Origin of the sequence: Nocardiopsis trehalosi NBRC 14201 (assembly GCF_001552555.1) — a bacterium.
GTDB lineage: Bacteria > Actinomycetota > Actinomycetes > Streptosporangiales > Streptosporangiaceae > Nocardiopsis_B > Nocardiopsis_B trehalosi.
On sequence record NZ_BCRK01000030.1, the window covers coordinates 1 to 43,329 of the forward strand.

Below are 43,329 nucleotides of genomic sequence, written 5' to 3' on the forward strand. Positions count from 1 at the left end.
CCACCAGCCGCACGCCCGCCGAGGTGCGGACCGGCCCGGCGGCGGGTCCGGCGAGGCGGACCCGGTAGCCGGCGCGGTCCGCGGTCTCGCGGTCGGCCAGCGCGAACACCTCGGCCGGGCCGGTGACGTCGAGGAGGTCGACGTCGGGGAAGACCGCGATGACGACACGGTGCGGAAGGGGCATGCCCCCATCCTCACCGCCCCGGGCCGTGACCGCAATGACGGGTCGCTGTCACATCCGGACATCCGGACCGGTCCTGCGGTGGCCCCGCCCCCGCCCCGGGGCGGGGGCGGTGTCAGCCGGGCGGTCCGTCGCCCAGGTCCAGCAGGCCGCGCCGGAAGCCCGCCGCGACGGCGGCGGCCCGGTCGTTGACCCCGAGCTTGGCGTAGATGTGCAGCACGTGCGTCTTGACCGTGGCCTCGCTGATGAACAGGTGGGCCGCCGCCTCCCGGTTGGTGGAGCCGGCGGCGATGAGCCGGAGGATCTCCAGCTCCCGGTCGCTCAGGGGTGCGGCGGGCGCGCGCACCCGGCCGACCAGCCGGGTCGCCGCCAACGGGGAGAGCACGGTCTCGCCGCGCGCGGCCAGGCGGACGGCGCGCGTCAGCTCCTCCGGTGGGGCGTCCTTGAGGAGGTAGCCGGTGGCCCCGGCCTCGATGGCGGGGGCGACGTCGCTGTCGGTGGCGTAGGTGGTGAGGACCAGGACGCGCGTCGGGAGCCCCAGGCGGACCAGCTCGCGGATGGCCTCCAGACCGCCCGTCCCCGGCATGCGCAGGTCCATGAGGACCACATCGGGCTCCAGCGACCGCGCGAGTTCGACGGCGCGGGCACCGTCGCCGGCCTCCCCGACCACCGTGAGCCCCGGTTCTCCGGCGAACATGCCGCGCAGGCCGTCCCGGACCACGGGGTGGTCGTCGGCGATCAGCACGCGCACGGGGGCGTCACCCACCTCGGGCCCCCTTCGGAACGGCCGGTACCGCGACGGAGACGGCCGTCCCGGAGCCGGGCGCGGACTCGATCTCCAGCGTGCCCGCCAACCGGGCCACCCGCTGCCGCATCGACGTCAGGCCGAACCCGCCGTCCGCGCCGTCGCCGCCGGGCGGGCGGGCGGTGTCCGGGGACGGGTCGAAGCCCGCGCCGTCGTCGCGCACGTCCAGCACGATGAGGTCCTCCATGTACGACAGTGTCACCCCCGCCCGCGTGGCCCCGGCGTGCCGGGCGACGTTGGACAGGGACTCCTGGGCGGTGCGGAGCAGGGCGGCCTCGACCTCCGCGTGCAGGGGGCGGACCGGTCCGGTCGCGGTGAAGTCGGCGCGCACGCCGGTGAGCCGGGACCATTCGGCGGTGAGGCCGGCCAGGGCGTCGGACAGCGGAGCGGCCTCCAGGGGGGCCGGGCCCAGCGCGTGGACGGACCGGCGCGCCTCCGCCAGGTTCTCGCGGGCCAACCGGACGGCGTCGGCGACCCGGAGCCGCCACTCGGCCCCGGGCCCCTCCGCCGGCGCGGCGTCCGCGGCCCGTTGGGCCGCCTGGAGCTGGGTGATGATGCCGATGAAGCCCTGGGCCAGGGTGTCGTGGATCTCGCGGGCCATGCGTTCGCGTTCGTCGTGGGTGCCGGCCTCGCGGGCCTGGACCAGCAGTTGGGCGTGGAGGCCCTCGTTCTCGCGGATGGTCTCGCGCAGCCGCCGGACCACGCGCCCGCGCTCGTCACTGCGCTCCTCGGTGACCTCGCCGAGGTGGCTGAACACCGCGACCAGGACGACCAGGCAGGCGACGAAGACCAGGTACAGCAGGATCGACGCGGGGGTGGGGTCGGGGGGCCCGCCCATGTAGCCGGTGACGTTGACGGCGGCGGTGGCGGTCACCCCCGCGAACCGCCACCGGCCCCGGAGGAGCTGCCAGGAGTACACGTAGCCGGCGAAGCCGAAGAAGCCGGCGAACCAGACGCTCCGGGCGCCGAGCACGGCGATCATCACGATCAGCGCGGCGACGAGGCCGGCCGTGAGCCCCGGGCGGGAGGCGCGGTCGAGCTTGAGGCCGGCCATCGTCCACATGAGGGCCGCCGTGGCGGCCACCAGGCCGAGCGTCCCCGGAGACCGCGCCGCGGGCAGGTCGCGGGTGACCAGGGCCAGGACGGTGGACGCGGCCAGGAGGAAGAAGGGGACGGAGGCCGTGAGGCGGCGCAGCCGCTCCGCCCGCAGGTCGAGGTCGCGCTCCGGCGCCGTCTCCATCTTCACTCCCAGCGAAAGGACCTGGCCGCGACGAGGCCGCCGACCACGGCGTAGACCGCCAGGGTGACCAGGGGCGCCGGCGCGAGGGCCGCGCCGATCCAAGCGTCGTGGAGGCCCTGCCGCAGCGCGCCGAACGGGGTGTACCCGCCGACGAGCACCAGGATATCGGGCATCCGGTCGGCGGGCTGCATGAGTCCGCCCAGGTAGGCCAGCGGGAAGAAGAGCAGCACGCCGAGACCGTTGGCGGACCGCCCGTTGGGGGCGAGCGCCGCGATGAGCAGCCCGATGGAGAACACCGCGGCCGTGCCGAGCAGGGCCGCCGTGAGGAATTCCAGGGGCCCGGGGGCGCGGGCTCCGAGGAGACCGATCCCGATCGCGAGCAGCAGGGCGACCGCGAGCACGGCGAGGGCCAGCTGGAGCAGGAGCTGCACGGTGAGCAGGTTGGCGGGGCGGACCGGGGTGACCGAGAGCCGGCGCAGGATGCCCCGCTCCCGGTAGGTGGCGAGGGTCGTGGGCAGCAGGTACAGGCCGACCAGGCCGATCGCCATGGTGACCGCCATCGGCAGCAGGACGGTGTCCCCCTCGGTGATCGCGCTCCCGAAGACCACCAGGATGAACAGGGGGATGGCCAGGGCGAACACGGCGCCGGGTTCGCGCACCAGCAGCTTCGTCTCGACGGTGGTGAGCTTGGCGAGGGTTCTCACGGGGTTCTTCCGTTCTGGTGGTGGTGGGGGGTCCGGGGGCCCGGTCAGACCTGGAGGGAGCGGCCGGTCAGGGCGATGTAGGCGTCGTCCAGGGTGCGCTTGTCGATGCGGAGGTCGCGGACGGGGACGCCCTCGCGGGCCAGGGCGGCGGTGACGGTGGTGGCGAACTCGCCCCGGCCGGCGACGGCCACCAGGTCCCCGGTGCGGGACACCGAGGCCACGCCGTCGAGGTCCCCGAGCAGGCGGGACGGGTCGGTGGCGTCCCCCGCCATGAGGCGGAAGCTCATCCGGTACTCGGCGTCGGCGCCGTCGATCAGGCCCGCCGGGCTGTCGAGGGCGACGACGCCGCCCCGGTCCAGGACCGCGACCCGGTCGCACAGCTCCTCGACCTCGTCCATGAAGTGGCTGACCAGGACCACGGTCACGCCCTCGGCGCGGACCCGCTTGACCAGCTCCCAGGTGGCCCGGCGGGCCTGGGGGTCGAGCCCGGTGGTGAGTTCGTCGAGGAACGCGACCTTGGGGTCCCCGACCAGGGCCAGGGCGATGAACAGGCGCTGCTTCTGGCCGCCGGACAGCTTCGCGAACCGCGCGTCGCGCTTGTCCGCGAGGCCCCACTGCTCCAGCAGTGCCCGCCAGTCGCGGGGCCGGTCGTAGAACGAGGCGTAGAGGTCGAGCGCCTCCCACACCTTGAGGTTCTCGGGCAGGTGCGTGTGCTGGAGCTGGACGCCGATGTGCTCCCGCAGCTCCGCGCCCTGGCGGAACGGGTCGAGGCCGAGCACCCGCACCGACCCGGAGTCGGGCCGGCGCAGGCCCTCCACGCATTCGACGGTGGTGGTCTTGCCCGCCCCGTTGGGGCCGAGGATCCCGAAGACCTCCCCCTCCTCCACGGAGAAGGAGACGCGGTCCAGGACCGCCTGGGTGCCGTACCTCTTGCCGAGCTCTGTGACCTCGATGATCGCCATGCCCACCAGCCTGGCCGACCGGGGCCGGGGGCGGATCGCCCGTCCGGCCCCGGTTCCCGGCGGATCGGGTGGACCCCCGGCATCCACCGAACGGTGGATGCCCCCGCGCACCGGGCCCGGTGGTTCAGGGGCGGGCGTAGGCGGGGGTCATGGTGGCGGCGGCGGCCAGGTGCGGAGCGGCGGCGTCGCGGTCGCCGCGGCGCTCCAGGGTGCGGCCGAGGAGCAGCCGGGCGTAGGAGTCGTCGGGGAAGTCGGCCACCAGTCCGCGCAGCGCCGCCTCGGCCCGGCCGAGCTGGGCCGAGGCGTAGTAGGCGCGGGCCGCCAGCGTGCGCACCCCGCGGTCGCCGCCGTGCTCGGCCAGCAGCGGGCCGAGCAGGACGAGCGCGCCCAGGGGGTCGCGCCGGTCCAGCAGCGCCTCGGCGTGCCGCAGGCGCTCGACCTCGCGGGGCGGGCGCGGGCGCGGGTCGCGGACGGCGTCGCGCAGGAACGCCAGGATGACCTCGGGCGGCTGGGCCCCGGCCAGGGCCCGGCCGCCCACGACGATGGTCGGCGAGGTCGCCACCCCCATGGCCGCGCCGGTGAGCAGCCGTTCGCGGACCTCGGCGTGGCCGCCTCCGGCGGCGAGCAGGTCGGCGGCGCCGGCGAACCCGGCCGCCTCCGCCGCGTCGGCGAGCACGTCGGGGCGGCTGATGTCGCGGGCGGCCACGAAGTGCGCGTGCAGCACCTCCTCGACGACGGCGTCCTGCAGCGGGGCGCCGCCGTGCGCGCGGGCCAGCGCGATGAGGCGGTGGGCGTCGTGGCTGCTCGCGTGCCAGGCGGCGCCCCAGCGGGGGCCGAGCCCCTCGTCGGCGGCGATGCGCGAGACCCGCGCCCGGTTCTCGGCCGGGGTGAGGGCGGGGGCGCAGGAGCGCAGGGCGGTGTCGACCTCGGGGTCGCGCAGGACGGCGTCGAGCGGGACGCCGGGGGCGGGCGCGGTGGGGTCGAGCCGGTAGGGGTACCAGACGACCTCGGTGGGCACGCCGCCGTCGGCGGCGGCCAGGGCGCGCTCCAGCCGCCGCTTGCCGATGTAGGCCCACGGGCAGACGACGTCGGCCCAGATCTCGATGTGCATGCCGGAACGCTAAACGACGAGTGTCGTCTAGTCAACACATGTCGTTTAAGCGACTCCCGTCGTATACTCCGGCGGGTGAACCCGATCGATCCGCGCGCCCGGCGCACCCGCGACCGCCTGCGCGCCGCCGTCCGCGAACTCGCCGCCGACCACGACCCGGCCGCCATCTCCATGGGCGCGATCGCCCGGCACGCCGACGTCAACCGCGCCACCGTCTACGCCCACCACTCCGACGTCGACTCCCTGGTGGCCGACGCCCTGGACGACACGATCGCGCACGTCGCCCGCGCCGCCGCCCTGTGCCCGCTCGACGCCCCGCGCGACCGGCCGCCCGCCCCGCTGGTCGAGCTGTTCACCCGGGTGGGCGCCGACGCGGTCCTGGTCGCCCGGGTCCTGGGGCCGCACGGCAGCCCGCGCGCGGCCGCCGAACTGCGGGAGCGCACCGCCGCGGCCCTGGCCGAGCGCTTCGCCGCCGGCGCCCGGCCCGCCGGAACCGCCGGCGTCGACCCCGAGGTCCACGCGGCCTACCTCGCGGGCGCCCTGACCGGGGTGCTCGCCCACTGGACGGCCGGCGGGCCGGCGGTGCCGGCCGAGGACGCCGCCCTCGCCTTCTGGCGGCTGCTGCGGGCCGGGCCGGGGGACTGAGCCGCCGGGCCGCGCCACGTGCCGCGACCACCGGCGGGCGGGGTTCACCCGATGCCGGGCAGTGTGCCGACGACCACCGTCGCCCCCCGGTCGTCGTCGGCGGCCACCTCGGCGCGCAGCCCGGCCCGCTCCACGGCCGCCGCGGTGCGCGCCGCCTGGTGGCGGCCGGTCTCCACCAGCAGGTGGCCGCCCGGCGCCAGCCAGCGGGGCGCCGCGGCGGCCACGCGCCGCTGCACGTCGAGCCCGTCGGGGCCGCCGTCGAGCGCGGCGCGCGGCTCGTGGTCGCGGGCCTCGGGCGGCAGCAGGCCCAGTTCCCCGGTCGGCACATAGGGCGCGTTGGCGGCGAGCACGTCGACGCGTCCGCGCAGCCCGGCGGGCAGGGGGGCGTCCAGGTCGCCCTCGTACACGCGTCCCCCGACCGGGGCGAGGTTGCGCCGGGCGCACCGCACCGCGGCGGGGGAGACGTCGGCCGCGTGCACCTCCAGGCCGGGGACGGCGGCGGCCACCGCCGCCGCCGCGGCGCCCGCGCCGCAGCACAGTTCGAGCAGTACCGCGCCGGGCCGGGCGAGGGCGATCGCCCGCTCGGCCAGGAACTCGGAGCGGCGGCGGGGGACGAACACCCCGGGGCCGACCGCGACGCGCAGGCCGAGGAAGCCGGCCCAGCCCAGGACGTGTTCGAGCGGCCGTCCCGCGACGCGGCGCGCGACCAGGGCGGCCAGGTGTACGGGGTCGGCGGCGGCATCGAGCAGCAGGCGGGCCTCGTCCTCGGCGAAGACGCAGCCGGCGGCGCGCAGTTCGGCGGCGACGTCGGCGGGGGCGGGAAGAGCGGAGCGGGGAGGGGTCATGCGGGGGCCTTTCGGGTCACCGCCGGGCGCTCCGCGACCCTCTACGCCGGGCGGAGGGCCCGACCGCGGGGTGCGAGCACCCGGTCTCTGCGGAAGGAAACGGGACTCACCTCCTCGGCCGGCTCCGGTACGTACCGGCCCGAACCTACCACCGGCCCCGTGCCGACCGCTGCCGCGTGCCCGGACGCGGCCCCGCTGCGCCCGGTCGGCCCCCGTGCCTGCGGCGTGCGCCGGGGCGTGCAGGACGGGCGCCGGGGTCAGGCGTCGACGGGGTGCCAGGCGGGGCGTCCGGCGCCGTCGGGCCGGACCCGACCGAACACCACGTCGGCGAAGTGGATGCCGAAGCCGATCGTGTCCGGGGCCGCGAGTTCGGCGACGAGCCGGCGGCGGGCGTCGGCGGACCGCCCCGTGTCGTGGTCGGGGGCCGCCGACCACTCCGGGTGGCCGACCTGGATCGGCGAGTGGAGGGCGTCGCCGAAGGCGACCAGCCGGCGCCCGCCCCCGGTGATGACGTAGGCGGTGTGGCCCGGGGTGTGGCCGGGGGCGAATCGGACGGTGACGCCGGGGAAGACCTCTTGACCGTCCTCGACCGTGCGGACCCGCGGGGCCAGCTCCGCGAGCGCGTCGGGGCCGGTGCCGTGGGCCTCAAGCAGGTCCCGCCGGGACCACTCGGGCTCGGCCACGAGGTAGGGCGCCTCCGCGAACAGGGGGCCGCCACCGGGTGCGGGGTGCCGGGCCCAGCCGATGTGGTCGACGTGCAGGTGGGTGAAGGCCACGGCCTCGATCCCGGCCGGTGGGCGGCCGATGCGGGCCAGGTTGGCCGGGAGCGCCCCGCCGTGGATCGGCCCGTGGGGGTCGCCCGGCCGGTGGGGGAGCGACACCGGGCCGAAGCCCGCGTCGATGAGCAGCGCGCGGTCGCCCGACTCCACCAGCAGTCCCCCGATGCCGGCCGCGAGTCCGCCGGTGCCGTCCAGGTACTCGGCGTGCTCCCGCCACGTCGCCTCGCTCGTGGCGGGGAGCCAGTCGTGCGGCGAGAGCCGGACCGCGCCGTCGGGCACGTAGGTGACGGTGATCGGGCCGAGGGTGAGCGAGCGGATCACCGACGGGCGGCGGAGCCGTTCGGCGTACTGCGACGGTGCGGTCTTCATGGCGGGCGGTCCTCTCCGCGGGTGGGTGCGCCCGGCGGCGGGCCGGCGCTCGGATGGCGCGGCCACCATAAGACACAAGCTGACACTATTCAAATTGAAAATATTTCGGTTGCATGCTCTTGGTAGGATGGCCGGCATGACGGACGCGGAGTCGCACGCCATCGCCGAACGGGAGCTGTGCGGACTGGTCAACGGGATGGCCCAGCGGATCGCGGAGCATGTCCGCCGGCGGGCGGTCGTCCTCGGGCTTACCGCGCCCCAGGCGACGGCCCTGCGCGAGCTGACCGGACCGATGACCATGCGGGAGCTGGCCGGGCGCATGAGCTGCGAGCCCTCCAACGCCACCTTCATCGTCGACCGGCTGGAGGGGCGGGGCCTCGTCGAGCGGCGCCCCCACCCCACCGACCGCCGCGCCCGGCAGCTGGTGCTCACCGGGCCGGGCACCGAGCTGCGCGAGCGGCTGCTGGAGCTCCTCACCGAGGACTCCCCGCTGGCGGGGCTCTCCACCGCCGAGCAGCGGACCCTCCACCGCCTCCTGGAGCGCGCCGTCACCCGCCCCTGAGGCGGCCGCCACCCGGCGGCGCGGACCGCCCGCGGCGGGCTCAGCCGTCCGCCGGGGCCGGGGTGGAGACGTCCAGGGCGGTGCCGTAGAGGCGGGTGGCGCGCAGCCGCACGACGACGCGGTGCTCGGCGACGGCCTCCTCCAGGAAGGCGGCCTCCTCGGCGGGGTCGGTGAAGGGCGGCACCAGGGAGAGCAGTTCACGCCCGACCGCGTCGCCGGGTGTGGTGGTGGGGGCCGAGACCTCCGCCTCGCCCTCGGCGACGGCGAACGACCACACGTCGGGGCCGCCGACGTGCAGGGCGGCGTGCGGGTCGCGGGCGAGCATCCGGGGCTTGGCGCGCTCGGCGGTGGTGGAGACGCGGGCGACGCGCTCCTCGGGGTCCCAGGAGTAGAGGACCGTGGTCAGGTGCGGGTGCCCGCTGCGGCGGACCGCGGCCAGCGTGCCGAAGGTGCCCGCCGCCAGCAGCCGGGAGACCTCCTCGGCGTCGAGGGGGCGCGGCGCGGGGCGCTCGGGGTCGGTCTCGTCGGCCGCGGTGGTGGGCGTGGTGGTCATGGTGTCCTCCGGATCGGTGGTGCGGATGGCGGGTGGCGCGGATCGACTGCGGTCAGGAGCGGGGGGCGCGCGGCGCCGTCGGAAGGGTCAGGGCGACGGCGATCGCGGCGGTGATGAGCACGGCCCCGGCGCCGAACGCCAGCGTGTAGCCCTCGGCCAGCGCCGCGGCGCGCTCGGCGCCGGCGGCGAGCAGGGTTTCGGTGCGCGTCGCCGCCAGGGTGGTCAGCGCGGCGGCGCCGAGCGCGCTGCCGACCTGCTGGGTGGTGGTGAAGACGCCGGACGCGGTGCCGGCGTCGTCGGGACCGGCGCCGGACATCGCGAGCCCGGTCAGGGCGGGCAGGGCCAGGCCGAACCCGGCGGACAGCGGCAGCAGCGGGAGCACCCCGGTGGCGAAGTCGGCGTCGGCGGGGAGCCGGGCGAGCAGGGTCAGCAGCACCGCGAGCAGGACCAGTCCGGTCAGCAGCACCGCGCGCTCCCCGAACCGGCCGATGAGCCGCGCGGAGAGGCCGAGGGAGGTGGCGCCGATGGCGAGCGCGGCGGGCAGCATGGCCAGCCCGGAGCCGCCCGCCCCGTAGCCCAGGACGTTCTGCAGGTACAGGGCGAGCACGATCTGGAAGGCGTACAGCGCGGCCACCATCAGCAGCTGGACGGCGTTGGCGCCCGCCGCGGCGCGGGAGCGCAGGACGCGCGGCGGCACCAGCGGGGTGCGGGCGGTGGCCTGGCGGACGCCGAACCCGGTGAGCAGGACGGCGCCGCCCGCTCCGGCGGCGAGGGTCGGCGCGCCGGTCCAGCCGTGCTCGGCGACGCCCACGACGGCGAGGATGGCGAGCACCAGGCCGCCGGTGGCCAGCGCCGCGCCGAGCAGGTCGGCGCCGCCGGACAGGCCCGGCCCCCGGTCGCGCGGCAGGGAGGGCAGGGCGAGGGCGAGCACCAGTAGGCCGATCGGCAGGTTGATCAGGAAGATCCAGTGCCAGGACAGGGCGTCGGTGAGGACGCCGCCGGCGACCTGGCCGATGGACGCCCCGGCGGCGCCGGTGAAGCCGAGGACGGCGAGCGCCGTGGCGCGTTCCCGGGGGGCGGTGAACAGGGTGACGAGGATGCCGAGCCCCACGGCCGCCGACATCGCGGCGCCGACCCCCTGGAGGAAGCGGGCGGCGATGAGGACGGCGGCGCTTCCGGCCGCCCCGGCCAGGAGGGAGGCGGCGGTGAAGACGGCCAGCCCGGCGAGGAAGAGGCGGGTGCGGCCGAGCAGGTCGCCGAGGCGCCCGGCGAGCAGCAGCAGGCTGCCGAAGGCGATCAGGTAGGCGTTGACCACCCAGCTGGTCCCGGCCGGGGTGAAGCCGAGGTCGTGCTGGACGGCGGGCAGGGCCACGGTCACGATGCTGCCGTCGAGGATCAGCATGAGCGAGGCCGAGGCCACCGCGACGAGGGCGGTCCAGCGCGAGCGCAGCGGGGACGGCGGGGCGCTGGGGCGCACGGGGGCGGAGGGGGTCGTCATTGGGGTTCTCCCGATCGAGTGGGCGACGGGAAGAACCGTAGCATATTGATTTGTAGTAGACGATATTTTTCGGAACTACTTTTCCCGCTGGCGCGCCCGCCGCACCGGCGCGTCCGCCGGGGTCGCGAGATGGCCCTCCGCCAGGCCGGCCAGGGCGCGCACCAGCACGGCGCGATCGCCCTCGGGCACCGCCTCCAGCACCTCGCGGTGGACCCGGTCGACGATCTCCCGGCTGCGCTCGGCCGTCCGCGCCCCGGCCTCGGTCACCGCGATGACGCGGGCCCGCCGGTCGGTGGAGGAGGGGCGGCGCTCGGCCAGGCCGGCCTTCTCCAGGGCGTCGACGGTGACCACCATCGTGGTCTTGTCCATGTCGCCGATCTCGGCGAGCTGGGCCTGGGTGCGCTCCTCCTCCACGGCGTGGACGAGGACGCAGTGCATCCGCGCGGTCAGGTCGATCTCGGCCAGGGCCGCGGCCATGCGGGTGCGCAGCACGTGGCCGGTGTGATCGAGGAGGTAGGAGAGGTCGGGGACGTCCGTGGAGGAGGCCATGGTGGTCATCCCCCCACCCTAGCAACCCGTTCCGTGGCGGATCTTCTGGCGCAGCACCATCTCCGCCGCCCGGCGTCCCGGCAGGCCGCCCGGGAGGGCGGCCCGCGGTTCGAGGCGGCGCACCGGGTCCCGGTCAGGGCCTCCCGGCATCGGGTGCCGAAGCGGGGCGGGGCCGGCGGCTCAGCGGCGGTTGATGACGCGGGCGGCCCCGGCGGCGATCGTGGTGGCCAGCACCCACCCCGCGGCGACGAGCGCGTAGGACAGCCACTGGTAGGCGCCGGCCGGGTTGAACGCGCGCTCCTGGCCGAGGTCGGCGATCGGGACCATCAGGTCGAGCGTGTAGACGACCGCGTTGAAGTGCGGCGCCTCATCGGCCTTCAGCGGCTCCGGGGGGTGGGCCCCGTAGACGGCGCTCCCCGCCGCCAGCAGCAGCGCCAGCCAGACGAACGCCCGCCACGGCTGGTACCCGTACCCGGTCGTGACGTCCTGCATTCGGCCCCAGAGCCGCAGCAGAGGGGGCTCACCGGCGATCCGCCGGCGCTCCTTCGCGCGCAGCACCACCCGCGCGTCGGTGTGCAGGCCCAGCGCCGTGTAGTTGGCGGCGAGCTGCTCGTAGGGCTGCGGGTCGAAGCCGTCGCCGCCGGTCAGCCGGGCCAGCCGCCGCCGGGCGGGCAGCGTGGGCTCCAGCGCCTGGTAGGTGAGGCCGCCGGCCTCCAGCGTCGCCTCGTGCCGGTCCGGATCGTCGCGCAGCACGCCGATCAGCGCGTGCGCGAGCACGATCCGACCGCGGATCGGCGCGGCGGGCGCCAGCGTCAGCTCGTCGGCCGTCAGCCGCTGGGCGTCCAGGGCGACGCCGTCGTCCACCGACAGCCGCAGCCCCGTGAGGTCGACGTGCCGGCCGACGCGCATGCCGTACAGCCGGACCTCGCCCTCGGCCACGAGGCCGTGGGCGATGAGGTCGGAGCCGATCTCGGTACCGGAGGCGCGCAGCGCCGGGCCGCCCGCGCCGTGCAGCCGGGCGTCGCTCACCACCAACCGGACGCCGATCCGGGTCGCGCGGATCATGACCTCGCCCTCCGCCCGCAGCCCGCGCAGCGAGACGAGGCCGAGGTCGGCGTGGTCGGCGGCCAGGGAGCGGCGGGTGCCGGGGGCGGACAGCTCGGCGCCGTCCAGGGTGACCTGCCCGGTGACCCGGGTGTTGCGCATGCTCACCTCGCCCGCCACCACCCGCAGGCCGGCCGCGTCGACCAGGTCGCACGCCGCCGAGTCCAGGTTCAGGGCGACGCCGCCGGGATGGTGCAGCCGGGCGCCGTCCAGGGTGAGGTTGCCGCGGATCTGCGCGCCGACGAGCCGGACCCCGCCCTCGGCGCGGAACCCGCGCCCGCAGAACAGCCCGCCGCCCACGGTCGCGCCGCCCGCGTTGAGCGCGTCGCGCCCCCGCGCGTCCAGCCGCGCGCCCGCGAACGACGCGATGCCGACGCGCGCGTCGCGCAGCAGCACCGCACCGGTGGCCTCGATGTCGACGGCGTGCAGCCGACCGTCGATCGCGGCGTCGTCGCACCGCAGGGCGGCCTTCCCGTCGGGGTTGCGGAACCGTCCGCCGACCAGGTCGAGGTCGGCGCCGACGCGGCCGCCGCGCAGGGTGAACTCGCCGTCGACCGTGATGCCGTCGGCGTTGAGCGTGCCCTGCACCTCGATGTTGCGCGCGTCGACCCCCCGCACGGTGACGCCGGTCAGCCGGACCTCGCTCTCCAGGCGGGCGTGGTCCAGCCGCAGCCGGCCGCCGATCGACGACCCCTCCAGGGAGAGCAGGCCGCTCGCCCGGAGCCGGGAGGCCTTGACCGCCGGGAGCCGGCTGTGCGTGATGCGCAGGGTGCGCAGGCTCGCCTCGGCGAGGCTGACCGCCTCCTCGAAGACGCAGCCGCCGCAGTCCAGCATGGCCTCGAAGGCCGCGCCGTCCAGGTCGAGCCGCCCGGTGATCCGGGCGCCGCGGACGCGGACGGCCGGGAAGGAGCCGGGCTCGGGGTCGACGGCGCCGAGCAGCAGCGCCGCGATGACCCCGGCGCGCACGGCCTCGCCGTTGTCGAAGGTGATGATCTCGCCGCTGGGGTGGGCGTCCCACAGCCGACGCTCGGCGTCGGTCAGGTCATGTCGTCGCATCGCACCCTTCAGACGCGGCCCGGCCCCGGACGGTTCTCCGCACCTCCGCCCGAGCCTCCACGCGGCCGGACGTCCGGGTGCGGCGGAGCCTTCCGCCGCACCCGGCGGCGTGGTCAGGGACTCCGCCGCGCCCGAGCGCGTACACACCCCCTGCGTCCCGGTGGCCCCCAGCGGGGCGGCCCCCACCGGTCGCGGCCGCGGGGCGGTTCGGCCGCGCCCCGCCGGACGCGGTGCTGGCGTCGGTCACCCGGGGGGGCGACCGGGTGAGCCTCATCGAGGACCGGGCGGCCCCGCCCGCCGGGTGGCGGCGGGCGGGGCCCGGGTCCCGCCCGCCGCGGCGCCGTCAGGGGTTCCCGGCGGGCTCGGGCGCCCGTGCCTCCGGCCGCTCGGTGGGGCGGGCGCGCTCGCGCAGCAGGACGGCGACCGCGACCGCCAGGCCCAGGAGCACCACCGCCAGCCCCCACGCGGTCGCCGCCATGCCCGCCAGGAACGCCCCCCGGGCGGCGGCGAGCAGGTCCGCCGCCGGACCGGCGGGCAGGTCGCCCGCCGCCGCCACCGCCCCGCCCAGGGTCTCCCGGGCCGCCCGCGCGGCCTCCCCGGCGATGCCCTCCGGCAGTGCGCCGCCGTCCATCCGCGCCCGGTAGACGGCCGCCCCCGCACTGCCGGCGATGGCCACCCCCAGCGCGATGCCCAGCTCGTTGCCGGTCTCGGCGGTACCCGACGCGGTACCCGCGCGCTCCTCGGGGGCGCTCGCCAGGACGAGGTCGTAGGTCAGCACCATCGCCGGGTTCAGGGCGAGGTTGACGACGACGAACCCCGCCGCCGCCATCAGCGGGCCCACCGACCCCGCCGCCGCGACCGGCACCATGCCCACCGCGCCCGCCACCAGCGCGCCGGTGATCACCGCGACCGGCCCGAAGCGCCGGGCCAGGGCGGGCACCAGCAGGTTGGCGGCGATGCCCGCGACCATCGCCGGAACCGTCCACGCCCCCGCGACCAGGGGCGACAGCCCCAGCACGAGCTGGAGGTACTGCAGGAAGAAGAACTGCACGGCCGCCAGCACGAACAGCGCCATGGCCTGCGCGCCCAGCGACACGCTGAACCCGCGCGCGGCGAACAGCGACAGGTCGAGCAGCGGCGCGGCCAGCCGGCGCTGCCGCCGCACGAACAGCCACCCCGCCGCGCCGCCCAGCGCCAGCGCCCCCAGCGGCACGGCCGCCGCCCCGGAGACCGCCAGCTCCTTGAGCCCGTAGACGGCCGGCAGCAGCGCGGCCATGGCGAGCAGCACGCTCAACGGGTCGGTGCGCCCGGCGTCGTCCGACCGGTACTCCGGGATCAGGAACGGCCCGAGCACGACGAGCACCAGCATCACCGGCACCGCGGGCAGGAACACCGCCCCCCACCAGAACGCCTCCAGCAGCGCCCCGCCCACCAGCGGCCCCACCGCGCCGCCCAGCATGAAGCTCGTCGACCACACCGCGATGGCCAGCCGGCGCTGCACCGGGTCGCGGAACATGGTGGTGATCAGTGACAGCGTGGACGGCATCAGCGTCGCCCCGGTCACCCCCAGCAGGGCGCGCGCCGCGATCAGCAGCTCGGCGCTGGGCGCGAACGCCGCCAGCAGCGACGCCGCGCCGAAGGCCGCGCCTCCGAACAGCAGCAGTCGGCGCCGCCCGATCCGGTCGCCGAGCGTGCCCATCGGGATGAGCAGCCCGGCGATCATGAACCCGTACACGTCGATGACCCAGAGCAGCTGCGTCCCGGTGGGCGCCAGGTCGGCGCTCAGGTGCGGGGCGGCCAGGTGCAGCGCGCTGAAGTCCAGGGCGATCACCAGCGCGGGCAGCGCCAGCACCGCCAGTCCCGCCCACTCGCGTGCCCCCGCCCGCACGCCTGTTTCGGACACGGCCGTCCTCCTTCTCTCGTCTATGTGGGAACACCCCGACCGTAGGAGTTCGAGCTAACTGGAGGTCAACGCGCCCCCGGAGTGACCCGCGCCGCACCGCGCCGGCCAGGCGCTCACGGCCCGGCCGGCGCCGGCGCCGCGTACCGGCCGGGGGCGCGGCCGCGCCGCCGGTACCAGGCGGCGAACAGCGCCACCGCCAGCAGCAGCTCGGCCCCGTCGCCGCCGTAGTACATCAGCACGGCCGCGTCGGCGCCGTTCGCGGTGGCCCCCGGCGGCCACAGGTGCGGGTGGGCGTAGAGCAGCTTGGCCAGCACCGCGTGCGCGGCGGCGGCAGCGAACAGCGCGCCCAGCCGTACCCCCGTCCCGGGCCGGCGCGGGGCCGGGTCGGGGCCGGCGACCGCCCACGCGAACAGGCACCCGGCGGCGAGGTAGTGGGCGTGCACCAGGGCGTGCACGCCCGGGTGCGCCTGCGCGGCCGCGTACAGCGGCGTCAGGTGCACCAGGTACAGCCCGCCGGTGTCCAGCGCGAGCGCCGCCACCGGGTGGCCCAGCACGTGCGGGACCCGCCCCGACAGCAGCCGGGCGAGCCGCCGGCGGCCGGCCGGGGGCAGGGTGCGCAGCGCCAGCGTGACCGGGGCCGCCATGACCAGGGCGGTCGGCGCGTACATGCCGACGGCCAGGTGCTGGAGCACGTGGCCGCGCGGGTCGGCGTGCGCGGCCTGCGCCGCGGCGGGCAGGGCGGCCGCCGCCAGCAGCGCGACACCGGCCGCGAACGACGCGGTGCGCCACGCGCTCCACCCCCGCGCCGTGCGGCGGGCGCGCAGCGCCGCCCACACGTAGCCGCCGAGGGCACCGGCCAGTACCGCGCCCAGCGGGGCCCAGCCGAGGAGGTCGGCCACCGCGCCCCCGCCAGCACCCCCGTGTCCGCCGTGCCCGCCGTGGACGCCGTGGGCGGTGGTCACCGCGGCCGCCCCGACCCGGCCCGGCGGGCCCGCCACAGCAGGGCGCCGCCCGCCGCCAGCAGCACCAGGGCCGCCCCGTTCCACGCCAGGTCGTAGGGGAGCGGGTCGACCCCGTAGCGGATCTGGTGCAGCCGGAGCAGCTTGTGGTCCACGACCCCGTCGAAGAGCTGGAACCCGCCCAGGCCCAGCAGCGCGCCCGCCCGCACGGCCGGGCCGTGCAGCTCACCGCGCCGGTACAGGTCGGCGGCCAGGAAGAACCCGGCCACCAGGGCGATCAGCTCGGCGGCGTGCAGCAGCCCGTCGGACAGCAGGCCGACCGCCGGCGTCGCCCGGTCGTAGAAGTGGTGCCAGCCCAGCACCTGGTGGAACACGATCTCGTCCACCCCGGCCATCAGGGCGGCCCCGATCAGCGCGGCCGCGCCCAGCGACCGGCCGAACCGGGGGGCGGCGGCGGGCGGTGCCATGGCGTTCTCCTTCGGACCGGGCCGGCGCCGCGCACCGGTGCGGGCGCGGCGGTGCGCGGCTACCCGCCGCCGCACCCGGGCAAACCCGGCCACCGCGGCACCGCGGCCGTCAGCCCCCGGGGACGCGGTGCCGCCAGCGCACCGGGTCGTCGGGCACCGCCCGCGCCCCCGGCGGGGCCGCCGCCAGGGGGCCGCGGCCGCCGCAGTCCAGGACCAGCATCTCGTCGCCGCCGGGCAGGAACGCGTAGTCCACCCGCTCCAGCCGCGAGTCCACACCCGACTGCGCCAGGTGCGCGCGCAACCCGTCCAGGCCCGCGTACCGCCGCCCCCCGGTGTGCGGCACCAGCGGGTACAGCCGCACCTCGCGGCGGGCCACCCGCACCAGCTCCACCAGCGCGTCGCGGTGCACCCGCTCCCCGAACCGGTCGCCGTAGCAGAACAGCAGGTGCGAGCTGAGCACCAGGTCGAAGGCGCCGTCGCGGAACGGCAGGTGCGGCAGGGCGCCCGCGACGTAGCGGTGCGGGCGGCGCGCCAGGTCGGCGGTGAAGGCGCGCGCCGCCTCGGCGCGCGAGCGCGTGTACCGGTCGGGGTCGCCGAACCAGCTCCACACGAACCGCTCCGGGTGCGCCGCCACCTCGGCGTGCTTGTGCGCGATCTCGCGCAGCGCCAACCCGCCCAGCCGGTGCCCCTCGCGCCCGTACTCGGGGTCGACCGCCACGGCATCGGTGCCGCGCGCCCCGGCCCCGGCGACGAAGCCCGCCGCCCCGCCCGGGCAGTCCAGCACGCGCAGCGCCAGGTCGTCGTCGGTGAGGGCGAACATCGCCCGGTACTCCGCGAAGGAGCGGGCACTGACCAGCACCGCCCTCACCCCCGCCCGACGTAGGGCATGGTCGTCGGCAGCACCGTGAGGTACTGGACGTTGGCGTCGGTGGGCATCGACGCCATCAGCAGCAGCGCCTCGGTGAACCGCTCCACCGGGATGGTCGCCTCCACCGCCATGGTGCCGTCGGCCTGCATCGCGGGCGGCTGCGGGCCGCCGTCGTGCGGGGCGACGTTGCCCACGTCGATCTGCCCGACGGCGATCCCGTGCGCCCGCCCGTCCAGCGCCAGGGCGCGGGTCAGCCCCAGCACGGCGTGCTTGGCGGTGGTGTAGGCGACGGCGTGCGGCCGGGGCGCGTGCGCCGACGGCGCCCCGTTGTTGATGATGCGCCCGCCGCGCGGGTCCTGCGCGCACATGGCGCGGAACGCCTCCCGCGCGCACAGGAACGTGCCGGTGACCGTGGTGTCCATGATGCGCCGCCAGTCCTCCAGGTCGACCTCTGCCACCGGGCGGCGCGGCACCGCCGCGCCCGCGTTGTTGAACAGCAGGTCCACCCGGCCGAACCGGTCGCGCACGGCGGCGAACAGCGCCGCCACCGCATCGGGGTCGCGGATGTCGGTGGGCACGCACACCGCCCGGCCGCCGCCCGCCCCCGCCAGGGCGGCGGTCTCGGCCAGCGCCTCGGCGCGCCGCCCGGCCAGGGCCACCCGCCACCCGGCGCCGAGCAGGGCGAGCGCGCTCGCCCGCCCCAGCCCGCCGCCCGCGCCCGTCACGACCGCGGTGCGCGGGGCCGCGCCCCCGTCGGCGCCCCCGCTCACACCGCCTCCGACGACATCCACAGCCGCAGCATCCGCCGGGACCGGTCCCCGGGCGCGTCGGTGTAGGGCGAGCGGCCGTGCAGCACCCGGCTGTTGCGGATGACCAGCAGCTCACCCGCCTCCAACCGCAGCCCGAACGCGATCTCGGGCCGGTACAGCACCTCGTCCAGCACGGCCAGCGCGTCCCACTGGGCGGGGGTCAGCGGCCGCCCGCCCGGCGCCTCGGCCGAGGCCCGCACCGTGCGCGTCTGGTAGTAGCAGCCCACCGTCCCGTCGTCCTGGGTGAACAGGATCGGCGAGACGACGAGCTGCGGCCCGGCGCGGCCGGTGCGGTCGAACCGCCACTCCCGGCGCAGCTCCGCCAGCGCGTCGGGGCGCTCGCGCCCGATGATGTCGTGCACCCGGCGGGCGCTGGCCAGCCGGGTCTGGCCGCCGCCGTCGGCCGAGGGCCGCAGGCACAGCAGCACCAGCAGGTCGCAGGTGTCGCAGTGGAACCCCAGCTCGGTGGCGCCGTCGCCGTCGCGGTCGCGCAGGACCTGGGTCAGGTCGCCCGCCGCGTTCTGCGGCACCACCCCGCCGAACTCCCGCAGCAGGAACGACAGGTTCGCGGCGACCTCGTCCTCGGGGGCGGTGGTGTCCATGAGGTTGCGCACGTGGGCGAAGCCCACCGCGCGCAGCGCGTCCAGGACCGACGCGCGCACCCGCGCCCGCACCCCGTCGCCCGGCCCCCACCGCCGGGCGGCGGTGTCGGCCCACAGCAGCCCCCGCTCCTCGTCGCTGAGCGCCGACGACCACCGGCCGCGCCGCTCCTCCAGGTAGGCGCTGTCCCAGCCGACGTCGACCACCGTGTCCTCGGACATGAGCGGGCCCTTCCCTTCCTCGACACTTCACCTGTACCACCGGAGGTCCGCGCGGGCGCGGACCGCCTCACCCGGTCCGGTCGGCGGCCACGGGCGCCGGCAGGAACCCGGCCCGCCCCGCCCACGCCAGCGCCGCGCCCCACCACAGCGGGGTCGGCGCGGCGAAGCGCACCCCGAGCCGGTCCAGCGCGGCCGCGCTGGCCGCGCAGTCGACGTCGACGTTGCTCTCGCCGACGCGCGCCCACGCCGCCGCCAGCCCGATCTCGGCGGGATGCGCCCGCTCGGCGCGCTCCAGCGCCGCCGCGTAGGCGTCGTCGCCGACCAGGGCCACCGGGTACCCGGCGCCGGCCATCCACCCCACCAGGACGTCGTGCGGCACCCGGTGCGGCGTCTCCACGTGGTAGGCGCCCGGCGCGGCGCCGGGGTGGACGGCGAGCGCGGCGATCCCCGCGGCGACCGTGTCGACGTGGGAGAACGCGAACGACGCGGCGGGCCGGCGCGGCGCGGCGCCGGCCAGCACGTAGCCGCGCACCACCTGGTAGACGCGGTTGTCGGCGACGTTGCGCTGGAAGGCGCCGGTGCGGCTGTGCGCGGCGACGTGCCCGCTGCGGTGCACGTAGCAGCGGCGGCCGGCCGCCGCCCAGTCGCGCACCAGCACCTCGGCGTCGAACTTGGTCCGCTCATAGGGGGTGCGCGGCGTCTGCCCGATGTCGAGGTCGGCCTCGCTGAACCGGCGGGCCGGCCCCTCCACCCCGCCGGCCACGGCCAGCGTCGACAGGTGGTGGAACCGCACACCGGTCGTCTCGGCGTCGAGCCAGGCCAGCAGCCGCCGCACCCCCGCCGTGTTGGTGCGCGCCAGCTCCTCGGGCGCGGCCACCAGGCGCACGTCGGCGGCGGCGTGCACGACCGTGTCGACCGCGCGGGCGCGCTCGGCCCCCGCCGCCGACAGCCCCAGGCCCTCGGCGGTGATGTCGCCCGCCACCACCTCCACCCCCGGGCGGCGGCCGCCCAGCCGCCGCGCGGCCTCGGCGTCGCCGCCGCCCCGCACCAGGCAGGTGACGCGGGCGCCGCGGTCGAGCAGCGCCGCGAGCAGGTGCCCGCCGAGGTAGCCGGTGGCGCCGGTGAGCAGCACCCGCGCGGGTTCGCGGACCACGCGCACCGCGGCCCGCGCCGGCCACTCCCCGAGGTGCAGCAGGTGCCCGGAGGTGGAGACGGGCGCGCGCACGGGCACCGGCGGGGCGGCCCCGGTCGCGTCGGCGACCGCCCGGGCCACCTCCGCCAGGACGCGCGCGGCGGTGGGCTCGGCGACCCCGGGCCGCGCGTACACCAGGTCGGCGACCAGGCGCCCGCCCACAACGCGGGCGGTCAGCCGCAGCGGGTGCGCGGGGTCGCCGCCCGCGCAGCGGGCCGGCCCGGGGTGCTCGCGCGCCGGGGACCACCCCAGGTCGGGGGCGTCGGGCAGGCGGAAGGTGCCGAGGAAGTTGAACCCGGCGTCGGCCAGCGGCCCGGGGGCGTCCAGGGGCAGCTCGGGGGCGGCGGACAGCAGGCCGGCGACCGCGCGCACCCGCTCGGGCGGCGCCCCGGGCGGCCCCGCGTCGACCTCGACGCGCTTGACGGCGGTGAACCAGCCGACGGTGTCGAGGTGGGTGCCGTCGGCGGTGGGGCGCCCGTGGGTCTCGACCTCCACGCGCAGCCGGGGGCGCCCCTGGGCGCGCGCCGCCGCCGACGCGAACGCGGCGAGCAGCAGCGACTCCAGCCCCTGCCCGGCGCCGTGCCGGGCCACCAGCCGGGCGGTCGCCCCCTCGTCCAGCGCCCAGCTCAGCGCGGCCGGGTCGACCGGCGCCCACACCGGTCCGGGCGCGGCGGGCCCGGGGGGCGGCGCCGCCCGCGCGGCCCACTGGTAGAAGTCGGCGGCGGGCGGCAGGTCCGGGCTGCGGCCCGCCCGCGCCGCCCGGTAGGCGGCGGCCAGGTCGTCCAGCAGCACCCGCCAGGACAGCCCGTCCACGGCCAGGTGGTGGGCGACCAGGGCCAGCCGGTCGGCGCCGCCCCCGGTGTGGGTGAACAGGTGGACCCGCAGCAGCCGACCCGCCTCCGGGTCCAGCCCGCGCTGCAGTTCGGCGCACAGGCCCTGCACATCGGCGGCGACCCGCCCGGTGCCGCCGCCGGTGCGGGAGAACGACACCGCGTCGACCTGCTCCGCCGGCCGCGCCGGACCCACCCCGCCGGGGCCGACCGGGCGGCGCAGCGCCGCGTGCCGGCGCAGCACCGCGGTGACGGCCGCCGACAGCGCGGCCGCGTCCACGGGCACCGCGCAGCGCAGCACCACCGCCTGGTTGAAGTGCCGCCGGTCGGTGAGCGGGCGGCCGAACAGCCAGCGCTGGGCGGGCGCCGGGCGGGGCGGGGCGCCGTCCGCCGCGGCGGACGGGGGCGGCGGGGCGGACCCGGCGGCGCGGGCGGCCGCCGCCAGCCCGGCGGGGGTGGGGTGGCGGTAGAAGTCGTCGAAGGCGGCCCGGTGGCCGCGGGCGCGCAGGAACGCGGTGGTGCGCATCGCCAGGATGGAGTCGCCGCCCAGGCCGAGCACGTCGGCGTGCGCGGCCACCGACGGCAGGCCCAGCGCCTCGGCCCACAACCGGGCCAGCGCGGCCGCCAGCTCGGGGTCGGCCGCCGCGGGGCCGCCGGGGACGGCGTCGGCGTCGGCCGCGCGGGCCGCGACGGCGGCGTCGACCTCGGCGCCGAGCCGGTCGGCGTCGAGCTTGCCGTTGGGGCCGGTGGGGAACGCGGGCAGCACCAGCACCGGCTGCGGCACGGCGTATTCGGGCAGCCGGTCGGCCAGGTGCGCGCGCACCGCCTCGGGCAGCCCCGCCGCACCGCGCCCCGGCGCGGCCACCACCGCCGCCAGCAGCCGGGTGCCCGCCGGCCCGGTCCGCGCCAGCACCGCCGCCTGCGCCACCCCCGGGCATCCGTCCAGCACCCGCTCCACCTCGGCCGGGTCGACGCGGAACCCGCGCACCTTCACCTGGCGGTCGGCGCGGCCCAGGAACACCAGGCCCCCGTCGGGGCGCGTCCGGCACAGGTCGCCGGTGCGGTAGACCCGCCGCCCGCCGCGCACGAGGAAGCGCCGCGCGGTCTCCTCGGGGCGGCCGAAGTAGCCGGCCGCCACCCCGCGCCCGCCGATGTGCAGGTCGCCGGGGGCGCCGGGGGGCACCTGGGCGCCGTCGCCGCCGAGCAGCAGCAGGTCCGCCGACCCGATCGGGGTGCCGATCGGCACCGCCGCCTCGTCGGCGGGCAGGTCGGCCGATGATCCGGCCACGAAGCAGGCGGCGCCGATGGTGGCCTCGGTGGGGCCGTAGTGGTTGACCACCCGCGCGGCCACCCCGCCGTCGAGCAGCCGCGCCGCGAACGCCCGGGTCAGGACCTCGCCGCCGAGCACCAGCGTGTCCAGGGCGGGGGCGTCGCCGGGGCGGCCCTCCAGCAGCGCGGCCAGGTGCGACGGCGTCGTCTTGAGCACCGTCACCCCCGCGGCGCGCAGCGACGCCCAGAACGCCTCGGGGTCGCGGGTGCGGTTGTCGGGGACGACGTGCACGGCGCCGCAGGTGGCCGCCGCCAGCAGCCACGCCGTGTGCCCCAGGTCGGCGGCGAGCGTGGTGACGTGCGCGGTGCGCGGCGCCGCCACCGGCCCCAGGCCCAGGCGGCGGCGGAGCGCCCGCGCGTAGTGGGCGGCGTTGCCGTGGGTGACCGCGACCGCCTTGGGCTCGCCGTTGGACCCCGAGGTGAACGACAGGTAGGCGGTGGCGTGCGGCGGCGGGGAGGGCGGGCGGGGCGCGGGCGGCGCGGCCACCGCCAGCGCGTCGGGGTCGAGCACCAGGGTGGGCACCCCACCGGGGGCGCGCACCGCCGGGTCGGCGGTGACCGCACACGCGGCCGACACCGCGGCCAGGCGGCGCGCCGTGTCGGCGGCACCCCACCCCGGGTCGACGGCGACGGCGGCCGCGCCGGAGCGCAGCACCCCGTGCAGCAGGGCGAGCAGCCGGGCGTCGCGGGGGCCGAGCAGGGCCACCCGGTCGCCGGCGCGCACCCCGGCGCGGTCCAGGCGGGCGGCGACGGCCGCCGCCACCCGTTCCAGGGTGCGGTAGTCGAACGCGCGGTCGTCGTCGGTCACGGCCGGGTGCTGGGGCCGGATCCGCGCCGCCCGGGCCAGCAGGCCGGGCAGGGCGGACAGCGGGCGCGTCGCGCGCGTCATGCGGTGGGGCCTCCGGTGCGGGAGCGGGGGGCGGCCGCGCCGGGGGCGCGGTCCGGCGGCAGCGTGCGGGGGTCGCCCGCCACGTAGGCGTCGAGCCCGCCGGCGGGCAGCCGGCCGGCGAGTTCCCAGGCGAGCATGCGGTGCAGGCCGTCGAGGTGGGTGAGGGTGTCGCGGACGCGCAGCCCCGCGTAGTCGACGTGCTCCACGCACCCGACGCTGAGGTAGACGGGGGTGAGCGGGGCGCGGCCCATGAGGTCGAGCTTGGCCGAGCACACCGGGTTGGCCGCCGCGACGGCGGCGCCGCCGGTGCGCAGCCGCTCGGCGGCCTGGCCGACGGTCAGCCCCGACGGCGGGACCAGCTCGTAGCCGCCGCCCTCGCTGAGGTGCCAGGGCAGCATCACGGCCAGCACCTCGGCGCGCCGCAGCCGGACCCGGAACCAGGTCCCCAGCAGCTCCTCGGCGCGGTCCAGGTTGTCCGCGCCGTCGCGGTTGGTGTTGGCGGGGTGGTCGCGCTCGGCCGGGTGGTCGCGCAGGTAGGCGCGGCGCACCTCGGAGAAGGCCACCGGTCCGGCGATGTGCATGCGGTCCCCCTACGCCGTGGCGGCGTACTCGGTGAAGTGCCGCTCGGCGAACAGCTCCGGCCAGCGGCCGCCGCCGAGGTCGAGCTCGCGCGCACGGGCGAGCATGTGCCGCCAGTAGGGTTTCACGGGCCGCCACCGGGCGCCCGTCTGGCAGTACGAGGCGTCGACGAAGTACCGCGGCCGCCCCGGCCGGCCGGGGGTGGGGCGGCGGGCGTGGAACAGCGCCGAGTTGATCAGCACGGTCGACCCGGGCGGCAGCCGGTCGATGACGGCCTCGCCGGGGATCTCGGCGGTGCCCAGGTGGGCGCGCGCGGTCTTGCCGGCCGCCTCCCGGTGCGACCCCGGCAGCACCACCAGGCGGCCCATCTCGGTGGTCAGCCCGCCGAGGTAGTGCAGGGCGTGCACCATGACCAGCGAGGCGTCGGCGCCCGCGTTGGGCTCGTAGTCGTGGTGCCACGGCTTGCCCGCCGACCCGGGGCCGTGCCGGTCGCTGTGCATGTGGTGGAACACGAAAGGGCAGCCCAGCAGGTCGTCCAGCAGCGTCAGCAGCGGCGGGAACGCCAGCAGTTCGCCGTGCGCCGGCAGCTCCAGCTCCAGCAGCGGCGGCGCGCCGTGGGTGTCGGGGTCGAGGCTGCTCGCGATCGAGCGCGCCCGCAGCCCGTCGTCGACCCACCGGTCCACCTCGGGTTCCAGGCGGCGCACCAGCGCCTCGGGCAGCAGGCCCGGCAGGACCAGGTAGCCCGAATCGGTGAACCGGCGCCGCGCCGCGGCGGTGCCGTCGTCCTCGTCCTCGGGGAAGGGTCGCATCTCCAGCGTCACCCCATCTGTTCCGCGTGGTGGACACGTGTCGGTGGCGGAGTGCGCGGTGCGTCCGCGCGGCCGGTGCGGCGGAGGACGGGGGCGGTGTCCGTGCCGGTGGGCGCCGGGACGGCCGCCCCGCGATCACGTAGCGGGGCCGGACTGGTATGGACGGTAACCAGCGGTGCGCGAGCGAGTCCAGACACGCAGGCGCACGTGGCCGGATGCGGCAGGCCCGCTGCGCACCCGGTCGGCCGCACCCCCGCATACCGGCCGAGGTCGGGTGGTGGACCAGCGGTTTCACCGCCGGGGGGCCGGGCGCGGCGCCCGTCCGAGAGGTTATGGCCCCGGGCACCCGCCCGGGGCGGCCGCGGCGGTGCGGCGCGGCGGTGCGGCGCCGGGCGCGCGGAGCCGCCGCCCCCAGCGGTCGGGGGCGGCGGCGGTCAGGCGGGGGACAGGCGCAGGACCGCGCCCTCGTCGGTCAGGGCCACGAAGGTCACCACGACGTCGTTGAGCCGGCCGACCGACTCCTCCTCCAGCGGGCCCTCGTGGCCGGTGCCCACCGAGATGCCGGGGCCGTACCCCGAGACCTCGATGCCCTCGGGTCCGGCCTCCTCGACGACCAGGCCGTCCAGGCCGTGCCGGCCGTCCAGGGCGATCTCGTCGCCGGTGCGGACGGCGACCTCGCAGTCGGCGTCGGCGCAGGCGTCCAGGTCGGTGCCGTCGGCGGGGCCGGGCGCCCCGGGGGACGCGGCCGCGGTCGCCTCCGACGCGGTGGCGGAGGGCGGCGCGGCGGGGGAGTCGGGCGCGGAACCGGGGCCGGCCGGGTCGGCGGCGGGGCCGCCGGAGCAGCCGGCCGCGACGGCCGCCGCCGCGAGGGCGGCCAGGGCGGAACGCCGGGGAGCGCGTGCGGTCATGGTGCCTCGTCGCCGTCGAAGGGGTGCGGCCGGCGCACCGGGGCACCGGGCGGGCCGCGTCCGTCACCGTGCATGGTGCCGCGCCCGGCCCGGACCGCGCTCCCCCCATGGCCGCACCCGGCCACCCCGCCTCCACCCCCGCGACCGGGCGCGGGCGTCCGCGCATGACATCCGTCATGGCCGCCCCGTGCGGGGCGCGGGGCGGAGCCGTGACGGGTGACACTACGTCACCGCCCGGATGCGGCCTAGGTTCGGAGCAGGCCCCCGGGCGACGACCGCCGCCCCTCCGCCGCCGGCCCCGCCGCGCGCGAGGGCGGTGCGGCGGCGCCGGGGCGGGGCGGGACGCGACGACGGGGAGACCGGGATGTTCGAGGAATGGCGGCGGCACCGGGCCGCGCGGCGGATCACACCCGGGAACGGCCGCGCGCTGCGGCCCTTCCGCTGGTGGCAGCCGTTCTCCCGCGTCCTGTTCTACCTCCCGCTGCCCGACGGAGACGGCCGGCAGGTGGTCTACGCCGTCGACGTGCGCTACGCGCAGCGGTTCTTCTCCGAGGACGGCAAGGGCAGGGCCCACCTGTACCGCGACGGCCGGCACCACGCCGAGTCGCCGCTGCCCGCCGCCTTCCCCGTCCCGGGCGGCACGATCGACGTCGCGCTGTCGGCCTTCGGCCTCAAGCGCTGCCACTACGTCACCGCCGGGGGAGCCGAGCACCGGCTCCTCCCGGACCGGCGCTCGGCCGAAGGGCGGCGCGCGCGCCTGGAGCGCGAGCACCCCGTGCTCAGCGGCGCCATCGGCCTCTGCTCGCTGATCCTGCTCGTCGTCCCCGCGCTCCTGCTCGTCCCGCAGCTGATCGAGACGGCCACCCTCGTTCCCCCCGTGGCGGAGCGCTTCGGCACGTTCACCTCGCCCGTCCAGCTGCCGGTCTGGCTCAACATCGGGCTCGCCCTCGGGGCCGCGGCGGCCAGCACGGAGCGCGCGCTGCGCCTGCGCTACAACTGGCTGCTGGACTCCGCGGCGCAGGGGGAGTGACGGCCGGCCGGCGGCCGGGCCCCGGGATTCGGCAGCGCGGTCCCAGCTGAGGGGCGGGTTCCCGCCAGCGCGGCGGGCCGGCGCCGGGCAGGCTGTGCGCCATGACGACGACCTCCACGACCGACTCCACCACCGTCCTCACCGGCATGTACGCGGCCGAGGCCGCCTACCTGGCCGCCGGCGGGCCCGGCACCGCCTCCTTCGACCTGCTCGCCCCCTACTTCTCGCCCGACGTGGTGCTGCACCAGGCCGACGCCCTGCCCTACGGCGGGCAGTGGCGCGGCCACGCCGGCCTGGAGCGGTTCTTCCTCGCGATGAGCCGGACCTGGGCGGAGTTCGAGATGCGCGAGCAGGAGTTCCTCGCCACCGGGGCGACCGCGGTCGTCCGCACCCGCATCAGCGCCCGCTCCCGCGCCACCGGGCGCGCGCTGGACTTCCCCCTCCTGCAGACGATCACCGTCGCCGACGGGCGCATCACCGAGGTCCACCCGTTCTACTGGGACACCGCCGCCATCGCCCGCGCCTGCGCCGCCCCGGCGGACGGGCCGGTCAGCGGGGCCGCCGGGGGGTGACCACGGTGGTCAGCCCGTCGAGCAGGCGCTCCAGGCCGAAGGCGAACAGCGACTCCAGGTCGAGTTCGGTCCCCGGTTCGGTGACCTGCGCGATCAGCGGGCCGTCGACGGCGAGCCGGGCCGTGGTCCACTGCGCGCTGGTCATCCCCGTGTCCAGCTCGGCCCGGGCCTCGCTCTCGATGTTCACCGCCGTCCCCCGCACGTAGTTGACCATCGTCGCGTAGACGTGCAGGCGCGTCGTCGGGTCCAGGCCGAGCCCGTCGAGCGCGCGCAGCGTCCACAGCCCGTACGCCAGCTGCCCCGGCAGGGTGGCCGGGCGGGTGATGGACACCAGCCGGGGCAGCCAGGGGTGGCGCTGGTAGACCTCCCACTGCAGCCGCGCCGCGACGCGCAGGTGGGAGCGCCACCCCGGCGGCGGCTCCGGGTAGTCGATCTCGGCGAAGGCGGCGTCGGCGATCAGCTGTGTGAGCTCGCCCTTGCCCTCCAGGTGCCGGTAGAGGGCCATGGTGGCCACCTCCAGCCGGGCCGCCACCGCCCGCATGGACAGGGCGGCCAGGCCGTCGGTGTCGGCGATCTCCATGGCCGTGCGCACGACCCGGTCGCGTTCGAGGCCCCCGGCCGACCGGGCGGGCAGTCGGCGCCGGGCGACGACGGCGCCGACCCGGGGCGCCGACTCGATGGCGCCCGCCTGCTTGAGCGCGGCCAGCGCCTTGGTGGCCGTCGCCATGGCGACGCCCCACTCGCGCACGATGGCCCGGGTGGTGGGCACCGGGTCACCGGGTGCCAGTTCGCCGCGGGCGATGCGCCGCTCGATGTCGGCGGCGATCCTCAGGTAGGGCGGTCGGGCGTCGTTCACGGCGCCATGGTGCCACGCCTCAGTGGTCGGGCAGCCAGTTGCCGTGCAGGCCCAGCGGCACCCGGGCCGGCAGGTGCACGCGGGCGACGGGCTCGCCGGTGAAGTCCCGGGCCGCGAGGATCACCAGGTCGCCGGCGCCGCGCTCGGGGTCGTGCACGTAGCCGAGCAGGTAGCCGTCGTCCTCCTCCGCGCCCGCTGCGGCGAACACGGCCTCCCCGACGGACTGGCCCCGGCCGAACGCGTGCACCTCGGCCGTGCCGCGCTCCAGGTCGTGCTTGACCAGCGCGTTGGTGAAGGCGCCGTCGGCCGGCGCGCCTTCGGGGACGAACGGGATGCCGTACAGGTCGGTCGCGGCCGAGTAGCCGTAGCGGTGGCGGCGCGTGGCGCGCGCCTCGTTGACGCGCGGGAAGTCCTGCGGCCGGTCGTCGACGCGGCGCTGGTCGACCCCGTCCGGGCCGATCGTCCAGCGGTCCAGAACGGGGCGGACCGCGCCGGGATCGGCGGGGTCGAAGGGGCCCTCGGCGGTGACGAGGTCGACCACGACCGCGTCGCCGTCGTCGTAGGCGTTGAGGGTGTGGCTGACGTGCACCGGGTCGATCTCGCTCCAGCGCACCGCACCGCCGACGCGCGGCATGACCCCGACCCGGGTCGGGTGCCCCGGCAGCCACCGGCACTCGAACCCGTCGAAGCCGAGCGGCGTGTCCCACAGCACCACGTGGTCCTCGGTGAGCGCGAAGTCGTGCAGGAACGGCGAGCGCGACAGCGGGATGAGGGAGGTGCGGACGACGCGGCCGTCCGGGCCGGTCACGATGTACTGCACCTCGGCGCGGCCCATCATGTAGGCGAGCGAGTGCAGTTCGCCGGTGAGCGGGTCGTGCTTGGAGTGCGCGCCCGCCGTGAAGCCCTCGGGGGTGGCGCCCAGGTCGCACGGCCCGACGGTGTCGAGCAGGTCGTCGAGTTCGGCGGGCGGCAGGCCGCCCTCGGCCAGGGCGAAGGTCCGCCGGGCGTGCCGGACCACGTTGATCATGGGCGCGTGACCGGAGGTGCGCACGAACCGGTTGCGGTACCACTCGGCCCGGCCCTCGCGCAGCCGCACCCCGTGGACCATGCCCTGCCCCATGCCCCAGATGTGGGTGGCGGGGTCCTCCACGCCCAGGGCGTTGGGCCCGTTGCGCAGGTAGCGCCCGTTGAGTTCGGCCGGGATCCGCCCGGTGACGGGGAGGTCGTAGGCGGTGACCTCTTCGGTGACGGGCGCGAACGCCCCTTCCAGGTATCTCATGTGGACAACGTACGCGCGCACGCCTTCGTTCTCGGGGTCGGCGGGCGAATCTCCGCGCTGTGCACTAGTGCAGCGGGTGGCCGGGGCGGCCCCGCCCGGGGTGGGCGGGACCGCCCGGCGCCGGGTGCCCTCAGCCGCCGGTGGCGGCGCCCCGCCACGCGGCGGCGGAGCGGAACAGGTCGTCGGGGTCGCGGTCGGCCTTGACGCGGGCCAGGCGGCGGGCGTCCCCGGGGGTGGACCAGGGGCGGTCGGTGTCGGCCGGGTGGTCGCCGAACAGGAAGTTGGGGGCGCGGCCCACCGCCGCGTCGCGCACGGGCGCCAGCGCCCGCCCGTGCAGCCCGCGCACCGCGGCCGGGTCGGGGCCCTCCACCGGCGACAGCACCTGGAGCAGCCAGGCGGCGCCGCGGTGGCCCACCGCCGCGCCGTGCTCGGCCGGGCGGGCGAGCGCGCCCCCGAGGTGGCGCAGCCCCACCACGCACATCAGCGGGGCGGAGGGGCCGGCCTCCTGCAGCACGGCGCGCAGCCGCCCGGCGTCCAGGGTGGTGAGCAGGCTGTTGTCGGCGTCGTAGCCGTGCGGCTCGGCGGGGTCGGCGTAGATGCGCTCCGAATCGGCGAACGCCAGGTCCGCGACCGTGTCGCGGACGGGCCCCAGCGCGCGCAGCGGGGCGAGCAGCCGCGCGCCCTGTTCGGCGTCGGTGGTGGCGGTGACCCGCAGGTGGACGAGGTAGCGGCCGCGCACCTCCTCGGGCAGCTGCGGGATGTCGGGGTAGCGCAGCAGGCCCAGCGACGTCGTCACCTCCTCCGGCGCGGTGGCGGCCCACTCCAGGTAGGCCGGGAGCAGGGCGTCGAGGTGGTGCTCGGTGAAGACCAGCTCCCCGCCGTAGACGCGCTCGACGGGCACCAGGCCGATCTCCATCGCGGTGACCGCGGCGAGGCGCAGGGGCCCGCCGCGCAGCGCCCAGAACAGGTCGGGGTCGTCGGCGGCGGTGACGCGGCGCGGCCGGGCGTCGGCGGTGACGACCTCCAGGGCGCGCACGTGGTCGGCGGCGTAGCCGTGGGTGCGGGCGAGCAGGCCCAGGCCGCCGCCGAGGGTGTAGCCGACCGCGCCCACCGTGGGCGAGGAGCCGCTGAGCGGGGCCAGGCCGTAGCGGGCGGCCGCCGCGACCACGTCGGCCCACCGGGTGCCCGCGCCGACGCGGGCGGTGCGCGCGGCGGGGTCGACGGCGACCCCGGCCATGGCGCCGGTGGTGACGAGCACGCCCCCGTCGAGGGGCGTGGCCAGGCCGTGGCCGGTGGCCTGCACGGCCACCGGCAGGCCGTGTTCGGCGGCGTGGGCGACCGCCGTGCGCACGTCACCGGGCCCGGCCGCGGCGACGACGGCGCCGGGCGCGTGCGCGAACGCCGCCTGGAAGCCGCTGCGGGCGGTGTCGTAGCCGTCGTCGCCGGGCAGGTGCACCCGGCCGGCGACGTGGGCGGCCAGCGCGGCGTGCGGAGAGGTCGGGGTGGTCATGGGTGTGGGTTCCTCCGGTCGTACGGTGCGCGGACGGGTCGGCCACCGCCCGCGCACCGCACCCTGCCGCGTAAACACGACATCCGCCGTCATGTTCTCCGGAGATCCGCGCCCCCCGTCCGCCGCCGGCGCGGTGCGGGTCAGGGCAGGGCCGTGATGCGGTCCATGTGCTCCTCGCCCCACGCGCCCAACGGGGCCAGGGCGGTGTTGAGCGAGCGGCCGAACGGGGTCAGCGAGTACTCCACCTTCGGTGGCACCTGGGGGTGGACCTCGCGGTGGAGGAGACCGCTGGCCTCCATCTCGCGGAGCTGCAGGATCAGCACCCGTTCGCTGATCCCCGCCACCGCCCGCCGCAGCTCGCCGAAGCGCAGCGGCCCCTCGCCGAGGTTGAACAGGATCAACCCCTTCCACTTCCCGCCCATGACGGCGATCGCGGCGTCGAGGCCGCAGGTGTACTCGCGTTTCGGCATCACGGCTCCCACGAACAGAAGTGTCGGTACCCGACAAAAATGTAGGTACTTGAAGATATGTGCGCGGACGACCAGCATGAGTCGGGCACCGCCCGCGAGGCCCCCGGCCCGGGCCGACACCCCCGCCCCCGGCACCCTCCGCCCCGGCGTGCGCCCACCCACCGACGACTGGAGTCCCGCCATGACCGCCGCCGACCGCACCCCCGTCACCGTCCTCGGCCTGGGCGCCATGGGGAGCGCCCTCGCCGAGGCGTTCCTCGCCGCCGGGCACCCCACGACCGTCTGGAACCGCACACCGGGCCGCGCGGCGCCACTGGCGGCCAAGGGCGCGCGCCACGCCCCGACGGTGCGCGAGGCGGTCGCGGCCGCCCCGCTGGTCGTCACCTGCCTGACCACCTTCGAGGACACCCGCCGGGCCCTGGAGCCGGCGGCGCACGACCTGGCCGGGCGCGCCCTGGTCACCCTGAACAGCGGGTCGCCGGCCGGCGCCCGCGCGATGGCCGCCTGGGCCGCCGGCAACGGCGCCCGGTTCCTCGCCGGCGCCGTCAAGAACGTGCCCTCCGCCGTCGGCGCACCGGACACCCTGCTGTACTACAGCGGCGACCGCACCGTGTTCGACGCCCACGCGGCCGACCTGCGGGTCCTGGGCGGCGACACCGTCCACCTCGGCGACGAGGCCGACCTCGCCGCCCTGTACGAGATGGCGGTGGGCGCCATGCTGCTGCCCGCCCTCACCGGCTTCTTCCAGGGCGCCGCCGCGCTCCAGGCCCGCGGCCTCCAGGCCCGCACCATGGTGCGGTTCGCCGGCAAGTGGCTTGACATGATCTCCGCCCTGCTGCCCGTCTACGCCGCCGAGATCGACAGCGGCGACTACACCGACGCCGCCTCCACGGTGGACCTGTTCCGCGCGGGCGCCGCCCACGACGCGGAGCTGACCGCCGAGACCGGCGTCGACACCGCCTGGGCCGCCCCGCTGAACGACCTGCTGGAGCGGGCCGCCGCGGCCGGGCACGGCGGCCACAGCGTCTCCGCGCTGACCGAGGTCCTGCGCGGGCCGCGCGCGGCGGCCTGACCCGCCCCCGCGACCGGGCCGCCCGCGCGGCCCGGTCGGCCCGGGGCCGCGCCCGCGGGCATGCTGGAGACGTGAAATTCGACCGCCTGCTGGCGATCCTGCTGCTGCTCCAGACCCGCGGGCGGGTCCCGGCGCCCGAACTCGCCGCCCGCCTGGAGGTGTCCACCCGCACCATCCTGCGCGACGTCGAGGCGCTGTCGGCCGCGGGCGTCCCCGTCTACGCCGAACGGGGGCGCCACGGCGGCATCTCCCTGCTGCCCGGGTTCCGCACCGACGTCACCGGGCTGACCGCCGACGAGGCGCGCGCCCTGTTCGTCCTCGCCGCCCAAGGCGCCCACACCGCCCTGGGCCTGGGCGGCGCCCACGCCTCCGCGCTGCGCAAGGTCATGGCGGCGCTGCCCGCCGCCCACCGGCCCGCCGCCGACCTCACCCGCCGCCGCGTCCTGGTCGACCCCGACCGGTGGATGGCGCGCACCGGCGGCACCGACGACGGCGGTGGCACCGGCGTCGACGCCCTGCACACCGCCGTCTTCACCGACCGGCGCCTGCGCCTGCGCTACCGGCACAGCGGCACGCAGCGGCCGGTCGGCTACACCGTCGACCCCTACGGGCTCGTCGCCAAGGCCGGCGTCTGGTACCTGGTGGCCGACCACCGGCGCCGCGAACGCCTGTTCCGGGCCGACCGGATCGCGTCGGCCACCGTGACCGACGCCCCGGTCCGGCGCCGCGCCGGCGTGGAACTGGCCGACGCCTGGGAGCGGCTGCGGCGCGGCGTCGAGGACCGGCCCCCGGCCGTCGTCGTGCGGGCGCGGGTGCGCCGCGACCGCGTCGACCTGTTCGTACGCATCGTCGGCGCGTTCCTCACCGGCCCGCCGGAGCCGGAACCCGGTGGCGCCTGGTCGGCCGTGCGCCTCGGCTACCCGGACGTGCGGGCGGTGCGCCAGCTCCTGCAGTTCGGCGACCACGTGGAGGTCCTCGGCCCGCCCGAGGCCCGCACCGAGATCGCCGCCGTCGCCGCCGAGACCGCCGCCCTCTACACCCGGGGCCGAGCCGCCGGACCGGCGCGCGCGGCGCGGCCGTCCGCCGGTCCGGCATCACGCCCGACTTGAGGATAAATCCGGCCCCCACCGCGCCCACCTGGGGAGATCGACGTCCACTCCTCACAAAGGGTTTCAATGGAACACTTGAAGCCGAGGGCGGCGCAGGTCCGCCCCGGAAAGGACCCCTGACGTGACCGAGGACGAGATCACCGCCTTCGCCGCCACCCTGCCCGACGTGGTCGTGCACGTCGCGAGCGAGGAGGCCGGCGACCCCGAGCCGGCGTGGGGCGACACATTCCTGTTCCACAACCCCGACGGCGTCATCCCCCGCGACGGCCGGCTGCCGTTCGCCACCATCGTCCGCAGCGACTACCCGGGCTGGGACACCGCCTCGGACCTGGACCGCCCCGGCGTGTGGCGCCTCAACATCGCCGTCGGCCGCGCGGTGTTCACCGAGCTCCTCGGCTACCCGCCCGCCGCCTACGACGACCACCGGGACGGCGTCGACCACACCGCGGCCGACCGCATCCTGCCGCACCCGCTGTACGCGGTGCAGGGCTGGGTCGCCGTCCTCAACCCGGGCCCCGCGACGGCGGACCGCGTCCGCCCCCTCATCGAGGGCGCCTACACCCGCGCCGCCCGCCGACCCCAGCGCCCCCGGTAGCCGCCCGCACCACCGGGCACCAGGGGCCCCTGGTACTCCGGGAGCCGCCCGGCCGGCAGCGGAACCAGGGGCCCCAGCGGCATCCGCGCCCACTAGGCTCACCCCGGGCCCGGACGGGCGTCGACCCCGTGTCGCCGCCCGTCCCGCCCGGCGCGGACACCGACGGCTAGGAGCACCTCCCATGACCCCACCCCCCGCCATCGACGGGCTCGTCTTCGACATCCTCGGGACGATGGTCGACGAACCCGGCGGCATCCGCCGCGGCGTCCGGGCCCTGGTCCCCGACGCCGACGACGCCCGGACCGACGCCCTCGTCCAGGTGTGGCAGCGCCACGTCGACCAACGGCAGCGCGAGATCCTCGCCGGGCACCGCCCCTACTCCGACAGCACCGTCATCGACCTAGAGGCGGCGACCCGCGTCGCCGCCGAGGCCGGCGTCGACGACGCCGACGCCATCCGCTCCCTGGCGGCCGCCGGGCAGCGGCTGGACCCCTGGCCCGACTCGGTCCGCGCCCTGGACCGGCTGGCCGCGCGGTTCCCGGTGATCGGCCTGTCCAACGCCGCCGGCACCGCCCTCACCCGCATCAGCGCGCACGCGGGGCTGCGCTGGCACCAGGTGCTCTCGGCCGAGGACGCGCGCGGCTACAAGCCGCACGCCGACGTCTACCGGCTGGCCGTCACCAACGCGGGCCGCCCGCCGGAACGCCTGCTCATGGTCGCCGCCCACGCCTGGGACCTCCGGGCCGCCCAGGCCGTCGGCATGCGCACCGCCTACGTCCAGCGCCCCGTGGGCGACCCGCCCACCGAGGCGGACGCGTTCGACCTGTACGCGACGAGCCTGGACGACCTCGCCACCCGCCTCGGCGCCCCCTGACACCCGCGCCCGGGCGCCGGGGCGGACGCCCGGTGTCCGCCCCGCGCGGGGTGCGGCGCACACCACCGACCGGGTGACCAGGTCGGCGGCGCCGACCGTCCGGTGGCCGTGACCGGCCGGATCGGCTGACAGCGCGGGTCCGGCCGGTTACCGTCGATCCCGCACCCGACCCGCCCCGCACCCGAGGAGCACCCATGGCCGGCAAGCACGGCGACCCCGACAAGCCCACCGACGCCAACCCCGGGTCCGACCGCGACGGGCAGCGGCCCGGGGCGGGGCACGGCAGTGGGGAGCCCATGCCCGAGCAGGGCGGCGACGGCACCCGGCCCGGCCAGTGACGCACCCTCCCGGCCTGCGCCTGGCCCGCGTCCTCACCCGGCGCGGCGTGGTCCAGGACACGGCATGGCACCGCGCGCTCCTGGCGGTCGACCGCCGGGCGTTCATCCCCCCGACCGTCTGGGTGCCCGACCCCGAGCACCCGGGGTGGGACCGGCCCATCACCCGCGACGACCCCGACTACCGCCGGTGGGCCGACGACGACTACGCGCTGGTGACCCAGGTGGACGACGGCCGCCCGGCGGGGGCGGACGGGCGCGGACTCCTCCCCACCTCCAGCATCTCCCAGCCGTCGCTGGTCGTGGCCATGCTCCAGGCCCTCGACGTCCGGGACGGTATGCGGGTGCTGGAGATCGGCACCGGCACCGGCTACAACGCCGCCCTGCTGTGCGCCCGCCTGGGCGACGCGAACGTGGTGTCGGTGGAGATCGACCCCGCCGTCGCCGCGGGGGCGGCGAAGAACCTGGCCGCCGCCGGGTTCGCCCCGCGCCTGGTCGTGGGCGACGGCGCCCGCGAGGTCGGCGGGCCCTTCGACCGGGTCATCGCGACGGTCGCCGCCCGCCGTATCCCGCCCGCCTGGATCACCCAGACCGCACCGGGCGGCGTGATCGTCACCCCCTGGGGCCCGGGCACCACGAGTGCGGCGCTGCTGCGCCTGACCGCCGCCGGTGACGGCGGTGCCGGCGGGCGGCTGATCGGCGACGCCGCGTTCATGTGGCTCCGGGACCAGCGCAGGGCGCCGTCGAGGTGGCCCGAACACGTGGACGCCGGCGATCCCGCCGCCATCGCCGGGCCGGTCGCGGTGAACCCCCGGGTGGTGACCGACCGCGACCCCGGATGGGGTGTGGTGCTGGGCCATCTGGTGCCGGACCTGGCGGTGGGCCCGGAGGAGGCCCCCGAGGACGACCCGGCGTCCGCCGGTGAGGCGACGGTGTACCTGTTCGATCGGGCGGGGTCGTGGGCGCTGGCGGAGTACGTGCCGTCAGGGGGTCCGTTCGAGGCCCTGCGGTGCGGTCCTCGGGACCTGTGGGGGGAGGTCGCGGCGGCGCGGGCGGTGTGGGAGGAGGCGGGGCGCCCGGGCCGCGACCGGTTGGGGCTGACGGTGACGTCCTCGGGTGAGCACCGCCTGTGGGTCGACGCCCCGGACCGCGTCCTGTCCCCGCGCACCTGACCTGCGCAGCGGTGACCGTCGACGGCAGTGCCCACCGGACGCGGCCGGGGCGCCCGCCACCGGGCGTCCGGGGGCAGGGGCGCGGCACGCCGCCGGGGCGGCCCCGCGGAGAAACCCGTGGCCGTGCCCGGACGGCCCAGCATAGGGTCGGCCGCATGGTCGACGACTGCTTCGGACATCCGCGGCTCGCCGCGGTCTACGACCCCCTCGACCCCGACCGCGGGGACCTCGACGCCTACCTCCGCATCGCCGAGGAGACCGCGGCCCGCCGCGTGCTGGACATCGGCTGCGGTACCGGGGTGTTCGCCCTCCAGCTGGCCGAGCGCGGCATCGAGGTCGTCGGCGTCGACCCCGCCCACGCCTCCATCGACGTCGCCCGCGCCAAACCGGGCGCCGAGCGCGTGCGCTGGATCCGCGGCGACGCCTCCGCCGTCCCGCCGATGCGGGCCGACCTCGCGACGATGACGGCGAACGTCGCCCAGGCCATCACCGACCCCCGGGCGTGGGCGGCCACCCTGCGGAGCGCCTACGCGGCGCTGCGGCCCGGCGGGCGCCTGGTCTTCGAGACCCGCGTCCCCGCCCGGCGCGCCTGGCGGGAGTGGACCCGCGAACGCACCCACCGGGTGGTGGACATCCCCGGCGTCGGCCCCGTCACGAGCTGGTGCCGGGTGACCGAGGTGGACGGTCCGCTGGTGTCGTTCCGCTGGACCTACGTCTTCGGCGCGGACGGCGGCGTGCTGACGTCGGACTCGACGCTGCGCTTCCGCGAACGGCGCGAGGTCGAGGACGACCTGGCCGCGCACGGCTTCGCGGTCGAGGAGGTCCGCGACGCCCCCGACCGGCCCGGGCGGGAGTTCGTCTTCCTGGCGCGCCGCCCCTGACCCCCGACCCCCGACCACCCGCGCCACCGGCGACCCCGGGGCCGGCCGACCCGGACGAGGACGGGACGCTCCCGAGACGCCCCGCCGGACCGAGACGCCGTACCCCCGGGAGGGGGTGAACCGGAGCGCTGATGGTGACGGACCCGCACCCGCCGCAGCCCGAACCGACCGGCCCGCAGGGCGCGCGGCCCGCCGCACCTCGGCCCGACCCCCGACCGCTCGCGGCACCCCCGCCCGCACCGTCCTCGGGCGGCGCCGCGCCGGGGGGTCCGCGCACCGGCCGGTTGACGCGGGGGCGCCGATCTGGTGGAATCCGGCGCAGCGTCGCAGTGCACCCGGCCCGGAGAACGCCGAGGGCATGGAGGCGCGGTACCACGGGAACACGTTGGCACGCCTTTCCCCGCCGCACGGCCCGATCCCGGTCGGCGGCGCCCCGTCGATGGACGTGCGCCGGCGGCCGTACGGCGACCTCGCCCGGCCGCACCTCGGCGCCGCAACCCGCCTCACCCGCCGGGACCCCGGCTCCCACCGGCCTGCCCGCCGTCGCCGGCCCGCACCCGGCGCGGGACCGCAACGGGGCCGACGCGGTACCACCACCGTCGCCGCCCCGCCCCGGACGCGCGGCCTGCCCGCCCACCGGCCGCAGCGCGCCGCGCGCACGACGGAGCCGACGGCCCGGCCGCCTCGTCGGAGCCGCGCTCGGGCGGCGGGCGGCGCCGGCCGCTCTCCCCGCGCGCGGCCGCCGCCCGGGCACGGCGCCCGCGTCCTGCCCCGACCCCACCACCCACCGCTCCGCCCCTGCGCGCCCGCGCGCGCCCATCACACCGCCCCGGCTCCGGCCGGGGGAGAGGACCACGTGCAGCACACCCGTATCCCCGCGGCGCCCGGCGAGGGCGCTGCCGTCCGCGACCACCTCCAGGCCATGTTCGCCGACCCGCCGCGCCTGGACCCCGGCGCCGACACCGCCCCGGCGCTGCCCGGCGGCGGGGTCGGCGGCACCCCCGGCACCTGGGTCTCCGAGGGCGCCGCCGCCGACGTCCGCACCGCCGGGGCCACCGTCTACGTGCACGGCGGCGGGTTCGCCTTCAGCAACCCCACGTTCGAGCTGGTGATGGCCCACCGCATCGCCCGCGCCACGGGGCGGCCCTGCTTCGCCCCCGACTACCGCCTGGCGCCCGCGCACCCGTTCCCGGCGGCCGTGGACGACGTCGTCGCGGTCCACCGCGGCCTGCTCGCCCACGGGGTGCCCGCCGAGCGCATCGTGGCCGTCGGCGAGTCGGCCGGGGCCACCCTGGTGCTGTCGGCCCTGCTGGTCCTGGCGGCGGCCGGCGACCCGCTGCCCGGGGCCGCGGTCGCGGTCTCCCCGCCGACCGACCTCGCCGACAACGGCACGGAGACCGCCCCCGGGCGCGACTCCCTCGCCCCCGCCGCCATGGGCGCCATGGCCGAGCAGTACCTCGCGGGCGCGCGCCCCGACCGCGCCCCCCAGTCCCCGATGTACGGGGACCTGGCCGGGCTGTGCCCGCTGCTGCTGGCCGTGGGCGGCGACGAGATCCTGTTCGAGCAGATCCGGCGGTTCGCCGCAGCGGCCGCAGCGGCGGGCACCCCCGTCGACCTGGACGTCTACGACGACATGCCGCACGCCTTCCACGCCGCCGTGCTGGCCCCCGACACCGCCATGCGCCCCACCGGGACCGTCTTCCTGGAGCGCCTCACCCGCTGGACCGCGCGGACGGCCGCCCCCACCGGGTAGCCGCGCCCCTGCGGACCGCCCGCCCGGCGCCGCCGGGCGGGCGCCCCGCACCGCCCCGGACCCACCCGCCGACCGTCGCCGAGGACGCCCGCCGCGGCGCGCCCGGCGCGCCGCGGCCGGAAGCGGCCGACCACCCCCGCGGCCACCCGCGCGTCGGCCCCCGCAAGCCCCGGCCAGCGCGGACGCACGCGTCCGGACCGGCCGCGGTCCCGATCCGGCCACCCGGGCGGGCATGTCCGCTTCCCGCCACCCCGACGGCGCTGCGCCCGCGCCGCCGCGGGGCATCGATCCGCCATGACGGCGGAGCAGCGGGCGTTGTACCGGCGGGGTGCGGCACGGTTCCTGAACGCGTACGGCAGGGCGGGCCTCCGGCGGAAGTGGTCCACCTCGGCGGTGCGGGCGCACACCGCGGCGCGGCGGATCGCCCGATCGGCCGGCGACCCCTCCGAGGAGGCGGCGGCGCTGAACGGCCTGGGGGCCGCCCTCGCCATGCGCGGACGCTACGCGCTCGCCCTCGACACCCACGCCACCGCCCGCGACCTCACCGACCGGTCCGGCGACCGGCCCGGCCACGCCCAGTCCCTGAACGGCACGGCGCTGTGCCTGGACGGGCTCGGCCGCACGGGCGAGGCGATCGCCCTCTTCACCTCCACCCGCGACATGTGCGTCCGGGAGGACCTGACCGACGGCGAGATCACGGCCCGCTTCCACCTGGGCCTGCTCCTCTCCCAGGAGGGCCGGGCCGAGGAGGCCGCCGCCGAGTACACCGCCGTGCGCGACCTCCACCGCGCGCTGGGCCGCGACCTCCCGCAGGCGCACGCCGGGGTCCACCTCGGGGGCGTGCTGCTCGACCTGGGCCGGGTGGAGGAGGCCGTCGCCGCCCTCACCGACGCCCGCGCCGCCGCCCGCCGCAGCGGGGACCTCCACCGCGTACGCGAGGTCAACCGCCACCTCCGCGCCGCCCTGCTGCGCGAACCCCCCGACGGCGACTGACCCGCCCCCCGGGCCGCCCGCCCCACCCCGCCCGGCGAGGACAGGACCCGTCCGCATCGCCTCCTACCCTCGGGGCACCGCCGCGCGCAGGACCCGCGCCGGCGTCCCGCCCCACGCCAGGAGCCCCGCCGTGCCCCTCACCGCCGCCAGCGCACCCGCCGTCGACGCCGGCACCGTCCTCGCCCGCCGCCTGCGCCGCCACGGCCTCACCGACACCACCCGCCACGCCACCCCCGCCGACGCCGCCGCCGCGATGTGCGGCGTCCACGCCCAGGTGCTGTCGGCGGCGGAGTGGTCGGTCGTCATGCGCGTCGCGGGAGCCGTCCGCGACGACGTCCGCGCGGCCCTGTGGACCGACCGCACCCTGGTCAAGACCTTCGGCCCGCGCGGCACCGTCCACCTGCTGCCCGCCCGCGACCTGCCGATGTGGACCGGCGCCCTGGGCGGCGCCCCGTCCACCGCCGGCCGGTTCGGCGCGGGCGTCCGCATGGGCGCCGACCAGACCGAGGCGGTCATCGCCGCCATCGACGACGCGCTGGCCGACGCCGACCTCACCGTCGACGAACTCACCGACGCCATCGCCGAACGCGCCGGGGCGTGGGCGGCCGAGGAGGTCATGCCCGCCTTCCAGGGCATGTGGCCCCGCTGGCGGCAGGCGACCACCGCGGCCGCCCACCGCGGCGTCCTGTGCTTCGGCGCCGACCGGGGACGCACGACCACCTACACCCACCCCCGCCGGTGGCTTCCCGGGTTCACCCCCGCCCCCGCCGCCGAGGCGGCCGCCGCCCTCGTGCACGACTACCTGCACTCCTACGGGCCGGCCACCGCCGCCCACGTCGGCCGGTGGCTGGGCGTGCCGGCCACGTGGGCGGCCCGCACCATCGCCGCGCTCGGCGACCGGGTGCGGCCGGTCGCCCTCGCCGGGGAGACCGCCTGGCTGCCCGCCGACGCCGCCGCAGCGGGCGACGGCGACGCCCCGCCGCGCGGCGTGCGGCTGCTGCCCTACTTCGACGCCTACGGCGTGGGCTCCCACCCGCGCGCCCTCGTCTTCCCGGGCCGCGCCGCCGAACGCGCCCTGAACCGGGGGCAGGCGGGCAACTTCCCCGTGCTGCTGGTGGACGGCGTGGTGGCGGGCGTGGTTGCACCTGCGCCGCTCCGGTCGGCGCCTGGACGTCACCGTGGAGGCGCTGGGCGGGGTCGACCGCGCGCTGCGCGCCGGGGTGGAGGAGCAGGCGGACCGGCTCGCCCGCTTCCACGGCGGCACCCTGCGGCTGGCGTTCGGGCCGGTGGCCGTGGGCGGCCACGCCTGACCGGCGGCCGGGCCGGCCCGCTCACCCGAACAGGGCGCCGTTCAGCAGGTCGAGGTAGACGAGGTTGACCGCGACGTGGATCGCGATCAGCGCCCAGATGTTGCGGTACCGGGCCCACAGGTAGCCCTGCATCAGGCCGAACACGCCCTGGAAGGCGATGATCGTCGCGAGCCCGAGTGCCGGGTCGCCGTCGAGCAGGTGGCTGGTGTGCATGGCGGCGAACAGCAGCGACGAGGCGAGGATCGCGGGCCAGCGGCCGACCAGCACCTCCAACCGGGTCTGCAGCCAGCCCCGGTAGACCACCTCCTCCAGCACCCCGGCGGTCAGGGCGGTCACCAGCGACATGACGGCCAGGAGCACGGGGCCGGGCAGTTCCTGGGTGAGGGGCGTGGCCAGCGGGCCGAACTGGGAGAGCAGCAACCACGCCAGCACGGCGGGCAGCGGGGCGAGCCAGGTCACCGGAGCGGGGACGGCCCGCGAGCGGGGGCCGCCGCCGCGCAGCAGCCGGAACGCCGCGAGGGGGACCAGCAGCAGGATCGCGACCTTGAGCAGGGCGTACCAGGGCCCGTTGCCGACGGCGACCACGGCGGCGGGGAACAGGACGACCGCCGCCAGCACGGCCAGGGTCTCGCGCCGCAGCCGGGTCCGGTCGAGGTCGGCCAGGGGCAGGGGCACCTCGGCGCGCGGCGCGACCAGCCGCGCCAGCAGCATCGCGGCCGCGACCGGGACGACGACCGCCACGAGGGGCGTGGCAGAGGCGCCGGGGTCGGAGGAGGCGGTCACCGCGGTGTGACCGGTGGCGAGCAGCCACCCGTAGGCCCCGGCGAAGACGGCCGCCCCGCCCACGAGCAGGGCCTTGGACGGCCAGGGGAGTTGGGAGATCGACATGGCGCCATGCTCGCGGCCCCGGACCCGGCCCGGCATCCCCTTCACGGACGAACCGCCCGTGGTCCCTTGGAGGGACACCGGCCCGCCCCCGCGACGTCGGAGCCGGTCGAGCCCCGCGACGAACACCACCCACGCACCGGGGGAGACGTCGGGCACGCCGAGGTCGCGGTTGCGGGAGTCGCGCACCAGCGTCGCCGCCCCCTCGGCGACCTCGGCGCACTCCCCTCCGGAGTGCGGGTGACTCGACGTTTGCCGGTCAGTCGCCGGGTTCACCGGTCGTCTCCTCCTCGACCGGAGTCCGGGCGCGGGGTGTAGGTGAGGGAGCGGGCGTAGGGGGTGAAGCCGAGGGAGGTGTAGAGCGGAGCGGCGGCCGCCGCGCGCTCGATCCCGACCACCGGGTAGACGACGGCCTCCGTACCGCCCGCGCCGCGCAGCGCGTGCAGCGCCGCCAGGCAGACCGCCCGCGCCAGGCCCCGGCGGCGCCACCGCGGGTCGGTGCCGACCGGCTCCAGCTCCCCGACCCCGGTGCGCTCGTCGAACCAGATCAGGCAGGAGGCCGCGAACGAGCCGTCCGGGGCCTCGGCGACGAGGTCGAGGTCGGCGCGGTAGGGCCACGCCGCCATCACCTCGCGGAAGCTGTCGGCGGTCACCCGCGAGGGCCGCCAGGCGGCCTGGTGCACCTGTGCCCGCGCCGCCGCCTCGTGGACGCCGCGCACGGCCCGCACCCGGAACCCCTCGGGGACCTCCACCTCCGGGAGGTCGGCCAGGCCGCGCCGCATGTAGACGGCGTGCACCGGGTCCGGGGCGCGGACGAGGCCGGCGCGGTCCAGGGCCGCGATCAGGTGCGCCTCGCGGTCGAGCACGGTGACCGTCATCCGCGCGGGGTCGTCGGCCGTGCGCGCCGACCAGGCCAGGGCCGCGTCGGCCAGCTCGGGCCGCGCCGGGTCGACCACCAGGAACAGCTCCTCGCCGCCGAACATCCACGCCCACGCGGCCACCGCGCCGCCGTCCTCCCACAGCGCGGTGCGCCACTCGGCCTCGCGCCCGGCGTGCTGGGACCGCTGCCAGGCCAGGTCCCCGATGTGCCAGTGGGCGGCGTGCGACCACACCCGGGAGACGAGGTCCTGCATGCGCCGCAGGTCGGCCGGTCCGGAGTAGGGGCGTGGTATCGGCGCGTCCATGCGCCGATCCTGACCGAGAACCGCCCGCACCGCCACCGGTTTTCCCCCGCCGCCCGGTGACGCCCCGCCCCTCCGAGCGCGACGGCCCGGGCGGGGCGGGCGCCGCGCGCTCGGAGGGGGGGG

General features: G+C 77.8%; 41 protein-coding genes and 1 pseudogene. 14 read left to right on the forward strand and 28 right to left on the reverse strand.

What is annotated here, in order from left to right:
• From NT8_RS08115 to NT8_RS08140, 6 genes and pseudogenes are all read right to left on the reverse strand, one after another.
• A pseudogene (locus NT8_RS08115) lies at positions 1–184 on the reverse strand (AraC family transcriptional regulator); the annotation flags it as partial.
• A gap of 112 nt (positions 185–296) precedes the next feature.
• Positions 297–947 (reverse strand): response regulator, encoded by a 651-nt coding sequence (locus tag NT8_RS08120; protein ID WP_067965906.1) that lies wholly within the window; start codon positions 945–947, stop codon positions 297–299.
• The gene (locus tag NT8_RS08125; RefSeq protein WP_067965908.1) at positions 940–2,226 is read right to left on the reverse strand and encodes a sensor histidine kinase; all 1,287 of its coding nucleotides are present in this window, start codon (positions 2,224–2,226) and stop codon (positions 940–942) included. Before NT8_RS08125 ends, NT8_RS08120 begins: the two co-directional genes overlap by 8 nt.
• A gap of 2 nt (positions 2,227–2,228) precedes the next feature.
• Positions 2,229–2,930: an ABC transporter permease gene (locus tag NT8_RS08130; RefSeq protein ID WP_067965909.1), complete on the reverse strand. Its 702-nt coding sequence runs from the start codon at positions 2,928–2,930 to the stop codon at positions 2,229–2,231.
• A 44-nt stretch (positions 2,931–2,974) separates the two neighbouring features.
• Complete coding sequence (locus NT8_RS08135) at positions 2,975–3,892, reverse strand: ABC transporter ATP-binding protein (RefSeq protein ID WP_067965911.1); 918 nt, start codon at positions 3,890–3,892, stop codon at positions 2,975–2,977.
• A gap of 124 nt (positions 3,893–4,016) precedes the next feature.
• Complete coding sequence (locus NT8_RS08140; RefSeq protein ID WP_067965914.1) at positions 4,017–5,003, reverse strand: DsbA family oxidoreductase; 987 nt, start codon at positions 5,001–5,003, stop codon at positions 4,017–4,019.
• Positions 5,004–5,078: 75 nt separating this feature from the next.
• Between NT8_RS08140 and NT8_RS08145 the strand changes: the two genes are divergently transcribed.
• Positions 5,079–5,648, forward strand: coding sequence for a TetR/AcrR family transcriptional regulator (locus NT8_RS08145; RefSeq protein ID WP_067965916.1), 570 nt, complete (start codon positions 5,079–5,081; stop codon positions 5,646–5,648).
• 44 nt (positions 5,649–5,692) lie between these two features.
• On the opposite strand, the gene NT8_RS08150 is transcribed toward NT8_RS08145, so the two are convergent.
• Entirely contained in the window at positions 5,693–6,493 is an 801-nt protein-coding gene (locus NT8_RS08150; RefSeq protein WP_067965919.1) for a putative protein N(5)-glutamine methyltransferase, read from the reverse strand.
• Positions 6,494–6,750: 257 nt separating this feature from the next.
• The gene (locus NT8_RS08155; protein WP_067965921.1) at positions 6,751–7,641 is read right to left on the reverse strand and encodes an MBL fold metallo-hydrolase; all 891 of its coding nucleotides are present in this window, start codon (positions 7,639–7,641) and stop codon (positions 6,751–6,753) included.
• 136 nt (positions 7,642–7,777) lie between these two features.
• Here NT8_RS08155 and NT8_RS08160 point away from each other — a divergent pair, with 136 nt between their 5' ends.
• Entirely contained in the window at positions 7,778–8,203 is a 426-nt protein-coding gene (locus tag NT8_RS08160) for a MarR family winged helix-turn-helix transcriptional regulator (protein ID WP_067965923.1), read from the forward strand.
• Between the two features lie 40 nt (positions 8,204–8,243).
• Here the strand turns inward: NT8_RS08160 and NT8_RS08165 are convergent, their stop codons facing one another.
• From NT8_RS08165 to NT8_RS08230, 14 genes are all read right to left on the reverse strand, one after another.
• On the reverse strand, positions 8,244–8,756 hold the full coding sequence (locus NT8_RS08165; RefSeq protein WP_067965924.1) for a TIGR03618 family F420-dependent PPOX class oxidoreductase: 513 nt from the start codon (positions 8,754–8,756) through the stop codon (positions 8,244–8,246).
• A gap of 52 nt (positions 8,757–8,808) precedes the next feature.
• A complete protein-coding gene (locus NT8_RS08170) occupies positions 8,809–10,254 on the reverse strand; it encodes an MFS transporter (RefSeq protein WP_067965926.1) in 1,446 nt (481 codons plus the stop codon).
• Positions 10,255–10,329: 75 nt separating this feature from the next.
• Positions 10,330–10,812 (reverse strand): MarR family winged helix-turn-helix transcriptional regulator, encoded by a 483-nt coding sequence (locus NT8_RS08175; RefSeq protein ID WP_067965928.1) that lies wholly within the window; start codon positions 10,810–10,812, stop codon positions 10,330–10,332.
• Positions 10,813–10,983: 171 nt separating this feature from the next.
• The gene (locus tag NT8_RS08180; RefSeq protein ID WP_067965930.1) at positions 10,984–12,963 is read right to left on the reverse strand and encodes a hypothetical protein; all 1,980 of its coding nucleotides are present in this window, start codon (positions 12,961–12,963) and stop codon (positions 10,984–10,986) included.
• Between the two features lie 343 nt (positions 12,964–13,306).
• Complete coding sequence (locus NT8_RS08185) at positions 13,307–14,866, reverse strand: MFS transporter (RefSeq protein WP_067965932.1); 1,560 nt, start codon at positions 14,864–14,866, stop codon at positions 13,307–13,309.
• Positions 14,867–14,979: 113 nt separating this feature from the next.
• A complete protein-coding gene (locus tag NT8_RS08190; RefSeq protein ID WP_067965976.1) occupies positions 14,980–15,828 on the reverse strand; it encodes a cytochrome c oxidase assembly protein in 849 nt (282 codons plus the stop codon).
• Positions 15,825–16,292 (reverse strand): DUF2243 domain-containing protein, encoded by a 468-nt coding sequence (locus tag NT8_RS08195; protein ID WP_067965935.1) that lies wholly within the window; start codon positions 16,290–16,292, stop codon positions 15,825–15,827. The genes NT8_RS08190 and NT8_RS08195 overlap by 4 nt, the downstream gene beginning before the upstream one ends.
• 109 nt (positions 16,293–16,401) lie before the next feature.
• The gene (locus NT8_RS08200) at positions 16,402–17,151 is read right to left on the reverse strand and encodes a methyltransferase domain-containing protein (RefSeq protein ID WP_067965937.1); all 750 of its coding nucleotides are present in this window, start codon (positions 17,149–17,151) and stop codon (positions 16,402–16,404) included.
• Positions 17,152–17,156: 5 nt separating this feature from the next.
• The gene (locus NT8_RS08205; protein WP_245646082.1) at positions 17,157–17,951 is read right to left on the reverse strand and encodes an SDR family oxidoreductase; all 795 of its coding nucleotides are present in this window, start codon (positions 17,949–17,951) and stop codon (positions 17,157–17,159) included.
• Positions 17,927–18,790, reverse strand: a complete 864-nt coding sequence (locus NT8_RS08210) for a TauD/TfdA family dioxygenase (RefSeq protein WP_067965942.1) — start codon at positions 18,788–18,790, stop codon at positions 17,927–17,929. The genes NT8_RS08205 and NT8_RS08210 overlap by 25 nt, the downstream gene beginning before the upstream one ends.
• A gap of 67 nt (positions 18,791–18,857) precedes the next feature.
• Positions 18,858–23,030, reverse strand: coding sequence for an AMP-binding protein (locus NT8_RS08215; protein WP_067965945.1), 4,173 nt, complete (start codon positions 23,028–23,030; stop codon positions 18,858–18,860).
• Positions 23,027–23,611: a DUF6309 family protein gene (locus tag NT8_RS08220; protein ID WP_067965947.1), complete on the reverse strand. Its 585-nt coding sequence runs from the start codon at positions 23,609–23,611 to the stop codon at positions 23,027–23,029. The genes NT8_RS08215 and NT8_RS08220 overlap by 4 nt, the downstream gene beginning before the upstream one ends.
• A gap of 9 nt (positions 23,612–23,620) precedes the next feature.
• Positions 23,621–24,418, reverse strand: a complete 798-nt coding sequence (locus tag NT8_RS08225; protein WP_067965978.1) for a phytanoyl-CoA dioxygenase family protein — start codon at positions 24,416–24,418, stop codon at positions 23,621–23,623.
• 434 nt (positions 24,419–24,852) lie between these two features.
• On the reverse strand, positions 24,853–25,326 hold the full coding sequence (locus NT8_RS08230; RefSeq protein WP_067965949.1) for a hypothetical protein: 474 nt from the start codon (positions 25,324–25,326) through the stop codon (positions 24,853–24,855).
• Between the two features lie 364 nt (positions 25,327–25,690).
• Between NT8_RS08230 and NT8_RS08235 the strand changes: the two genes are divergently transcribed.
• Together NT8_RS08235 and NT8_RS08240 are read left to right on the forward strand one after the other, a co-directional pair.
• A complete protein-coding gene (locus tag NT8_RS08235; RefSeq protein ID WP_067965951.1) occupies positions 25,691–26,356 on the forward strand; it encodes a hypothetical protein in 666 nt (221 codons plus the stop codon).
• Positions 26,357–26,457: 101 nt separating this feature from the next.
• Positions 26,458–26,928, forward strand: coding sequence for a nuclear transport factor 2 family protein (locus NT8_RS08240; protein WP_067965953.1), 471 nt, complete (start codon positions 26,458–26,460; stop codon positions 26,926–26,928).
• On the opposite strand, the gene NT8_RS08245 is transcribed toward NT8_RS08240, so the two are convergent.
• From NT8_RS08245 to NT8_RS08260, 4 genes are all read right to left on the reverse strand, one after another.
• Complete coding sequence (locus NT8_RS08245) at positions 26,906–27,784, reverse strand: TetR/AcrR family transcriptional regulator C-terminal domain-containing protein (RefSeq protein ID WP_067965954.1); 879 nt, start codon at positions 27,782–27,784, stop codon at positions 26,906–26,908. The two genes, NT8_RS08240 and NT8_RS08245, sit on opposite strands and share 23 nt — an antisense overlap.
• Before the next feature lie 19 nt (positions 27,785–27,803).
• Positions 27,804–29,063: a carotenoid oxygenase family protein gene (locus NT8_RS08250; protein ID WP_067965956.1), complete on the reverse strand. Its 1,260-nt coding sequence runs from the start codon at positions 29,061–29,063 to the stop codon at positions 27,804–27,806.
• A gap of 130 nt (positions 29,064–29,193) precedes the next feature.
• Positions 29,194–30,573, reverse strand: a complete 1,380-nt coding sequence (locus NT8_RS08255; RefSeq protein ID WP_067965958.1) for an FAD-binding oxidoreductase — start codon at positions 30,571–30,573, stop codon at positions 29,194–29,196.
• A 140-nt stretch (positions 30,574–30,713) separates the two neighbouring features.
• Positions 30,714–31,043, reverse strand: coding sequence for a winged helix-turn-helix transcriptional regulator (locus tag NT8_RS08260; RefSeq protein ID WP_067965960.1), 330 nt, complete (start codon positions 31,041–31,043; stop codon positions 30,714–30,716).
• A 148-nt stretch (positions 31,044–31,191) separates the two neighbouring features.
• Here NT8_RS08260 and NT8_RS08265 point away from each other — a divergent pair, with 148 nt between their 5' ends.
• The 10 genes from NT8_RS08265 to NT8_RS08305 all read left to right on the forward strand — a co-directional run bounded on the left by NT8_RS08265 (position 31,192) and on the right by NT8_RS08305 (position 41,205).
• Positions 31,192–32,115: an NAD(P)-dependent oxidoreductase gene (locus NT8_RS08265; protein ID WP_245646083.1), complete on the forward strand. Its 924-nt coding sequence runs from the start codon at positions 31,192–31,194 to the stop codon at positions 32,113–32,115.
• A gap of 71 nt (positions 32,116–32,186) precedes the next feature.
• Entirely contained in the window at positions 32,187–33,224 is a 1,038-nt protein-coding gene (locus NT8_RS08270) for a helix-turn-helix transcriptional regulator (protein ID WP_084468749.1), read from the forward strand.
• A gap of 121 nt (positions 33,225–33,345) precedes the next feature.
• Positions 33,346–33,819 carry a DUF6194 family protein gene (locus tag NT8_RS08275; RefSeq protein ID WP_067965963.1) on the forward strand — a complete coding sequence of 158 codons (474 nt, stop codon included), beginning with the start codon at positions 33,346–33,348 and terminating at the stop codon, positions 33,817–33,819.
• Between the two features lie 181 nt (positions 33,820–34,000).
• Positions 34,001–34,693, forward strand: coding sequence for a haloacid dehalogenase type II (locus tag NT8_RS08280; RefSeq protein WP_067965965.1), 693 nt, complete (start codon positions 34,001–34,003; stop codon positions 34,691–34,693).
• 194 nt (positions 34,694–34,887) lie between these two features.
• Complete coding sequence (locus NT8_RS29230) at positions 34,888–35,031, forward strand: hypothetical protein (RefSeq protein WP_157515605.1); 144 nt, start codon at positions 34,888–34,890, stop codon at positions 35,029–35,031.
• Positions 35,028–36,200 (forward strand): methyltransferase domain-containing protein, encoded by a 1,173-nt coding sequence (locus NT8_RS08285; RefSeq protein WP_084468750.1) that lies wholly within the window; start codon positions 35,028–35,030, stop codon positions 36,198–36,200. Before NT8_RS29230 ends, NT8_RS08285 begins: the two co-directional genes overlap by 4 nt.
• Before the next feature lie 155 nt (positions 36,201–36,355).
• Entirely contained in the window at positions 36,356–37,081 is a 726-nt protein-coding gene (locus NT8_RS08290; protein ID WP_067965967.1) for a class I SAM-dependent methyltransferase, read from the forward strand.
• 856 nt (positions 37,082–37,937) lie between these two features.
• Positions 37,938–38,834: an alpha/beta hydrolase fold domain-containing protein gene (locus NT8_RS30725; RefSeq protein WP_067965969.1), complete on the forward strand. Its 897-nt coding sequence runs from the start codon at positions 37,938–37,940 to the stop codon at positions 38,832–38,834.
• 393 nt (positions 38,835–39,227) lie between these two features.
• The gene (locus tag NT8_RS08300) at positions 39,228–39,827 is read left to right on the forward strand and encodes a tetratricopeptide repeat protein (protein WP_169805200.1); all 600 of its coding nucleotides are present in this window, start codon (positions 39,228–39,230) and stop codon (positions 39,825–39,827) included.
• A 130-nt stretch (positions 39,828–39,957) separates the two neighbouring features.
• A complete protein-coding gene (locus NT8_RS08305; protein WP_217999117.1) occupies positions 39,958–41,205 on the forward strand; it encodes a DNA glycosylase AlkZ-like family protein in 1,248 nt (415 codons plus the stop codon).
• On the opposite strand, the gene NT8_RS08310 is transcribed toward NT8_RS08305, so the two are convergent.
• Both NT8_RS08310 and NT8_RS08315 read right to left on the reverse strand, forming a co-directional pair.
• Positions 41,159–42,298 (reverse strand): CPBP family glutamic-type intramembrane protease, encoded by a 1,140-nt coding sequence (locus tag NT8_RS08310; RefSeq protein ID WP_084468751.1) that lies wholly within the window; start codon positions 42,296–42,298, stop codon positions 41,159–41,161. The genes NT8_RS08305 and NT8_RS08310 overlap by 47 nt on opposite strands.
• A complete protein-coding gene (locus NT8_RS08315) occupies positions 42,295–43,206 on the reverse strand; it encodes a GNAT family N-acetyltransferase (RefSeq protein ID WP_067965974.1) in 912 nt (303 codons plus the stop codon). The genes NT8_RS08310 and NT8_RS08315 overlap by 4 nt, the downstream gene beginning before the upstream one ends.
• Positions 43,207–43,329 lie beyond the last annotated feature (123 nt).

What these genes read in the sequence shown, in the direction of transcription:
- NT8_RS08215 (WP_067965945.1), bottom strand. Translation starts at nt 23,030, where the DNA reads ATGACGCGCGCGACGCGCCCGCTGTCCGCCCTGCCCGGCCTGCTGGCC.
- NT8_RS08220 (WP_067965947.1), bottom strand. Translation starts at nt 23,611, where the DNA reads ATGCACATCGCCGGACCGGTGGCCTTCTCCGAGGTGCGCCGCGCCTAC.
- NT8_RS08160 (WP_067965923.1), top strand. Translation starts at nt 7,778, where the DNA reads ATGACGGACGCGGAGTCGCACGCCATCGCCGAACGGGAGCTGTGCGGA.
- NT8_RS08195 (WP_067965935.1), bottom strand. Translation starts at nt 16,292, where the DNA reads ATGGCACCGCCCGCCGCCGCCCCCCGGTTCGGCCGGTCGCTGGGCGCG.
- NT8_RS08135 (WP_067965911.1), bottom strand. Translation starts at nt 3,892, where the DNA reads ATGGCGATCATCGAGGTCACAGAGCTCGGCAAGAGGTACGGCACCCAG.
- NT8_RS08210 (WP_067965942.1), bottom strand. Translation starts at nt 18,790, where the DNA reads ATGTCCGAGGACACGGTGGTCGACGTCGGCTGGGACAGCGCCTACCTG.
- NT8_RS08260 (WP_067965960.1), bottom strand. Translation starts at nt 31,043, where the DNA reads ATGCCGAAACGCGAGTACACCTGCGGCCTCGACGCCGCGATCGCCGTC.
- NT8_RS08225 (WP_067965978.1), bottom strand. Translation starts at nt 24,418, where the DNA reads ATGCGACCCTTCCCCGAGGACGAGGACGACGGCACCGCCGCGGCGCGG.
- NT8_RS08280 (WP_067965965.1), top strand. Translation starts at nt 34,001, where the DNA reads ATGACCCCACCCCCCGCCATCGACGGGCTCGTCTTCGACATCCTCGGG.
- NT8_RS08315 (WP_067965974.1), bottom strand. Translation starts at nt 43,206, where the DNA reads ATGGACGCGCCGATACCACGCCCCTACTCCGGACCGGCCGACCTGCGG.
- NT8_RS08125 (WP_067965908.1), bottom strand. Translation starts at nt 2,226, where the DNA reads ATGGAGACGGCGCCGGAGCGCGACCTCGACCTGCGGGCGGAGCGGCTG.
- NT8_RS08250 (WP_067965956.1), bottom strand. Translation starts at nt 29,063, where the DNA reads ATGAGATACCTGGAAGGGGCGTTCGCGCCCGTCACCGAAGAGGTCACC.
- NT8_RS08290 (WP_067965967.1), top strand. Translation starts at nt 36,356, where the DNA reads ATGGTCGACGACTGCTTCGGACATCCGCGGCTCGCCGCGGTCTACGAC.
- NT8_RS08155 (WP_067965921.1), bottom strand. Translation starts at nt 7,641, where the DNA reads ATGAAGACCGCACCGTCGCAGTACGCCGAACGGCTCCGCCGCCCGTCG.
- NT8_RS08140 (WP_067965914.1), bottom strand. Translation starts at nt 5,003, where the DNA reads ATGCACATCGAGATCTGGGCCGACGTCGTCTGCCCGTGGGCCTACATC.
- NT8_RS08180 (WP_067965930.1), bottom strand. Translation starts at nt 12,963, where the DNA reads ATGCGACGACATGACCTGACCGACGCCGAGCGTCGGCTGTGGGACGCC.
- NT8_RS08170 (WP_067965926.1), bottom strand. Translation starts at nt 10,254, where the DNA reads ATGACGACCCCCTCCGCCCCCGTGCGCCCCAGCGCCCCGCCGTCCCCG.
- NT8_RS08235 (WP_067965951.1), top strand. Translation starts at nt 25,691, where the DNA reads ATGTTCGAGGAATGGCGGCGGCACCGGGCCGCGCGGCGGATCACACCC.
- NT8_RS08230 (WP_067965949.1), bottom strand. Translation starts at nt 25,326, where the DNA reads ATGACCGCACGCGCTCCCCGGCGTTCCGCCCTGGCCGCCCTCGCGGCG.
- NT8_RS08175 (WP_067965928.1), bottom strand. Translation starts at nt 10,812, where the DNA reads ATGACCACCATGGCCTCCTCCACGGACGTCCCCGACCTCTCCTACCTC.
- NT8_RS08240 (WP_067965953.1), top strand. Translation starts at nt 26,458, where the DNA reads ATGACGACGACCTCCACGACCGACTCCACCACCGTCCTCACCGGCATG.
- NT8_RS08165 (WP_067965924.1), bottom strand. Translation starts at nt 8,756, where the DNA reads ATGACCACCACGCCCACCACCGCGGCCGACGAGACCGACCCCGAGCGC.
- NT8_RS08255 (WP_067965958.1), bottom strand. Translation starts at nt 30,573, where the DNA reads ATGACCACCCCGACCTCTCCGCACGCCGCGCTGGCCGCCCACGTCGCC.
- NT8_RS08150 (WP_067965919.1), bottom strand. Translation starts at nt 6,493, where the DNA reads ATGACCCCTCCCCGCTCCGCTCTTCCCGCCCCCGCCGACGTCGCCGCC.
- NT8_RS29230 (WP_157515605.1), top strand. Translation starts at nt 34,888, where the DNA reads ATGGCCGGCAAGCACGGCGACCCCGACAAGCCCACCGACGCCAACCCC.